At 63.0% G+C, this 46,407-nt stretch carries 53 protein-coding genes; 38 read left to right on the top strand and 15 right to left on the bottom strand.

From position 1 onward, the window contains the following. Window positions 1-27: 27 nt before the first annotated feature. On the bottom strand, window positions 28-843 hold the full coding sequence (suhB, locus tag GYB81_RS23210) for a type III secretion system regulator SuhB (RefSeq protein ID WP_061241128.1): 816 nt from the start codon (window positions 841-843) through the stop codon (window positions 28-30). 145 nt (window positions 844-988) lie between these two features. Between suhB and trmJ the strand changes: the two genes are divergently transcribed. From trmJ to GYB81_RS23100, 22 genes are all read left to right on the top strand, one after another. Continuing rightward, on the top strand, window positions 989-1,768 hold the full coding sequence (trmJ, locus tag GYB81_RS23205; protein ID WP_161867595.1) for a tRNA (cytosine(32)/uridine(32)-2'-O)-methyltransferase TrmJ: 780 nt from the start codon (window positions 989-991) through the stop codon (window positions 1,766-1,768). Then, window positions 1,761-2,546 (top strand): serine O-acetyltransferase, encoded by a 786-nt coding sequence (gene cysE, locus GYB81_RS23200; protein WP_161867566.1) that lies wholly within the window; start codon window positions 1,761-1,763, stop codon window positions 2,544-2,546. Before trmJ ends, cysE begins: the two co-directional genes overlap by 8 nt. Before the next feature lie 136 nt (window positions 2,547-2,682). Then, window positions 2,683-3,180 (top strand): Fe-S cluster assembly transcriptional regulator IscR, encoded by a 498-nt coding sequence (gene iscR / locus GYB81_RS23195; RefSeq protein ID WP_013716861.1) that lies wholly within the window; start codon window positions 2,683-2,685, stop codon window positions 3,178-3,180. 29 nt (window positions 3,181-3,209) lie between these two features. After that, entirely contained in the window at window positions 3,210-4,424 is a 1,215-nt protein-coding gene (locus GYB81_RS23190) for an IscS subfamily cysteine desulfurase (RefSeq protein WP_161867567.1), read from the top strand. Window positions 4,425-4,496: 72 nt separating this feature from the next. Further along, window positions 4,497-4,883 (top strand): Fe-S cluster assembly scaffold IscU, encoded by a 387-nt coding sequence (iscU, locus tag GYB81_RS23185; protein ID WP_017362576.1) that lies wholly within the window; start codon window positions 4,497-4,499, stop codon window positions 4,881-4,883. Between the two features lie 13 nt (window positions 4,884-4,896). Further along, window positions 4,897-5,220 (top strand): iron-sulfur cluster assembly protein IscA, encoded by a 324-nt coding sequence (gene iscA, locus GYB81_RS23180; RefSeq protein WP_003246232.1) that lies wholly within the window; start codon window positions 4,897-4,899, stop codon window positions 5,218-5,220. Between the two features lie 8 nt (window positions 5,221-5,228). Then, complete coding sequence (gene hscB / locus GYB81_RS23175; protein ID WP_161867568.1) at window positions 5,229-5,750, top strand: co-chaperone HscB; 522 nt, start codon at window positions 5,229-5,231, stop codon at window positions 5,748-5,750. A 44-nt stretch (window positions 5,751-5,794) separates the two neighbouring features. After that, window positions 5,795-7,660, top strand: a complete 1,866-nt coding sequence (gene hscA / locus GYB81_RS23170) for a Fe-S protein assembly chaperone HscA (protein ID WP_161867569.1) — start codon at window positions 5,795-5,797, stop codon at window positions 7,658-7,660. A 3-nt stretch (window positions 7,661-7,663) separates the two neighbouring features. Then, window positions 7,664-8,005: an ISC system 2Fe-2S type ferredoxin gene (gene fdx, locus GYB81_RS23165; RefSeq protein WP_003459694.1), complete on the top strand. Its 342-nt coding sequence runs from the start codon at window positions 7,664-7,666 to the stop codon at window positions 8,003-8,005. A gap of 18 nt (window positions 8,006-8,023) precedes the next feature. After that, complete coding sequence (gene iscX / locus GYB81_RS23160; RefSeq protein ID WP_024309256.1) at window positions 8,024-8,224, top strand: Fe-S cluster assembly protein IscX; 201 nt, start codon at window positions 8,024-8,026, stop codon at window positions 8,222-8,224. Window positions 8,225-8,325: 101 nt separating this feature from the next. Then, entirely contained in the window at window positions 8,326-8,757 is a 432-nt protein-coding gene (gene ndk / locus GYB81_RS23155) for a nucleoside-diphosphate kinase (RefSeq protein ID WP_017675177.1), read from the top strand. A gap of 26 nt (window positions 8,758-8,783) precedes the next feature. Beyond that, window positions 8,784-9,932 carry a dual-specificity RNA methyltransferase RlmN gene (gene rlmN, locus GYB81_RS23150; RefSeq protein WP_161867570.1) on the top strand — a complete coding sequence of 383 codons (1,149 nt, stop codon included), beginning with the start codon at window positions 8,784-8,786 and terminating at the stop codon, window positions 9,930-9,932. A gap of 13 nt (window positions 9,933-9,945) precedes the next feature. Further along, window positions 9,946-10,707 carry a type IV pilus biogenesis/stability protein PilW gene (gene pilW / locus GYB81_RS23145; RefSeq protein ID WP_161867571.1) on the top strand — a complete coding sequence of 254 codons (762 nt, stop codon included), beginning with the start codon at window positions 9,946-9,948 and terminating at the stop codon, window positions 10,705-10,707. Beyond that, on the top strand, window positions 10,704-11,702 hold the full coding sequence (locus GYB81_RS23140; RefSeq protein ID WP_161867572.1) for a RodZ domain-containing protein: 999 nt from the start codon (window positions 10,704-10,706) through the stop codon (window positions 11,700-11,702). Before pilW ends, GYB81_RS23140 begins: the two co-directional genes overlap by 4 nt. Before the next feature lie 3 nt (window positions 11,703-11,705). Continuing rightward, complete coding sequence (gene ispG, locus GYB81_RS23135) at window positions 11,706-12,818, top strand: flavodoxin-dependent (E)-4-hydroxy-3-methylbut-2-enyl-diphosphate synthase (RefSeq protein WP_161867573.1); 1,113 nt, start codon at window positions 11,706-11,708, stop codon at window positions 12,816-12,818. Between the two features lie 21 nt (window positions 12,819-12,839). Then, complete coding sequence (hisS, locus tag GYB81_RS23130) at window positions 12,840-14,126, top strand: histidine--tRNA ligase (protein ID WP_161867574.1); 1,287 nt, start codon at window positions 12,840-12,842, stop codon at window positions 14,124-14,126. Window positions 14,127-14,158: 32 nt separating this feature from the next. Then, window positions 14,159-14,797: a tetratricopeptide repeat protein gene (locus GYB81_RS23125; protein ID WP_161867575.1), complete on the top strand. Its 639-nt coding sequence runs from the start codon at window positions 14,159-14,161 to the stop codon at window positions 14,795-14,797. Continuing rightward, complete coding sequence (gene bamB, locus GYB81_RS23120) at window positions 14,790-15,941, top strand: outer membrane protein assembly factor BamB (RefSeq protein ID WP_024309249.1); 1,152 nt, start codon at window positions 14,790-14,792, stop codon at window positions 15,939-15,941. Before GYB81_RS23125 ends, bamB begins: the two co-directional genes overlap by 8 nt. A 98-nt stretch (window positions 15,942-16,039) precedes the next feature. Beyond that, a complete protein-coding gene (der, locus tag GYB81_RS23115) occupies window positions 16,040-17,515 on the top strand; it encodes a ribosome biogenesis GTPase Der (RefSeq protein ID WP_161867576.1) in 1,476 nt (491 codons plus the stop codon). A gap of 79 nt (window positions 17,516-17,594) precedes the next feature. Then, a complete protein-coding gene (locus GYB81_RS23110; protein WP_161867577.1) occupies window positions 17,595-18,743 on the top strand; it encodes a pyridoxal phosphate-dependent aminotransferase in 1,149 nt (382 codons plus the stop codon). An 87-nt stretch (window positions 18,744-18,830) separates the two neighbouring features. Further along, window positions 18,831-19,613 carry an amidohydrolase gene (locus GYB81_RS23105; RefSeq protein ID WP_161867578.1) on the top strand — a complete coding sequence of 261 codons (783 nt, stop codon included), beginning with the start codon at window positions 18,831-18,833 and terminating at the stop codon, window positions 19,611-19,613. 16 nt (window positions 19,614-19,629) lie between these two features. Beyond that, a complete protein-coding gene (locus tag GYB81_RS23100; RefSeq protein ID WP_161867579.1) occupies window positions 19,630-20,085 on the top strand; it encodes a hypothetical protein in 456 nt (151 codons plus the stop codon). A gap of 162 nt (window positions 20,086-20,247) precedes the next feature. Here GYB81_RS23100 and leuA read toward each other — a convergent pair whose 3' ends face one another. The 5 genes from leuA to GYB81_RS23075 form a co-directional block, all read right to left on the bottom strand. Next, window positions 20,248-21,918, bottom strand: a complete 1,671-nt coding sequence (leuA, locus tag GYB81_RS23095; RefSeq protein WP_161867580.1) for a 2-isopropylmalate synthase — start codon at window positions 21,916-21,918, stop codon at window positions 20,248-20,250. A gap of 304 nt (window positions 21,919-22,222) precedes the next feature. After that, window positions 22,223-23,521, bottom strand: a complete 1,299-nt coding sequence (locus GYB81_RS23090; protein WP_161867581.1) for a mechanosensitive ion channel family protein — start codon at window positions 23,519-23,521, stop codon at window positions 22,223-22,225. Window positions 23,522-23,654: 133 nt separating this feature from the next. Further along, window positions 23,655-24,467: a peptidoglycan DD-metalloendopeptidase family protein gene (locus GYB81_RS23085; protein ID WP_161867596.1), complete on the bottom strand. Its 813-nt coding sequence runs from the start codon at window positions 24,465-24,467 to the stop codon at window positions 23,655-23,657. Between the two features lie 97 nt (window positions 24,468-24,564). Beyond that, complete coding sequence (gene xseA, locus GYB81_RS23080; protein WP_161867582.1) at window positions 24,565-25,944, bottom strand: exodeoxyribonuclease VII large subunit; 1,380 nt, start codon at window positions 25,942-25,944, stop codon at window positions 24,565-24,567. Further along, window positions 25,941-26,858: a LysR family transcriptional regulator gene (locus GYB81_RS23075; RefSeq protein WP_178101912.1), complete on the bottom strand. Its 918-nt coding sequence runs from the start codon at window positions 26,856-26,858 to the stop codon at window positions 25,941-25,943. The genes xseA and GYB81_RS23075 overlap by 4 nt, the downstream gene beginning before the upstream one ends. 88 nt (window positions 26,859-26,946) lie before the next feature. Between GYB81_RS23075 and GYB81_RS23070 the strand changes: the two genes are divergently transcribed. The 5 genes from GYB81_RS23070 (at window position 26,947) to GYB81_RS23050 (ending at window position 32,882) form a co-directional block, all read left to right on the top strand. Then, a complete protein-coding gene (locus GYB81_RS23070; protein ID WP_161867584.1) occupies window positions 26,947-27,414 on the top strand; it encodes a multidrug/biocide efflux PACE transporter in 468 nt (155 codons plus the stop codon). Between the two features lie 55 nt (window positions 27,415-27,469). Next, on the top strand, window positions 27,470-28,024 hold the full coding sequence (locus tag GYB81_RS23065; RefSeq protein ID WP_161867585.1) for a sugar ABC transporter ATPase: 555 nt from the start codon (window positions 27,470-27,472) through the stop codon (window positions 28,022-28,024). Window positions 28,025-28,193: 169 nt separating this feature from the next. After that, window positions 28,194-29,663, top strand: coding sequence for an IMP dehydrogenase (guaB, locus tag GYB81_RS23060; protein WP_161867586.1), 1,470 nt, complete (start codon window positions 28,194-28,196; stop codon window positions 29,661-29,663). Window positions 29,664-29,791: 128 nt separating this feature from the next. Beyond that, window positions 29,792-31,372, top strand: coding sequence for a glutamine-hydrolyzing GMP synthase (gene guaA, locus GYB81_RS23055; protein ID WP_161867587.1), 1,581 nt, complete (start codon window positions 29,792-29,794; stop codon window positions 31,370-31,372). Window positions 31,373-31,679: 307 nt separating this feature from the next. Then, window positions 31,680-32,882, top strand: coding sequence for a tyrosine-type recombinase/integrase (locus GYB81_RS23050; protein WP_022579757.1), 1,203 nt, complete (start codon window positions 31,680-31,682; stop codon window positions 32,880-32,882). 84 nt (window positions 32,883-32,966) lie between these two features. Here the strand turns inward: GYB81_RS23050 and GYB81_RS23045 are convergent, their stop codons facing one another. Both GYB81_RS23045 and GYB81_RS23040 read right to left on the bottom strand, forming a co-directional pair. Beyond that, window positions 32,967-33,230, bottom strand: coding sequence for a helix-turn-helix transcriptional regulator (locus GYB81_RS23045; protein WP_022579756.1), 264 nt, complete (start codon window positions 33,228-33,230; stop codon window positions 32,967-32,969). Window positions 33,231-33,309: 79 nt separating this feature from the next. Then, on the bottom strand, window positions 33,310-34,290 hold the full coding sequence (locus GYB81_RS23040) for a hypothetical protein (protein WP_022579755.1): 981 nt from the start codon (window positions 34,288-34,290) through the stop codon (window positions 33,310-33,312). Window positions 34,291-34,381: 91 nt separating this feature from the next. On the opposite strand from GYB81_RS23040, the gene GYB81_RS23035 reads away from it, so the two are divergent. The 10 genes from GYB81_RS23035 (at window position 34,382) to GYB81_RS22990 (ending at window position 41,544) form a co-directional block, all read left to right on the top strand. Continuing rightward, entirely contained in the window at window positions 34,382-34,615 is a 234-nt protein-coding gene (locus GYB81_RS23035) for a hypothetical protein (RefSeq protein ID WP_022579754.1), read from the top strand. Between the two features lie 3 nt (window positions 34,616-34,618). Continuing rightward, entirely contained in the window at window positions 34,619-35,494 is an 876-nt protein-coding gene (locus GYB81_RS23030; RefSeq protein WP_022579753.1) for a helicase RepA family protein, read from the top strand. Beyond that, window positions 35,484-36,353 (top strand): replication protein C, IncQ-type, encoded by an 870-nt coding sequence (repC, locus tag GYB81_RS23025; protein ID WP_031754834.1) that lies wholly within the window; start codon window positions 35,484-35,486, stop codon window positions 36,351-36,353. Before GYB81_RS23030 ends, repC begins: the two co-directional genes overlap by 11 nt. Window positions 36,354-37,084: 731 nt before the next feature. Then, window positions 37,085-37,363 (top strand): TraK family protein, encoded by a 279-nt coding sequence (locus tag GYB81_RS23020; protein WP_022579751.1) that lies wholly within the window; start codon window positions 37,085-37,087, stop codon window positions 37,361-37,363. Window positions 37,364-37,682: 319 nt separating this feature from the next. Further along, window positions 37,683-38,054: a conjugal transfer transcriptional regulator TraJ gene (gene traJ, locus GYB81_RS23015; protein WP_022579750.1), complete on the top strand. Its 372-nt coding sequence runs from the start codon at window positions 37,683-37,685 to the stop codon at window positions 38,052-38,054. 265 nt (window positions 38,055-38,319) lie between these two features. After that, the gene (trbJ, locus tag GYB81_RS23010; protein ID WP_022579749.1) at window positions 38,320-39,105 is read left to right on the top strand and encodes a P-type conjugative transfer protein TrbJ; all 786 of its coding nucleotides are present in this window, start codon (window positions 38,320-38,322) and stop codon (window positions 39,103-39,105) included. Window positions 39,106-39,120: 15 nt separating this feature from the next. Next, window positions 39,121-39,390, top strand: coding sequence for an entry exclusion lipoprotein TrbK (gene trbK / locus GYB81_RS23005; RefSeq protein WP_022579748.1), 270 nt, complete (start codon window positions 39,121-39,123; stop codon window positions 39,388-39,390). Beyond that, window positions 39,387-40,976, top strand: a complete 1,590-nt coding sequence (gene trbL / locus GYB81_RS23000) for a P-type conjugative transfer protein TrbL (RefSeq protein ID WP_022579747.1) — start codon at window positions 39,387-39,389, stop codon at window positions 40,974-40,976. The genes trbK and trbL overlap by 4 nt, the downstream gene beginning before the upstream one ends. 2 nt (window positions 40,977-40,978) lie before the next feature. Beyond that, window positions 40,979-41,251 (top strand): hypothetical protein, encoded by a 273-nt coding sequence (locus tag GYB81_RS22995; RefSeq protein WP_022579746.1) that lies wholly within the window; start codon window positions 40,979-40,981, stop codon window positions 41,249-41,251. 62 nt (window positions 41,252-41,313) lie between these two features. Continuing rightward, complete coding sequence (locus tag GYB81_RS22990; RefSeq protein ID WP_000212713.1) at window positions 41,314-41,544, top strand: type I toxin-antitoxin system ptaRNA1 family toxin; 231 nt, start codon at window positions 41,314-41,316, stop codon at window positions 41,542-41,544. Between the two features lie 244 nt (window positions 41,545-41,788). On the opposite strand, the gene GYB81_RS24825 is transcribed toward GYB81_RS22990, so the two are convergent. From GYB81_RS24825 to merT, 7 genes are all read right to left on the bottom strand, one after another. Further along, entirely contained in the window at window positions 41,789-42,337 is a 549-nt protein-coding gene (locus tag GYB81_RS24825; RefSeq protein WP_022579745.1) for a hypothetical protein, read from the bottom strand. Between the two features lie 170 nt (window positions 42,338-42,507). Then, window positions 42,508-42,726 (bottom strand): broad-spectrum mercury transporter MerE, encoded by a 219-nt coding sequence (merE, locus tag GYB81_RS22975; RefSeq protein ID WP_022579744.1) that lies wholly within the window; start codon window positions 42,724-42,726, stop codon window positions 42,508-42,510. Beyond that, window positions 42,723-43,088 (bottom strand): mercury resistance co-regulator MerD, encoded by a 366-nt coding sequence (merD, locus tag GYB81_RS22970; RefSeq protein WP_022579743.1) that lies wholly within the window; start codon window positions 43,086-43,088, stop codon window positions 42,723-42,725. Before merD ends, merE begins: the two co-directional genes overlap by 4 nt. 111 nt (window positions 43,089-43,199) lie before the next feature. Beyond that, on the bottom strand, window positions 43,200-43,838 hold the full coding sequence (gene merB, locus GYB81_RS22965) for an organomercurial lyase MerB (protein WP_000761850.1): 639 nt from the start codon (window positions 43,836-43,838) through the stop codon (window positions 43,200-43,202). A 14-nt stretch (window positions 43,839-43,852) separates the two neighbouring features. Further along, window positions 43,853-45,541 (bottom strand): mercury(II) reductase, encoded by a 1,689-nt coding sequence (gene merA, locus GYB81_RS22960; RefSeq protein WP_031294484.1) that lies wholly within the window; start codon window positions 45,539-45,541, stop codon window positions 43,853-43,855. Window positions 45,542-45,551: 10 nt separating this feature from the next. Further along, window positions 45,552-45,830, bottom strand: coding sequence for a mercury resistance system periplasmic binding protein MerP (gene merP, locus GYB81_RS22955; RefSeq protein WP_022579741.1), 279 nt, complete (start codon window positions 45,828-45,830; stop codon window positions 45,552-45,554). A gap of 13 nt (window positions 45,831-45,843) precedes the next feature. Next, on the bottom strand, window positions 45,844-46,194 hold the full coding sequence (gene merT / locus GYB81_RS22950) for a mercuric ion transporter MerT (RefSeq protein ID WP_022579740.1): 351 nt from the start codon (window positions 46,192-46,194) through the stop codon (window positions 45,844-45,846). Between the two features lie 71 nt (window positions 46,195-46,265). Here merT and GYB81_RS22945 point away from each other — a divergent pair. Further along, window positions 46,266-46,407 (top strand): MerR family DNA-binding transcriptional regulator (locus tag GYB81_RS22945; protein ID WP_161897961.1); only part of this gene is annotated, 142 nt, incomplete at its 3' end.

Raw genomic sequence — 46,407 nt, 5'->3', positions numbered from 1 at the left:
GGCGTTTTTTTATTACTCGATGAAAGCTCAGCGCTTCATCGAGGGTGCCAGGTGCGGCTGGATTGCGGTCAGCACGGCTTTGAAGCACTTGGTGTTGCCGGCCACGATCTGGCCCTTCTCGAGGAATTCATGGCTGCCGCTGAAATCGCTGACCAGGCCGCCAGCCTCCTGGATCAGCAGTGCGCCTGCCGCCATGTCCCACTCGGACAGGCCGAACTCCCAGAACGCGTCGAAACGGCCGGCCGCAACGTAAGCCAGGTCCAGGCTGGCAGCGCCTGCGCGGCGGATGCCGGCGGTCTGGCCAGTCAGGCTGCGGAACATGTTCAGGTAGTTGTCCAGGTGATCGAGCTGGCCGTCGCGGAACGGAAAGCCGGTGCCGAGCAGGGCGCCTTCCAGACTCTTGCGATTGCTCACGCGCAGGCGGCGGCCGTTGAGGGCGGCGCCACGACCGCGGCTGGCGGTAAATTCTTCCTGGCGAACCGGGTCGAGAACGATGGCATGCTCGAGACGACCGCGGTATTTGCAGGCGATGCTGATGGCGAAGTGCGGCACGCCGCGAACGAAGTTGGTGGTGCCGTCCAGCGGGTCGATGATCCACTGATAGTCGGCGCCTTCGCCGCTGCCTTCCAGTACCCCGCCTTCTTCGCCCAGGAAGCTGTGGGTCGGGTAGGCCTTGCGAATGGCCTGGACGATCATCAGTTCGGCGGCCTTGTCGACCTCAGTGACGTAATCCTTGGCATCCTTCTCGTCGACCGAGATGACATCCAGGCGCTCGATGGAGCGAAAGATCATTTCACCGGCGCTGCGAGCGGCGCGCAGGGCGATATTCAGCATGGGCTGCATGGGAGGTTCACCTGGGGCGTTAAAGAAAGCCGGCCATGTTAGCAGAAAACCGATATTGATGAAGCGCCGTCTGTACCTTGCATGGCAATCACGCCAGGCCTTGGGTAAGATCGTCGGCCCCTAATCGTTTCTGAGAGTGTCTGCGTTGCTGGACAATATTCGCGTCGTTCTGGTGGGTACCAGTCATCCGGGCAATATCGGCGGTGCCGCACGGGCGATGAAAAACATGGGGCTGTCACGCCTGGTGTTGGTGGCTCCTGAGGATTTCCCCAGCGGAGATGCCGTCGCGCGTGCCTCTGGCGCCACCGATGTGCTGGACGCTGCGCAAGTGGTCGGTACGCTGGAAGAGGCCTTGGTTGGCTGCACGTTGGTCGTCGGAACCAGTGCGCGTGATCGGCGCATTCCCTGGCCGCTGCTCGATCCGCGCGAGTGCGGTGTGGCCAGCTGCGAGCAGGCTGCTGCCGGCGGCGAAGTGGCGTTGGTGTTTGGCCGCGAATATGCCGGCCTGACCAACGAGGAGCTGCAGCGATGTCAATACCACGTGCATATCCCGTCCAACCCGGAGTTCAGCTCGCTGAACCTGGCGGCGGCGGTGCAGGTGCTGGCCTATGAGGTGCGCATGGCCTGGCTGACGGCGCAGAATCTGCCGAGCAAGGTGGAGAAGCTGGAAACCACGGCGATGCTCAACTCCCAGGCGGCGACGGCGGATGAGCTCGAGTCTTTCTACGGCCATTTGCGCCGCGTGCTGGTGATGATCGGTTTTCTCGATCCGCAGAAGCCGCGGCACCTGATGACCCGCCTGCGTCGACTTTACGGGCGCAGTGCGGTGAGCAAGCTGGAAATGAATATCCTGCGCGGCATCCTTACCGAGACGGAGAAGGCCGTGCGTGGAGAGCCTCACAAGCAGGGGAAGTCTGATGTTTGAACGCATGCGAGAAGATATCCAGAGCGTTTTTCACCGTGATCCGGCGGCGCGCAATGCCTTCGAGGTGGTGACCTGCTACCCGGGGTTGCATGCCGTCTGGCTGCATCGAGTGGCTCATGCGCTGTGGCGTTCGGGGTGGAAGTGGCCGGCGCGCGTGGTATCGAATTTCGGACGCTGGATGACGGGGATCGAGATTCATCCGGGGGCGAAGATCGGCCGGCGCTTCTTCATCGACCACGGCATGGGCATCGTCATCGGTGAGACCGCCGAAATCGGCAATGATGTGACGCTGTATCAGGGGGTGACCCTGGGCGGCACCAGCTGGAACAAGGGCAAGCGCCACCCGACGCTGGAAGATGGCGTCGTCGTCGGGGCCGGTGCCAAGGTGCTGGGCCCGTTTACGGTCGGCGCCGGTGCCAAGATCGGCTCCAATGCCGTGGTGACCAAGGCGGTGCCGGCCGGCGCCACGGCGGTCGGCATTCCTGGCAAGATCATCGTCAAGTCCGATGACGAGCAGGAGGCCAAGCGTCAGGCCATGGCCGAGAAGATCGGCTTCGATGCCTATGGCGTCGGTCAGGACATGCCGGACCCGGTCGCGCGAGCCATCGGCCAGCTGCTCGATCATCTGCACGCGGTCGACGGGCGTCTGGAAGGGGTGTGCAAGGCGCTGACGGCATTGGGGAGCGACTATTGCGCCAAGGACCTGCCGAGCCTGCGCGACGAGGACTTCGCCGACGTGTGCAAGGATCAGCAGTCGGGCGACAAGCCTGCTGCCTGATGCATGCAGGGGCGGCGTTTGCTATGATGCCGCCTCCTTTCGCGGTCAATCCCGAGTAAATCAATAGGTCTTATAGTTGACTTAAATACTCGGGAATCGCATACTTCGTCGCAATTCAGTGATTCGTGGTAGAACCATGCGACTGACCACCAAAGGCCGTTACGCCGTTACCGCCATGCTCGATCTGGCGCTGCACGCGCAGCACGGTCCCGTTTCCCTGGCCGATATTTCCGAGCGGCAGGGCATTTCCCTGTCCTATCTCGAGCAACTGTTCGCCAAGCTGCGCCGCGGCAACCTGGTTTCCAGCGTGCGTGGGCCCGGTGGTGGCTATCAGCTGTCGCGCGACATGCGCGGCATTCAGGTGGCGCAGGTGATCGATGCGGTCAATGAGTCCGTGGATGCCACGCGCTGCCAGGGGCAGGGCGATTGCCACTCTGGCGATACCTGTCTGACCCATCATTTGTGGTGCGATCTCAGTCAGCAAATTCATGAGTTCCTCAGTGGCATCAGTCTGGCCGATCTGGTCGTGCGCCGTGAGGTTCAGGAGGTCGCGTTGCGCCAGGATCAGCGTCGCTGCTCCGGCAGAAGCACTACGCCGCATTTGGATAAGATTGAAGCGTCTGCCATCGAGTGAGCAGGGCGTTTGCCTGATAGGAGAAACCAATGAAATTGCCCATTTACCTCGATTATTCCGCCACCACGCCGGTCGATCCGCGTGTCGCGCAGAAAATGAGCGAGTGCCTGCTGGTCGACGGTAACTTCGGCAACCCGGCGTCGCGCTCGCACGTATTCGGCTGGAAGGCCGAGGAGGCAGTGGAGAACGCGCGCCGTCAGGTCGCCGAGCTGGTCAATGCCGATCCGCGCGAAATCGTCTGGACCAGCGGCGCCACCGAATCCGACAACCTGGCGATCAAGGGCGTGGCGCACTTCTACGCCAGCAAGGGCAAGCACATCATTACCTCGAAGATCGAGCACAAGGCGGTGCTGGACACCACGCGTCAGCTCGAGCGTGAAGGCTTCGAAGTGACCTACCTGGAGCCCGGTGAGGATGGCCTGATCACGCCGGCCATGGTCGAAACCGTGCTGCGTGACGACACCACCCTGGTGTCGCTGATGCACGTCAACAACGAAATCGGCACCATCAACGACATCGCTGCCATCGGCGAGCTGACCCGCTCCCGCGGCGTGCTGCTGCATGTCGATGCGGCGCAGTCCACCGGCAAGGTGGAGATCGACCTGGAGAAGATGAAGGTCGACCTGATGTCCTTCTCCGCGCACAAGACTTATGGCCCCAAAGGCGTTGGTGCTCTCTACGTGCGCCGCAAGCCGCGCGTGCGTCTGGAGGCGCAGACTCACGGTGGCGGTCACGAGCGCGGCATGCGCTCGGGTACCCTGGCCACTCACCAGTGTGTTGGCATGGGCGAGGCCTTCCGCATTGCCAAGGAAGAAATGGCGGCGGAGAACCAGCGCATCACCGCTCTGCGTGATCGTTTCTATCGCCAGCTGGAAAACATGGAAGAGCTGTACGTCAACGGCAGCCTGACTGCCCGCGTGCCGCACAATCTCAATCTGAGTTTCAACTACGTCGAGGGCGAGTCGCTGATCATGGCGCTCAAGGACCTCGCCGTATCGTCCGGTTCGGCCTGCACCTCGGCTTCTCTGGAGCCGTCCTACGTGCTGCGCGCCCTTGGCCGCAACGACGAGCTGGCGCATAGCTCGATCCGCTTCACCTTCGGTCGCTTCACCACCGAAGAAGAAGTCGACTACGCCGCTGCCAAGGTCCGCGAAGCCGTGGACAAGCTGCGCGAACTGTCGCCCCTGTGGGATATGTTCAAAGAAGGTGTCGACCTTTCCTCCGTGGAATGGGCAGCACACTGATAGCTGCCGAGGCGGATCGCTCAATTGGCGCTCCGCATGAAGAGCGGCACCTGATGAGAGAGGAAGTACAACATGGCTTACAGTGACAAGGTCATCGACCACTACGAAAACCCGCGCAACGTCGGCAAGCTGAATGCCGAGGACCCGGACGTCGGTACCGGCATGGTCGGCGCACCGGCCTGCGGCGACGTGATGCGTTTGCAGATCAAGGTCAGCGAAAGTGGCGTGATCGAAGACGCCAAGTTCAAGACCTACGGTTGCGGTTCGGCTATCGCCTCCAGCTCCCTCGCCACCGAGTGGATGAAGGGCAAGACCCTCGATGAGGCGGAAAGCATCAAGAATACCCAGCTCGCCGAAGAACTGGCGCTGCCGCCGGTGAAGATTCACTGCTCCGTACTCGCCGAGGACGCCATCAAGGCCGCCGTTCGCGATTACAAGCAGAAGAAAGGCTTGCTCTGATACGAGGTTTGCAATGGCCATCACCATGTCTGAAGCAGCGGCCCGCCATGTGCAGCGCTCTCTCGAGGGGCGCGGCAAGGGCGAGGGCATTCGCCTCGGTGTGCGTACGACCGGTTGTTCCGGCCTGGCCTACGTGCTCGAGTTCGTCGATGAACTGGCGGCAGAGGATCAGGTATTCGAGAGCCATGGCGTCAAGGTGATCATCGATCCCAAGAGCCTGGTCTATCTCGATGGCACCGAGTTGGACTTCGTCAAGGAAGGCCTCAATGAGGGCTTCAAGTTCAATAACCCCAACGTGCGCGGCGAATGCGGTTGCGGCGAAAGCTTCAATGTTTGAGGCCCTGAATGGGTAACCCCTGTCATTTCGCCCTGTTCGACCTGCAGCCGAGCTTTCGTCTGGATCTGGATCAGCTGGCCGCGCGTTATCGTGAGCTGGCTCGTCAGGTTCATCCGGATCGCTTCGCTGACGCCGGTGAGCGTGAGCAGCGCCTGGCGCTGGAGCGCTCTGCCTGCCTCAACGAGGCTTATCAGGTTCTGAAAACGCCGTCGCAGCGAGCGCGCTATCTGCTGGCCATGCGTGGCCCCGAGCTGCCGCTGGAAGTGACGGTGCAGGATCCGGATTTTCTTCTGCAGCAGATGCAACTGCGCGAAGAGTTGGAAGAACTGCAGGATGATGCTGATCTCGCCGGCGTCGCTGCGTTCAAGCGGCGCCTGAAAGCGGCGCAGGAGCAGCTCAACGAGAGCTTCGCAGCATGCTGGGACGACGATGCTCGCCGTGAAGAGGCCGAGCGCCTGATGCGCCGTATGCAGTTCCTCGACAAGCTCTCTCATGAAGTGCGCCAGTTAGAAGAGCGCCTCGACGATTAACCTGTAGGTTGCCGCGGCAGCCTGCCTGATGATTCAAGAAGACCATGGCCTTATTGCAGATCGCCGAGCCAGGACTGAGTCCGCAACCGCACCAGCGTCGGCTGGCGGTGGGAATCGACCTGGGCACCACCAATTCACTGGTTGCTGCGGTGCGCAGTGGCCTGGCTGAACCCCTGGCTGACGATGCCGGCAAGGTCATCCTGCCTTCTGCCGTGCGTTATCACGAAGCAAGTATCGAAGTCGGCGAATCGGCCAAGCGCGCCGCTGCCAGTGATCCATTCAATACCGTGCTGTCGGTCAAGCGCCTGATGGGCCGTGGTATCGCCGACGTTCATCAGCTTGGCGAGCAGTTGCCTTATCGCTTCGCGGCGGGCGAGTCGCATATGCCGTTCATCGAGACGGTGCAGGGTGCGAAGAGCCCGGTCGAGGTTTCTGCAGAAATTCTCAAGACGCTGCGTTTGCGTGCCGAGCAGACTCTGGGTGGCGAGCTGGTCGGTGCGGTGATTACCGTGCCTGCCTACTTCGATGACGCTCAGCGTCAGGCCACCAAGGATGCTGCGCGTCTCGCCGGTCTCACTGTTTTACGTCTGCTCAACGAGCCCACCGCTGCGGCTGTCGCCTACGGTCTGGATCAGAAGGCCGAAGGTGTGGTCGCGATCTACGATCTGGGTGGTGGCACCTTCGATATCTCCATCCTGCGCCTGACCGGCGGTGTGTTCGAAGTATTGGCGACTGGCGGCGACAGCGCGCTGGGTGGTGATGACTTCGATCACGCCATCGCCGACTGGATCATCCAGCAGGCCGGCATCTCCAGCGATCTCGATCCGGCGACCCAGCGTAGCCTGCTGCAGGCCGCCTGCGCAGCGAAGGAAGCGCTGACGGAGGCCGACAGCGTCGAGCTGAGCCATGGCGACTGGCGAGGTTCGTTGTCGCGTCAGCAATTCGAGGCGCTGATCGAGCCGATGGTGGCGCGCAGCCTCAAGGCCTGCCGTCGCGCCGTTCGCGATTCGGGCGTCGAGCTGGAGGAGGTCAGTGCGGTGGTCATGGTCGGTGGCTCGACCCGCGTGCCGCGCGTACGTGAGGCGGTGGGCGAGCTGTTCGGGCGCGCGCCGCTGACCAATATCGACCCTGATCAGGTGGTGGCCATTGGCGCTGCGATCCAGGCCGATGCCCTGGCCGGCAACCAGCGTGGCGATGGCGAGGAGCTGTTGCTGCTGGACGTGATCCCTCTGTCGCTCGGTCTGGAAACCATGGGCGGGCTGATGGAGAAGGTGATTCCGCGCAACACCACCATTCCGGTGGCGCGTGCGCAGGAGTTCACCACCTACAAGGATGGCCAGACGGCCATGATGATTCATGTGCTGCAGGGCGAGCGCGAGCTGATCGCTGATTGCCGCTCCCTGGCACGTTTCGAGCTGCGCGGCATTCCACCCATGGTCGCCGGTGCGGCGAAGATTCGCGTGACCTTCCAGGTCGATGCCGACGGCCTGCTCAGTGTCGCGGCGCGCGAGCTGAGCTCCGGGATCGAGGCGAGCATTCAGGTCAAGCCGTCCTACGGTCTGACCGATGGCGAGATCGCCCGCATGCTGCAGGACTCCTTCCAGAACGCCGGCGACGACAAGGCCGCGCGCGTGCTACGTGAGCAGCAGGTCGATGCCCAGCGCCTGATCGAGGCGGTCGAAGGTGCCCTGGAGGCTGATGGCGAGCGCTTGCTGGATGCCGAGGAGCGCGAGGTCATCGAGCTGCAGGTGCAGGAGTTGCGCGATCTGCTGGCCGGCAGCGACGGCCTGGCCATCGAGCGCCAGACCAAGCGCCTGTCGCAGGTCACCGATGCATTCGCTGCCAGGCGCCTGGATTCGACGGTTAAAGCCGCGCTGGCCGGGCGCAATCTGAACGAGATCGAGGAATAATTGATGCCGCAGGTAATTTTTCTGCCCCACGAGCGATTCTGCCCGGATGGTCTGGTGGTCGAGGCCGAACCCGGTATCTCCATCCTCGAACTGGCCCATGAGCACCATATCGAGATGGAAAGCGCCTGTGGTGGCGTGTGTGCCTGCACCACCTGTCACTGCATCGTACGCGAGGGCTTCGATTCGCTGAACGAGGCTGACGAGCTGGAAGAGGACTATCTGGATAAGGCCTGGGGGCTGGAGGCCCAGTCACGCCTGGCCTGCCAGGCTATCGTCGGTGAGGAAGACCTTACCGTCGAAATTCCCAAGTATTCGCTCAATCATGCGGCCGAAGCGCCGCATTAAGTCCAGGAGGCATCTGTCATGAGTCTGAAATGGGCCGATGTACTGGACATCGCCATCGAGCTGAGCGAGCAGAAGCCGGATGTCGATCCGCGCTACGTGAACTTCGTCGATCTGCATCGCTGGGTGGTAGCGCTGCCGCAGTTCTCCGATGACCCGCAACGCGGCGGTGAGAAGGTGCTGGAAGCGATCCAGGCCGCCTGGATCGAAGAGCTCGATTGAAACAGGCGCTTACGGCGCCTGCCCTACGCTTTTAACCTGAACCCGCGTATAATTCGCGGGTTTAATTTTTCGCTTTAACCCTAAAGTTTCTGGAGCTTCACATGGCTGTTCAACGTACTTTCTCCATCATCAAGCCTGACGCCGTTGCCAAGAACGTCATCGGTGAGATCACCACCCGTTTCGAAAAGGCCGGTCTGCGCGTCGTCGCTTCGAAGATGGTGCAACTGTCCGAGCGCGAAGCTGCCGGTTTCTACGCTGAGCACAGCGAGCGCGGCTTCTTCAAGGATCTGGTTGCCTTTATGACTTCCGGTCCGGTCATCGTTCAGGTTCTGGAAGGCGAGAACGCCGTTGCCAAGAACCGCGAACTGATGGGCGCCACCAACCCGAAAGAAGCTGCTGCCGGCACCATCCGTGCTGACTTCGCCGTTTCCATCGACGAGAACGCCGTTCACGGTTCGGACTCCGAAGCTTCCGCTGCGCGCGAGATCGCTTATTTCTTCTCCGCCACCGAGCTGTGCGCGCGCATTCGCTGATTGGCGAATGAAGCGAGGGTGAAGCCATGACCAATACCACCGGCAAGATCAACCTGCTGGGCCTGACCCAGCCGGAAATGGAACAGTTCTTCGAGTCCATCGGCGAGAAGCGCTTCCGTGCCGGCCAGGTGATGAAGTGGATTCACCACTTTGGCGTCGATGATTTCGCCGCCATGACGAACGTCGGCAAGGCCTTGCGCGAGAAGCTCGAGGCCTCTGCCGAGATTCGCGGCCCGGAAGTGGTCAGCGAAAATATTTCTGCCGATGGCACGCGCAAGTGGGTGGTGCGTGTGGCGTCGGGCAGCTGCGTGGAAACCGTGTATATCCCGCAGAACGGCCGCGGCACCCTGTGCGTGTCGTCGCAGGCCGGTTGTGCCCTGGATTGCAGTTTCTGTTCCACCGGCAAACAGGGTTTCAACAGCGATCTGACCAGCGCCGAGATCATCGGCCAGGTATGGATTGCCAACAAATCCTTCGGCAGCGTGCCGGCGAAGATCGATCGCGCCATCACCAATGTGGTGATGATGGGCATGGGCGAGCCACTGCTGAACTTCGACAACGTCGTATCCGCCATGCAGATCATGATGGACGACCTCGGCTACGGCATCTCCAAGCGCAAGGTGACGCTGTCCACCTCCGGCGTGGTGCCGATGATCGACAAGCTGGCCGACGTCATCGACGTGTCCCTGGCCCTGTCGCTGCACGCGCCGAACGATGAGTTGCGCAATCAGCTGGTGCCGATCAACAAGAAGTATCCGCTGGACATGCTGCTGGCAGCTTGCAAGCGCTATATATCCAAGCTGGGCGAGAAGCGCGTGCTGACCATCGAGTACACCTTGCTCAAGGGCGTCAACGATCAGCCCGAGCACGCTGAGCAGATGGTCGCACTTCTGGCCGATGTGCCTTGCAAGATCAATCTGATTCCGTTTAATCCCTTCCCCTTCTCGGGGTACGAGCGGCCGAGCAATAACGCCATTCGCCGCTTCCAGGACCTGTTGCACAAGGCCGGGCATAACGTCACGGTACGCACCACCCGTGGTGACGATATCGACGCTGCCTGTGGCCAGCTGGTCGGCCAGGTCATGGACCGTACTCGGCGCAGCGAGCGTTACATTGCCGTGCGCCAGCTGGGCAGCGAGGCACCAGAGCCTCGTACTGCCGCCAATCGAAATTGAAGAGAGGATGCCTATGACCTTGCGCCCTGCGCTGTTATTGCTCGTTGCCAGTCTGCTTGGTGGGTGTGTGACCACTGGCGATGTCGACCCCATGCGTACGGCGAAAGGGCGTGACCAGGCACGCGACGCTTATGTTCAGTTAGGCATCGCCTACATCCAGCAGGGCGATACACAGCTCGCCAAGGTGCCGCTGAAGAATGCCCTCGAACTGGATTCGTCCAATGCCGACGCGCATGCCGCTCTGGCCATGGCCTTTCAGTTGGAAATGGAGCCGAAACTGGCCGACGAGCATTTTCGCAAGGCGCTGTCCCAGCGGCCAACGGATGCCCGTCTGCTGAACAATTACGGCGGCTTCCTGTTCGAGCAAAAGCGCTATCAGGAGGCCATGAGCACCTACCTCAAGGCCGCCGAGGACAATCTCTACCCGGAACGTTCCCGTGTGTTCGAGAACCTGGGCATGACGGCTCTGCAACTTGGCCAGCGTGAGCAGGCCAAAGAGTATTTCCAGCGGGCCTTGCGTCTGAGCAGCCGCCAGCCACGCGCCATGCTGGAAATGGCCGCGCTGTCCTTCGAGGACAAAGAATACGTGCCGGCCCGTCGTTACTACGAAAGCTATAGCGAAATGGCACCGCAGAACGCACGCAGCCTGCTTCTGGGGGCGCGCCTGGCCGAGATTTTCGAGGACCGTGACCAGGCGGCCAGCCTGGGACTGCAACTGCGGCGCCTGTATCCGGCTTCTCAGGAATATCAGCAATATGTTTCGGGGCAACGATGAAAGCGGCGGATAGTGAAGTGAACCAGCCGATGCCGAGCAACCCGGGCGATAGCCTGCGTCAGGCCCGTGAGCTCAAGGGCTGGAGTGTCGCCGAGGTGGCGGCGCAGCTCAATCTGACTCCTCAGCGTCTCGCCCAGCTCGAGGCGGGGGCCTTCGACAAGCTGCCGGGGACCACCTTCGCCCGTGGTTACATTCGTGCCTATGCCAAGCTGCTCGAAATGGACCAGAACCGCCTGGTAATGGAGTTCGACCAGTTCACCGGTACCGATGCCACTGGTAGCAGCGTGCATGCTCTGGGGCGTATCGAAGAACCTGTACGTTATTCGCAAAGTATTCTGCGCCTGGTCAGCTTCCTGTTGTTGCTGGCGTTGATCGGTGGCGGTTTTGTCTGGTGGCAGGACCAGGGGCGTCCAGTCACCAGCCTGGCTGATCTGGGGCTCGAGCATGTGGAAGTCGAAGGCGCCGATGGCACTACCCAGGTGCACTCGCTGGCCGAGCCGGAAGACCAGGCCGTGGTAGCGGCCCAGGGCGGCGAGCAGACCAGCCCGTTGTTGCTGCCAACGGAGCCGGGCGAAGCTCCGGAAGAAACCGCTACCGCCGAACAGCCTGCTGCAGAGTCCGGCGCGGCTGAGGGCGAGACAGCTGACGCAGGAGCCGAGGCTCCGGTCGCTCCCGAACAGGATCAACCTGCTGTGACCGCCACCGCGCCGGCCCCCGTCGCCGAGCCCGCCGCACCTGCTGCGGTGCCTGCCGGTCAGGGTGCGCTGAAGGTGCAGTTCACCGCCGATTGCTGGACGCAGGTGACCGATGCCGATGGCAAGGTCCTGCTCAGCGCCCTCAAGCGTAGTGGTGAGCGTATCGAACTGACCGGCAAGGCGCCGCTGAAGTTGCACCTGGGCTTTGCTCGTGGCGCTCAGGTGACCTACAACGGCGAAAGCGTTGACGTCACGCCGCATATCTCTGGCGAAACCGCGCGCCTGACACTGGGGATGTAAAGCATGCATTGCGAATCGCCGATCAAGCGCCGACTGTCGCGCAAGATCTGGGTTGGCTCGGTACCGGTAGGCGGCGATGCGCCGATTGCCGTACAGAGCATGACCAACACCGACACCAACGATGTGGCCGCCACCGTGGCGCAGATCCGTCGTCTGGAAGATGCCGGTGCCGACATCGTGCGCGTGTCCGTACCGGACATGGACGCCGCCGAGGCCTTCGGCCGCATCAAGCAGCAGGTGCGCGTACCGCTGGTGGCCGACATTCACTTCGACTACCAGATCGCCCTGCGCGTGGCCGAGCTGGGCGTCGACTGCCTGCGCATCAACCCGGGCAACATCGGCCGCGAGGATCGCGTCAAGGCGGTGGTCGAGGCTGCACGCGACAAGGGCATCCCGATCCGCATCGGCGTCAACGCCGGCTCCCTGGAAAAGGACCTGCAGAAGAAGTACGGCGAGCCGACGCCCGAGGCCTTGGTCGAGTCCGCCTTGCGCCACGTCGAGCATCTCGATCGCCTGAACTTCCCTGACTTCAAGGTCAGCGTGAAGGCCTCCGACGTGTTCATGGCCGTCGAGGCCTATCGCCTGTTGGCCAAGCAGATCGAGCAACCGTTACACCTGGGCATCACCGAAGCCGGTGGCCTGCGCTCCGGTACCGTGAAGTCGGCGGTTGGCCTGGGCATGCTGCTGGCCGAGGGCATTGGCGATACCATCCGCATCTCCCTGGCTGCCGATCCGGTGGAGGAGATCAAGGTCGGTTTCGACATTCTCAAGTCGCTGCGCCTGCGTTCGCGCGGCATCAACTTCATCGCCTGCCCGAGCTGCTCGCGGCAGAACTTCGATGTGGTCAAGACCATGAACGAGCTGGAAGCTCGCGTCGAGGACCTGCTGGTGCCGCTGGACGTGGCCGTGATCGGCTGCGTGGTCAACGGCCCCGGCGAAGCCAAGGAGGCGCATATCGGCCTCACTGGCGGTAGCCCGAACAACCTGGTCTACATCGACGGCAAACCGGCCTCGAAGCTGACCAACGAAAATCTGGTGGACGAGCTGGAAAAGCTCATCCGCGACAAGGCTGCCGAAAAGGTCGCCGCCGATGCCGCCGTGATCGTGCGCGGCTGATCCGTGCTTTAAGGAAAACAATTGAGCAAGTCCCTGCAAGCCATTCGTGGCATGAACGACATCCTGCCGGAGCAGACGCCTGCCTGGCGCTACCTGGAAAGCACCTTGGTCAGCCTGCTCGATGGCTATGGCTACAAGGAGATCCGCCTGCCCATCGTCGAGTACACCGAGCTGTTTGCCCGCGGTATCGGCGAAGGCACCGACGTGGTCGACAAGGAAATGTACACCTTCCTCGACCGCAACGAAGAGTCGCTGACCTTGCGCCCTGAAGGCACTGCCGGCTGCGTGCGCGCCGTGCTCGAGCATGGCCTGAGCGGTGGTGGTCAGGTGCAGAAACTGTGGTACGCCGGCCCCATGTTCCGCTACGAGAAGCCGCAGAAGGGTCGCTACCGCCAGTTCCACCAGGTCGGGGTGGAAGCCTTCAACCTGCCGGGGCCGGATGTCGACGCCGAACTGATCGTGCTCACCTGGCGTCTGTGGAAGCAGCTCGGCCTGGCCGATGCCGTGACCCTGCAGATCAACAGTCTGGGCTCCAGCGAGGCACGCGCTGCCTATCGCGACGCTCTGGTGGCCTACCTGCAGGAGCGCTTCGACCAGCTTGACGAAGACAGTCAGCGCCGACTGACCACCAACCCGCTGCGCATCCTCGACAGCAAGAACGAGGCGACTCAGGCCGTGCTGGTCGGTGCGCCGACCTTGGGCGACTACCTCGACGAGGAGTCGCGTCTGCACTTCGAGGGCGTCAAGGCGCGTTTGGACGCTGCAGGTATTCGCTATCAGATCAACCACAAGCTGGTGCGCGGTCTGGATTATTACAACCGCACCGTGTTCGAGTGGGTCACCGACAAGCTCGGCGCTCAGGGTACGGTGTGCGCCGGTGGCCGCTACGACGGACTGGTGGCGCAGCTGGGTGGCAAGGCCACGCCGGGTGTCGGCTTCGCCATGGGCGTCGAGCGCCTGGTGCTGCTGCTGGAAACCCTGGACTTGTTGCCGGCCGAGCTCAACCGCGCCGCCGATGTCTACGTCTGCGCCTTTGGCGAGACGGCGGAGCTGGCGGCGCTGACTCTGGTGGAGCGTCTGCGCGACGAGCTGCCGGGGCTGCGCCTGTTGCTCAATAGCGGTGGCGGCAGTTTCAAGAGCCAGTTCAAGAAGGCCGACAAGAGTGGCGCGCGCTATGCGCTGATTCTGGGGGACGACGAATTGGCAGGGCGCGTGGTAGGTTGCAAGCCGCTGCGCGACGACAGTGAACAACAAAGCGTTGCCTGGGATGCTCTGGCTGAGCATCTGGCCGCCTGCCAGCAGGCCTGAGCAGGCTCTCGATTAGGAGTACGGGGTTAGACATGCAGACCGAAGACGAACAGATCGCGCAAATCAAGGACTGGTGGGATCGCAACGGCAAGCCTTTGCTGGCCGGCGGCGTATTGGCGCTGGTGGCTGTATTCGGCTGGCAGGGCTGGCAGAAGTACCAGGACAATCAGGCGCAAGGCGCTTCGGTGCTCTACCAGCAATTGCTGGAAACCGCGCTGGACCCGGCTGGCAAGCCCGATGCCGCTAAAGTCGCCGAACTGGCCGGCAAGCTCGACAGCGAGTTTGGCGGTACTCACTACGCGCAGTATGGCAGCCTGTTCGTCGCCAAGGTCGCGGTCGAAGCCAATCGTCTCGACGATGCCGCAGCCGCGCTGCAGCGCATACTCGACAAGCCGGCCGATGCCACGCTCGGCGAACTGGCGCGTCAGCGTCTGGCGCGTGTCCTGGCTGCTCAGGACAAGGCCGATGATGCGCTCAAGCTGCTCGATGCCAAGGTCGAGGATGCCTACCTCGCCAGCCGCGAAGAACTCAAGGGCGACCTGCTGGCTCAGCTGGGTCGCAGCGATGACGCGCACGCTGCCTATCAGAAGGCCAAGGATGCGCTGGCCGAAGACGCCGCCGTTGGCGGTCTGCAGATGAAGCTGGACGACCTGGCAAAAGGGGATGCGTGACGTGATGCGTTGGAAGAATGCCGCACTGCTGGCTCTGGCCGTTCTGGCCGTGGGTTGCAGCAGCAATAGCAAGAAGGAACTGCCGCCCGCCGAACTGACCAAGTTCGACGCTGAAGTTGAGCTGCGCACCGAATGGAGCCGCTCCGTTGGAGATGGTCAGGGCGAAACCTTCAACATGCTGGTACCGGCCATCGATGGCGAGGTGATCTACGCCGCCGACGTCGAGGGTCTGGTCATGGCCATGGACCGCACCAGCGGCAAGGTCATCTGGCGCAAGAAGCTCGACATCCCGGTGTCCGGCGCCATCGGCGTTGGCTACGGCCAGGTACTGCTGGGTACGCTCAAGGGCGAAGTGATCGCGCTGGACTCCAGCGACGGCGAAGAGCAATGGCGTTCGCGCGTGACCAGCGAAGTGCTGGCTGCGCCGGCCACCAATGGCGATATCGTCGTGGTGCAGACCCAGGACGACCGCCTGATCGCCTTCGATGCCAGCACCGGCAGCCAGCGCTGGATCGTCGAGAACACCCCGGCCGTGCTGACCCTGCGTGGTACCGGCGCGCCGCTGGTGACCAACCGCCTGGTAGTCGCCGGTCTGTCCAGCGGCAAAGTGATTGCGGTCGACGCCCAGCGCGGCCTGCCGGTCTGGGAACAGCGCGTTGCCATTCCGCAAGGTCGTTCCGAGCTGGAGCGCGTGGTGGATATCGACGGCGGTCTGCTGCTGTCCGGCGGCACCGTCTACGCGGTGAGCTACCAGGGCCGTGTCGCGGCCATGGACCTTGAGTCCGGCCGCGTGCTGTGGCAGCGCGAAGCCTCCAGCTCGGTAGGCGTCGCTCAGGGCTTCGGCAACGTTTACGTCAGCCATGCCAGCGGTACCGTCGAAGGTATCGACGAGCGCAGCGCCTCGGCCCTGTGGACCAATGATTCGATGGCGCGCCGTCAGCTCTCGGGCCCGGCGGTGTTCTCCAGTTATGTCGCCGTGGGTGACTTCGAGGGCTATCTGCACCTGCTGAGCCAGGTCGATGGTCGCTTCGTTGGCCGTACCCGCATCGACAGCGATGGCCTGCGCGCCCAGCCGCTGGTGGTGGGGGACTGGCTGTATGTCTACGGCAATAGCGGCAAGTTGGTGGCTTTGACCATCAAGTAAGCCGACTATGCTGCCTTAACCTGGCAGCACGCAGTATCCCGGCCGCTGCCCATGCAGCGGCCTTTGCATTTTCTGAATCAACTCAAGTGGAGAGCCTGATGGTTCCCGTAATTGCCCTGGTGGGTCGGCCGAACGTCGGCAAATCCACACTCTTCAACCGCCTGACCCGCAGCCGCGACGCCATCGTCGGCGACCTGTCCGGTCTGACCCGCGACCGCCAGTATGGCGAGGCGAAGTGGCAGGGGCGTACCTACATCGTGATCGACACCGGCGGTATTTCCGGTGACGAGGAGGGCATCGACGCGAAGATGGCCGAGCAGTCGCTGCAGGCCATCGAAGAGGCCGATGCCGTGCTGTTTTTGGTGGACGCGCGTGCCGGCATGACCGCCTCCGACCAGATGATCGGCGAGCACCTGCGCCGTCGTAACAAGCAGAGCTTCCTGGTGGTGAACAAGGTCGACAACCTCGATGTCGATCTGGCCCGCGCCGAATTCAGCCCCATGGGCCTGGGCGAGCCGCTGGCAATTGCCGGTGCCCATGGTCGCGGCATCACCCAGATGCTCGAAGTGGTGCTCGGTGCCTTCCCCAAGGATGCCGGCGAGCCGGAAGAGGGCGCCGAAGAGGAGGAGGTGCTCGAAGGCCAGGAAGCCAAGCGCATCCCCGGCCCCAGCGAGAAGGACGGCATCAAGCTGGCCATCATCGGCCGGCCCAACGTCGGCAAGTCCACCCTGGTCAACCGCATGCTCGGTGAAGAGCGGGTCATCGTCTATGACCAGGCCGGCACCACCCGTGACAGCATCTACATCCCCTTCGAGCGTGACGACGAGAAGTACACCCTGATCGATACCGCCGGTGTGCGCCGTCGTGGCAAGATCTTCGAGGCCGTGGAGAAGTTCTCCGTGGTCAAGACGCTGCAGGCCATCCAGGACTCCAACGTCGTGGTGTTCGTCATGGACGCCCGCGAGGGCGTGGTCGACCACGATCTCAACCTGCTCGGCTTCGTGCTGGAAAGCGGCCGCGCCCTGGTCATCGCCCTGAACAAGTGGGATGGCATGGATCAGGGGCAGAAGGACTACGTGAAGACCGAGCTGGAGCGCCGGCTGTTCTTCGTCGACTTCGCCGATATCCACTTCATCTCCGCCCTGCACGGTACGGGCGTCGGCCATCTGTACAAGTCGGTACAGGCCTCCTTCAAATCGGCCATCACCCGCTGGCCCACCAGCCGCCTGACGCAGATTCTCGAAGACGCCGTCAGTGACCACGCACCGCCTCTGGTCAACGGTCGCCGCATCAAGCTGCGCTATGCCCACCTGGGCGGTGCCAACCCGCCGCTGATCGTGATCCACGGTAACCAGGTCGACGCCGTGCCGCGCGCCTACACCCGTTACCTGGAGAACACCTTCCGCCGCGTGCTGAAACTGGTGGGGACGCCAATCCGCATCGAGTACAAGGGCGGCGAAAACCCCTACGAGGGCAACAAGAACAAGCTCACCGATCGCCAGGTGAACAAGAAGCGCCGCCTGATGAGCCACCACAAGAAGGCCGAGAAGAAGCGCAAGGACAAGAAAAAATAGCCCCAGGCTTCAAGCTACAGGCTGCAGGCGATAAGCTTGGACGCAATTTCCTGCAGCCTGGGGCCTGAAGCCTGTAGCCATGATTGTCAGCAAACTGCCCAACGTCGGCACCACCATCTTCACGCGGATGTCCCAGCTCGCGCTGGAGACTGGTGCGATCAATCTGTCTCAGGGCTTTCCCGATTTCGATGGGCCGCAGGCACTACGCGAAGCCGTGGCGCGCCACGTCATGGAAGGGCGTAACCAGTATTCGCCGATGACCGGCCTGCCCGCGTTGCGCCAGCAAGTGGCGGCGAAGATCGCCCGCAGCTATGGCGTGCAGCGGGATGCCGACAGCGAGATCACCATCACCCCCGGCGCTACCGAGGCGATCTTCTGCGCGGTGCAGGCGCTGATCCGTCCGGGTGATGAAGCCATCGTGCTCGACCCTTGCTACGACAGTTACGAGCCGTCGGTGGAGTTGGCCGGCGGGCGCTGCGTGCACGTACCCCTGGCATTACCGGACTTCGCCGTGGACTGGCAGCGCCTGAGTGATGCCATCAGCCCGCGTACCCGCCTGATCTTTCTCAACTCGCCGCACAACCCCAGCGGCGCACTGTTGAAGCGCGCTGATCTGGACAAGCTGGCCGAGCTGATTCGTGGGCGCGATATCCATGTGATCAGTGATGAGGTCTACGAGCACCTGATCTACGACGGCGCCCGCCATGCCAGCGTGCTGGCGCACGAGGAGCTGTATCGGCGTGCCTTCGTGGTCAGCTCCTTCGGCAAGACCTATCACGTTACCGGCTGGAAAACCGGTTATGTGGTGGCGCCGCCCGCATTGACCGCCGAATTGCGCAAGATTCACCAGTACGTCAATTTCTGTGGAGTGACGCCGCTGCAGTTCGGCCTGGCCGAGTTCATGGCTGCCTGTCCCGAGCATGTCGAGGCGTTGCCGGCTTTCTACCAGGCCAAGCGTGACCTGTTCTGCGACCTGCTGGGCGGTTCGCGTTTCACCTTCACCCGGGCGCCGGGGACCTATTTCCAGCTGGCCGACTATTCGGCCGTTCGCCCGGATCTGGACGATGTGGCCATGGCCGAGTGGCTGACCCGCGAGCATGGCGTGGCGGCGATACCGGTATCGGTGTTCTATCAATCCGCGCCCAAGGACATGCGCCTGGTGCGCTTCTGCTTTGCCAAGCGCGAGGACACCCTGCGCCAGGCCGCCGAGAAGCTCTGTGCGGTGTGAACCCTAGGAGCGAGCTGTGCTCGCGAAGCTTTCGTGGGCGTCATTCGCGAGCAGAGGACTAGACGTCCCCCATTCTGTGAGGCCCCAATGAGCAACAGACCCGATCTTGATCTGGCGCTGATCCAGACCACCCTGGCCTGGCATGACCCGGTCGCCAATCGCGAGCATTTTCAGACACTACTGGAGCAGGCACGTGGCGCCGATCTGGTGATCTTGCCGGAGATGTTCAGCACCGGTTTTTCCATGGAGTCGGCGGACCTGGCCGAGCCTGAGGACGGCCCGACGACGCTCTGGTTGCGGGCACAGGCGCAGGCCATCGGCGCGGTGGTCTGTGGCAGCCTGATCATCCAGGCGGCCGACGGCAGCTACCGCAATCGCCTGCTCTGGGCGCGCCCGGACGGTTCGCTGGGGCATTACGACAAACGTCATCTGTTTCGCATGGCCGGCGAGCACAAGCACTACAGCGCGGGCGACCAGCAGGTGGTGCTGGAGCTCAACGGCTGGCGCGTGCGCCCGCTGATCTGCTACGACCTGCGTTTTCCGGTGTGGAGCCGCGATGCCGCTGGCACCGATCTGCTGCTCTATACCGCGAACTGGCCCGGCGCTCGCCGCCAGCACTGGAACCGCCTGCTGCCGGCGCGAGCCATCGAGAACCTGTGCTATGTCGCGGCTGTGAACCGCGTCGGCGAGGACGGCAAGGGCCATGGTTATACTGGCGATTCCCAGGTGCTGGATTTCCAGGGCGAGACGCTCCTGGCGGCCGGCGATGGCGATGGTGTGTTTCGCGCGACGCTTTCGAGCCAGGCCCTGGCCGCCTACCGCGAGCGGTTCCCCGCGCACCTGGATGCCGACGCTTTTACCTTGAATTGATCCGGAGTGACACGACATGGACGTGCAACAAAGCAATCCCTTCCAGACACCGCAGGCCGACCTGCAGCAAGCCACCACCAATCAGCAGCCGCTTTACAGCATCGCTGGCGTCGGTCTGGCGACCTTTATCGGCACGCCGCTGGCTGGTGCCTGGCTGCTGGCGCATAACCTGCAGCTGCTCGGTCAGGCGCATCGCGTGGCCATGGTCTGGGGCATTTCCGTCGTACTGCTTTTGGTTACGCTGGTGCTGGCATTCGTGCTGCCCGAGGAGGTGCCGGCGCTACCGTTCGCTGTCGCGCAACTGATGGCGATGATCATGCTGGCAAAGAATCTGCAGGAGGCCGACCTCAAGCAACATGTCGAGGCCGGCGGTGCGTTCCTATCCAACTGGCGTGCGGCCGGTATCGGCCTGTTGTTCACCCTGGGCCTGGCTGCGCTGATGTTCGCGGTGCTGATGATTTTCGATATCTGAATGCCGCTTCCCGGATTTCATCCAGGCTACCAACGTCGGTAGGGCGGGTGCGACCCGCCGGACCCATGTGGCGGGTTTCACCCGCCCTACGCTCGAGACGGCCACGTACGCACACAAGAACGCCGGGCATTGCCCGGCGTTCTTGTGTTCAGCGCTGATGGATCAGGCCGCTTGCGACTCGGCCTGGCTCAGGGCGCGGTTCAATGCACTGAACAGGGCGCGGAAGCTGGCCGTGGTCAGGTTCTCGTCGATGCCGATGCCGTGCAGGGCGCGGCCACCGTTGACGCGCAGCTCGATGTACGCCGCAGCCTTGGCGTTGGCGCCGGCGCCGATGGCGTGCTCGCTGTAGTCCATGACCTCGACAGCCACCGGCAGGGCGGCGGCCAGCGCTTCCAGCGGGCCTTTGCCAATACCGCGCCAATGATGGTTCTCACCACCTTCGACGACTTCCACGTCGACGGCGCTGGTACCGTTCTCTTCCTGCAGGCGATGACCTTTCAGAGCGTAGGGACTGCGCGCTTGCAGATACTCGGTTTCGAGCAACTGGTAAATTTGCGCTGCGGTCATCTCCAGGCCAAGGCGGTCGGTTTCACGCTGCACCACCTGGCTGAATTCGATCTGCATGCGGCGCGGCAGGCTGATGCCGTATTCCTGTTCGAGCAGGAAGGTGATGCCGCCCTTGCCGGACTGGCTGTTGACGCGGATCACCGCCTCATAGTCGCGGCCGATGTCGGCCGGATCGATCGGCAGGTACGGCACCTCCCAAAGCGCATCTTCCTTCTGCTGGGCGAAGCCCTTGCGGATGGCGTCCTGGTGCGAGCCGGAGAAGGCGGTATGCACCAGGTCGCCGACGTATGGATGGCGTGGGTGTACCGGAATCTGGTTGCAGTCCTCGACCACCTTGCGCACGGCGTCGATATCGGAGAAGTCCAACTGCGGGTCGACGCCCTGGGTGTAGAGGTTCAACGCCAGGGTCACCAGGCAGACGTTGCCGGTGCGCTCGCCGTTGCCGAACAGGCAGCCCTCGACGCGGTCGGCACCGGCCATGACGGCCAGCTCCGAGGCGGCGACGCCGGTGCCGCGGTCATTATGGGTATGCACGCTGATCAGCACGCTGTCGCGCTTGCTCACATGGCGGCCGAACCATTCGATCTGGTCGGCGTAGTTGTTCGGCGTGGCGCACTCGATGGTGGCCGGCAGGTTGAGGATCAACTTGTTCGCCGGGGTCGGCTGGAACACGTCGATCACGGCGTTGCACACCTCGACGGCGAAGTCGATCTCGGTGCTGCTGAACACTTCCGGCGAATACTCGAAGCCCCACTGGGTTTCCGGTGCGGCGTCGGCCAGGCGCTTGATGGTGGTGCCGGCGGCCACGGCGATGGCTTTGACGCCGGCCTTGTCCTGGTTGAAGACGATTTTGCGGAAGCTCGGCGCGCAGGCGTTGTAGTAGTGAACGATGGCCTTCTTGGCGCCCTTGAGCGACTCGAAGGTGCGCTCGATGAGGTCGTCGCGCGCCTGGGTCAGCACCTGGATGGTCACGTCGTCTGGAATGTGGCCGCCTTCGATCAGCTCACGGACGAAGTCGAAATCGGTCTGCGAGGCGGACGGGAAGCCCACTTCGATTTCCTTCAGGCCGACTGCGAGCAGGCACTTGAAGAAGCGCATCTTCTTTTCGGCGTCCATCGGCTCGATCAGCGACTGGTTGCCGTCACGCAGGTCGGTGGACAGCCAGATCGGCGCCTTGTCGATGATCTTGTCCGGCCAGGTACGGTCGGGAATCTGGATCTGGGTGAAGGGGCGGTATTTCTTCGAAGGGTCTTTGAGCATGCTCATGAATCAATCCTGAACGCGAAGGCCAGACTGGCCGTGCTGAAAAATGAAAGGAGAAAAAGCAGGGAGATTCGGGGTCGGCAGACCCTAGCGCAGTCGTTGCGCGACCAGGCAGAGATTGGCGTGTTGCCGAAGGATGATGAGGGTCTGCGAGATGTTCATGAGGCCAACCCTAACTATTGGAGAAAAACCTGGCAAGCAGGCAGAGAAAATTGGTGAAAAAATGCGCCCGTAGTCGGTGAGTGGTTTTTTGTTGCGTTAATTCGTTGATCAGCAGGCTTTGATTGCGCAATGCGCTCGCGCTTCATCAAGGCCTTGGCGGGAGCACGCTGGCTCCCGCTGCGGGCTGCGCCTGCTCAGGGGCTGGGTGCAAGGCCGGACGTAGTTCGCGCATGTCCGCACCGCTTGGGTGCTGGAATACGCGCAGACCGAATTCGGGGAGGATGGCCAGCAGGTGGTCGAAGATGTCCGACTGGATGCCTTCGTAGGCGCTCCATGCCACGGTATTGGTGAAACAGTAGATTTCCAGCGGCAGGCCGTCGGCGGTCGGGCTGAGCTGGCGCACCATCAGGGTCATGTTCTGGTGAATGTTCGGGTTGTGCCGCAGGTAGTGCTCGATGTAGGCGCGAAAACTGCCGATGTTGGTGATACGACGGGTGTTGACCACTTGCTTGCCGTGTTCGGCCAGCTTCAGGTTCCAGTCGCGCAGTTCCTGATCCTTGTGATCCAGGTATTCGTCGAGCAGCATGAAGCGCCGCAAGCGGGCGATTTCCTCATCGCTGAGAAAGTGCACGCTGGTCTGGTCCAGATACAGCGCGCGCTTGATTCTGCGGCCGCCGGATTCCTGCATGCCGCGCCAGTTCTTGAAGGGGTCGGTGATGAAGCGCTTGGTCGGAATGGTGGTGATGGTCTTGTCCCAGTTCTGCACTTTCACCGTGTGCAAGGCGATGTCGATCACGTCGCCGTCGGCGTTCAGGTTGGGCATCTCCACCCAGTCGCCGACGCGGATGATGTCGCTGGAGGAGATCTGCACGCTGGCCACCAGCGACAGCAGGGTGTCCTGGAAGATCAGCAGCAATACGGCGGCCATGGCGCCGAGGCCGGACAGCAGAATCAGCGGCGAGCGGTCGATCAGCGCGGCCACGATGAGGATCGCAGCGATGGCGAAAATGGCGATCTTGATCACCTGCAGATAGCCCTTGATCGGCTTCAGGTGTGCGCTCGGCCGACGCTGGTAAAGCGTGTTGAGAATATCCAGCAGCGCGGCGATGGCCAGGGCGATGGTCAGCACGATGAAGGCGCTGCAGACGTTGCGGGTTACCTCCACGACGGCCACGGGCATGTTCGGTACCAGCATCACGCCACTGGACAACACCAGCGCCGGCACGACGTTGGAAAGACGCTTGATGATGCCGCTTTCCTTGATCCGGCCATGCTGGCCGACGGTCGTAGCGCCGATCACTCGATAGATGGCGCGCACCAGAATGTGCTTGACCAGCCAGTTCGATAGCCAGGCAGCCAGGATCAGTGCGAGGGTGGCGCTGAAGGTGAGCAGTTCCCGCTGTTGCTCCAGCCACTCCGTCCAGGTATTGAGCTCATTCGGCATATCCGGCTCCGACTCGGCTGTGGCGAAATAACGATAATCTTTGTTTTGCGGATTTTCGGGGGCCGTACCTTAGCAAAGTTGCCTGACGTGCCCAAAGCGGCGGGGTGGGTTTTCCCGCTGCGCAGTGATGCGCTCAGGGCTTGAACGCACCGATGAAGATCGCCGGGTCGACCCGCGCGTCGTTGAGGCTGACGTTCCAGTGCAGGTGTGGGCCGGTGGCGCGGCCAGTGGCGCCAACCTTGCCGATATGGCCACCGCGGGAAATCTCGTCGCCTAGCTTCACGTCGATTTCAGAGAGGTGACAGAACATGCTGATCAGGCCCTGGCCGTGATCGAGAAACACCGTCTTGCCATTGAAGAAGTAGTCGCCGATCAGAATCACCTTGCCGGCTGCCGGCGCCTTGATCGGCGTGCCGCGGTTGGCGGCGAAATCCAGCCCCGAGTGCGGGTTGCGTTCCTCGCCATTGAAGAAACGGCGCAGCCCGAAGGGGCTGGACAGCGGGCCGTTGACCGGTTTGTCGAACAACAGGTTGCTCGGCTGGCGTGCGCTGAACTGCCGATAGGCGCGGGTCTGCTCGGCCAGTTCGCGCTCGATGCGTGCCAGGTTCTTGGCGTTGGGCGTGACCTGTTGCTGGTTCTTGATGGTGATGCGCTGCTCGGCGTAGTGCTTGGCGCCGACCTGGAAGGTCAGGCGAGCACCGCCCTCGACCTCCACCTGCTGGGTGCCGGGCTTGACGCTTAACGGGATGCCGACAATGGCGATCCAGCGCTGGCCGTCTTCATGCACGGTGAGCACCGGCTTACCCTGATAGCGGACCTTGGGCGCCTGCGCCGGATTACCCAGATCGACCACTGCCACACCACCCGGCACCGGCTTGTTCAGCAGGCGGGTGATGAAGCCTTCGGCATGGGCGGGCAGGGCGAGGATAAGGGTCAACAGGCTTATGCAGAGTACTCGTAGACGCGAGCGCTGCTCGCGAACGTGCAGGCTGAAAAAACTTCGCGAGCAGAGCTCGCGCCTACGCAGGGATGCTGGCATTGGCTTAATCCAGTAGCGACAGGGTCGCCGGTTGTATGTGGTTGTCTTCGACGCGCACATCCAGCTCGCCTTCGCTCAGGCGCGCCTTGAGGCGTTGACCGGGCCGGGTCTGCGCAGCGTTGCGCACGGCCTGGCCGCGCTCGTCGAGAAGGATGCTATAGCCGCGGCCAAGGGTGGCCAGTGGGCTGACGATCTGCAGCTGTGCAGCCAGTGCCCCCAGTTGCTGACGCTGGCTGCGCAGTTGTGCCTGCATGGCGCGTGGCAGGCGTGCCGCCAGGCCGTCCAGACGCTGGCGCAGCAGGGCCAGGTTACGGCCCGGATGCTGCGCGGCGAGGCGTGCGTCGAGACGGGCCAGGCGTTCGCGCTGATTGGCAAATTGTTGGCTGAACGCGCGGCGCAGACGCATATCCAGATCGTCCAGGCGCTGGGCCTGCTGACGCAGGCGCTCGCCGGGATGACGCAGGCGCCGGCTGGTGCCCTCAAGACGCAGGCGTTCGCGGGCCAGGCGGCTCTGCATATGCAAGACCAGGCGACGCTGCAGGTTGTGCAGGCGCTGCACCAGTTCGCTGCTGTCCGGAGCCAGCAGTTCGGCGGCAGCCGAGGGCGTCGGTGCCCGTACGTCTGCGACGAAGTCGGCAATCGACACATCCGTCTCGTGCCCCACGGCGCTGACGATGGGCGTAACGCAGGCCGCTACGGCACGGGCCACCGCTTCCTCGTTGAAGCACCAGAGGTCTTCCAGCGAGCCGCCGCCACGGGCCAGGATCAGCGCGTCGAAACCTTGCGCATCGGCGCGTTGCACGGCTCGCACGATCTGTGCGGTGGCGTCGCGACCCTGCACCGCTGTAGGGATCAGGTTCAGCTCCACTTGCGGCGCCCGGCGGCGGAACACGCTGATGATGTCGCGGATTACCGCGCCCGTGGGCGAGGTGACGATGCCGATGCGCTTGGGATGGGCGGGCAGGGCGATCTTGCGCTCGGTGGAAAACAGACCCTCGGCGCCGAGCTTCTCCTTCAGCGCTTCGAAGGCCAGGCGCAGGGCGCCATCGCCGGCCGGCTCGACCGCATCGAGAATCAGCTGGTAGTCACCGCGGCCCTCGAATAGCGAAACCTTGCCGCGTACCTTAACCGCCAGGCCGTCACGCAGCGCCTGGCGCACGCGCGCGGCGTTCTGGCGGAACAGGGCGCAGCGCACCTGGGCCTGGTTGTCCTTGAGAGTGAAATAGATATGCCCCGAGGCCGGGCGGGCGAGGTTGGATATTTCGCCCTCGACCCAGATGCCGGAAAACACGTCCTCCAGCAGCAGGCGGGCGCGGTTGTTGAGCTGGCTGACGCTGAGTACCTCTCGGTCGAGGTTCAGGCGCGCGAAGGGATCGTTGATCATGGGGCTGCATGATAAGCGGAGTCGATAGCAGGCGCGACCGCGTCATCGAGCAGGCGCTCCAGCAACCAGGCGGCGACCGGGCGCAGAGCGCGCTGGCGCGACCACACCACATCGACCCGCGCGTGTCTTGGCCAGCCGGGCATTGGCAGTTCGTGCAGCAGTCCGTTGCCATGGTTGGCGACCAGCTCACGTGGCAGTTCGGCCCAACCAAAGCCGAGCGCTGCCATCTCCAGCAGCAACAGGAAATCCGGCGCAGACCAGCAGCGGCCGCCGCTGCTGGGAAGGTCGTCGGATGGCCTGTCGCTGCTGGCCACACTGGTCAGGCGCAACACGCGCCAGTTGGTCAGATCCTCGGCCGTGATCGATTGCTGCTTCGCCAGCGGATGCTCCCGTGCCACGAACAGGCCGAACTGGGTGTTGGCTGCGACGCTGGCGTGGGCGATGTCGGGAGGATAGGCCGGCTGCGCTGCCAGCAAGCCGAGATGGGCGCGACCCTGGCAAACCAGGTCCAACACGTCGGCGTGCTCGGCAATCAGGCACTCGAACTCCAGGTCGGGAAAGCGCCGGTCCAGTTCGACCAGGCGCGCCTGGTACTGCTTGGGCTGGTAGGCGTCCGACAATACAAGGGTCAGCTTCGCTTCCTGACCAGCGGCCAGGCTGGCGGCATGGCGGGCCAGGCGATCACTGGCGGCGAGCACCTCTTCGGCGCGTGCCAGCAGGCTGCTGCCGGCTTCGGTCAACTGCAGCCGCCGCGGACCGCGCTCGAACAGTTCGACGCCAAGGTCCAGCTCCAGGCGGGCCACCGCTTCGCTGATGGTTGATTGGCTCTTGCCTAAGCGCCGAGCGGCTGCGCTGAGGGAGCCGCAGCTGGCGGCCTGAGCGAAGGCCTGAAGTGATTCGGGTGAAGGATTCATATCGGCTTTACCGATGGCAGCTGGTTTGTTGATAACAGAAAAGCCGATGATCATAGCGCCGGTCACATTTCTTCACGAGGCTTTATTCATGACTGAGTCCCTGCAGCGTTCCCTTTGGGAGCGGATGGGCCACGCGCTGGCCTTCGAGTTCATTGCGGTCAGTATCTGCGCGCCGACCCTGGCCTGGCTGATGAACAAGCCGCTCGGCCAGATGGGGGCACTGACGCTGATGTTCGCCACCATCGCCATGCTCTGGAACATGCTGTTCAACTATCTGTTCGATCAGGCGCAGCGGCGTATGGGCTTTCACCGTGGAGTCAAGGCGCGGCTGTGCCACGCACTGCTGTTCGAGGCCGGGTTGATCCTGGTGCTGGTGCCGCTGGCCGCCTGGTGGCTGTCGATCAGCCTGTGGGCGGCTTTCTGGCTGGACATCGGCCTGATCCTGTTCTTCCTGCCCTATACCGTGGCATTCAACTGGGGCTATGACGTGCTGCGGGCGCGCTGGGTGGCACGTCGTGAGGCGCAGGCAAGCGCTGCGATCTGTCGCGGGGCTTGATTTGCCGGCGGCAGCGCCTAAGCTGCCGCCTTTCTTCGCCATCCGTTCGAACGTCATGACCGCGCAACTGATCCTCGTCCCGCAGATATCCACGCTTCCCGCTCACGAGCAAAAGGCCCAGGCCACGCTGCGCTGGCTGGTCAAGCGGGAGATCGTCGAGGCACTGCCGACCACCTGCGGCCAGGGCGGCAACGGCATGGCCTATGCCATAGGACCTGGCGCCCGGCGCATCGCCCAGCGTCCCGAGTTGCTGCCCTATGGCCAGCCGCATAACGGCCTGGAAATCATCACCCACCGCTGCATCTACGTGCCGACGCGTGATTTTCTCGAAGAAGCCGGCTGCGCCGAATGCCGCAAAGAGGTGGGCGTGCCGCTGTTCGACAGCCTGGAGGAGTGGTGGCCGGGGGAGACTGACAACTTCATCTGCCCCGAATGCGGGCATGAGGATGACATCAACGGCTTCCTGTTCCTGCAGCCTTGCGGCTTTTCCAACCTGGGCTTCATCTTCAACGGCTGGATGGACGCTGGTCTGCGCCCTGCATTCGTCGAGGAGTTCGGCGAACGGCTGGGCTTTGCAGTCAGGCAGGTACGGGTCGACGATCCGGCCTGAGCCTGCATTCCCCAGGCCGTACGGAGCCCGTCGATATCGCCGTTTCCAGCACTCGCTTGCCGAGGGGCCGTTTCGTGATATGTCTATTTGAAGGCACACTTTGCATTGAGTGCAGCAGGCGCGCTGGGTATAATGCCGCGCTTCTTATTTTCCCGCTCGGGAGCCCGCCATGCTGCGCATCAGCCAAGAAGCACTCACTTTCGACGACGTCCTGCTCATTCCCGGTTATTCCGAGGTTCTGCCCAAGGACGTCAGCCTGAAGACCCGCCTGACCCGCGGCATCGAACTGAATATCCCGCTGCTGTCCGCTGCCATGGATACGGTCACCGAAGCGCGCCTGGCCATCGCCATGGCTCAGGAAGGCGGCATCGGCATCATCCACAAGAACATGACCATCGAGCAGCAGGCTGCCGAAGTGCGCAAGGTCAAGAAGTTCGAGGCCGGCGTGGTCAAGGACCCGATCACCATCGAGGCCGACGCCACCGTGCGTGACCTGTTCGAGCTGACCCGGCAGAACAACATCTCCGGTGTTCCGGTACTTTCCAACGGTGACCTGGTGGGCATCGTCACCTCCCGCGACGTGCGCTTCGAGAACCGTCTGGACGCCCTGGTACGTGACGTGATGACGCCTAAAGAGCGCCTGGTCACCGTCAAGGAAGGCGCCGACAAGGAAACCGTTCGCGAGCTGCTGCACAAGCACCGCATCGAGAAAGTACTGATCGTCGACGACGCTTTCACCCTCAAGGGCATGATGACCGTCAAGGACATCGAAAAAGCCAAGGCCTACCCGCTGGCCAGCAAGGACGACCAGGGCCGTCTGCGCGTCGGCGCTGCCGTCGGTACCGGTGCCGACACCGGTGACCGTGTTGCCGCGCTGGTCAACGCTGGTGTCGACGTGATCATCGTCGACACCGCCCACGGCCACTCCAAGGGCGTGATCGACCGCGTACGCTGGGTCAAGGAGAATTTCCCGGAAGTCCAGGTGATCGGCGGCAACATCGCCACTGGCGCCGCTGCCAAGGCGCTGGTCGAAGCGGGTGCCGATGGCGTCAAGGTCGGCATTGGCCCGGGCTCCATCTGCACCACCCGTATCGTCGCAGGCGTCGGCGTCCCGCAAATCAGCGCCGTGGCCAATGTTGCCGCCGCGCTGGCTGGCACCGGTGTACCGCTGATCGCTGACGGCGGCATCCGTTTCTCCGGCGACCTGTCCAAGGCCATCGTCGCCGGCGCTTCCGCCGTGATGATCGGTTCCATGCTGGCCGGCACCGAAGAAGCCCCGGGCGAAGTCGAGCTGTTCCAGGGCCGTTCCTACAAGGCCTACCGCGGCATGGGCTCGCTGGGTGCCATGGCGCAGGCGCAGGGCTCGAGCGACCGCTACTTCCAGGACTCCTCGGCCGGTGCCGAGAAACTGGTGCCGGAAGGTATCGAAGGCCGCGTGCCCTACAAGGGCGCGATGAGCGCCATCGTTCACCAGCTGATGGGTGGTCTGCGTGCCTCCATGGGCTATACCGGCTGCGCCACCGTCGAGGAAATGCGCACCAAGCCCGAGTTCGTACGCATCACCGGCGCCGGCATGGCCGAGTCGCACGTCCACGACGTGCAGATCACCAAAGAGGCGCCGAACTACCGGGTGGGCTAAAGACTCACGGCCTCAGGCTGCAGGCGGCAGGCTACAGGCTTGCCGCAGTGGCTTGAGGCGCTGCTTTTCCTGAAGCCTGCAGCCTGTGGCTTGCAGCCCTTTTTCAAGCTGTCTCTTCGAGGCCCACTATGTCTGTCCCTGACATTCACGCCCACCGCATCCTCATTCTGGACTTCGGCTCCCAGTACACCCAACTGATCGCCCGCCGCGTGCGCGAGATCGGTGTCTATTGCGAACTGCACCCCTGGGACATGAGCGACGAGGACATCCGCGCCTTCGCCCCGCGCGGCATCATCCTCGCCGGCGGCCCGGAGTCGGTGCACGAAGCGGGTAGCCCGCGCGCGCCGCAGGCCGTGTTCGATCTGAATGTCCCGATCCTGGGCATCTGCTACGGCATGCAGACCATGGCCGAGCAGCTTGGCGGCAAGGTGGAAGGCTCCGACCTGCGCGAGTTCGGCTACGCCCGCGTCGACGTGGTCGGCAAGAGCCAGCTGCTGGCCGGCATCGAAGACCATGTCGACGCTGACGGTGTGTTCGGCCTCGACGTCTGGATGAGCCACGGTGACAAGGTTACCCGCCTGCCGGAAGGCTTCCACATCCTCGCCAGCACCCCGAGCTGCCCGATCGCCGCCATGTGCGACGACACCCGCCACTACTACGGCGTGCAGTTCCACCCGGAAGTGACCCACACCAAGCAGGGCGGTCGTATTCTTTCGCGCTTCGTGCTGGAAATCAGCGGCTGCGAGGCCCTGTGGACCCCGGCCAACATCGTCGAAGACGCCGTTGCCGCCGTACGCGCCCAGGTCGGCGACGCCAATGTGCTGCTCGGCCTGTCCGGTGGCGTTGACTCCTCGGTGGTCGCGGCGCTGCTGCACAAGGCCATCGGCGATCAGCTGACCTGCGTATTCGTCGACAACGGCCTGCTGCGCCTGCACGAGGGCGACCAGGTAATGGCCATGTTCGCCGAGAACATGGGCGTCAAGGTGATTCGCGCCAATGCCGAGGAGCAGTTCCTCTCCAACCTGGCCGGCGAAGCCGACCCGGAGAAGAAGCGCAAGATCATCGGCCGCACCTTCATCGACGTGTTCGATGCCGAGGCCAGCAAGCTGGACAACATCCAGTTCCTCGCCCAGGGCACCATCTACCCGGACGTGATCGAGTCGGCCGGCGCCAAGAGCGGCAAAGCCCACGTGATCAAGAGCCACCACAACGTCGGTGGCCTGCCCGAGGAAATGAACCTCAAGCTGGTCGAGCCGCTGCGTGAACTGTTCAAGGATGAAGTGCGCAAGATCGGCCTGGAGCTGGGCCTGCCGTACGACATGGTTTACCGCCACCCGTTCCCGGGGCCGGGCCTGGGCGTGCGCATCCTCGGTGAAGTGAAGAAGGAATACGCCGACCTGCTGCGCCGCGCCGACCATATCTTCATCGAAGAGCTGCGCAAGGCCGACTGGTACCACAAGACCAGTCAGGCCTTCGTGGTGTTCCAGCCGGTGAAATCGGTCGGCGTCGTCGGTGACGGCCGTCGCTATGCCTGGGTCGTGGCCCTGCGCGCCGTCGAGACCGTGGACTTCATGACCGCTCGCTGGGCGCACCTGCCCTACGAGCTGCTGGAAACCGTCAGCGGCCGCATCATCAACGAGATCGAAGGCATCTCCCGCGTCACCTACGACGTGTCGAGCAAGCCGCCAGCGACCATCGAGTGGGAGTGATCCGGCGTCTGGCACTGGCTGGCATCTAGTAGCACTAAAACACACCTAAGCCCGCGTCACTGCGGGCTTTTTTGTGATTTCGTTCAGCACCGCCTGGCAACATTTGGCATCGCCAAGCACCGTTTTTTCATGGCATGATGGATGGCATTGAATGCTTCTATGCCATGAGAAGTCGCCAATACCATGCAACCACCTTGCGGATGTTCATGGTATCGAATTTGTGTAAGACGATGATTTAATTGTTGTTTTACGCCAGGATGGGCCGGTTTTCTGATCATGGTATTTGAGCTGAATCAGGGCGAGAACCATGTTGACCGATACCAAGCTGCGCAACCTCAAGCCGAAGGACAAGCTCTACAAGGTGAATGACCGTGACGGCCTCTATGTAGCCGTCACGGCCGCCGGAGCGATCTCGTTCCGCTACAACTACTCGATCCACGGTAGGCAGGAGACCATCACCTTCGGCCGCTACGGTGTCGGCGGCATCACCTTGGCGGAAGCCCGCGAGCGGTTGGGCGAGGCCAAGAAGATGGTCGCGGCCGGGAAGTCACCGGCCAAGGAAAAGGCGCGGGACAAGGCCCGCGTCAAGGACGCGGAGACGTTCGGGGCCTGGGCGGAAAAGTGGCTGCGCGGCTACCAGATGGCCGACTCCACCCGCGACATGCGCCGCTCGGTCTACGAGCGCGAGCTGAAGCCGAAGTTCGGCAATCAGAAGCTGGTGGAGATCACCCACGAAGACTTGCGCGCGCTGACCGATGCCATCGTCGAGCGCGGCGCGCCGGCGACAGCCGTGCATGTCCGCGAGGTGGTGCTCCAGGTCTTTCGCTGGGCCATCGAGCGCGGCCAGAAGGTCGAGAACCCGGCCGAGCTGGTGCGCCCGACGACCATTGCCAAGTTCGAGCCGCGCGACCGTGCGCTGACGCCCGACGAGATCGGCCTGATGTACCAGTACATGGAGCGCATCGGCACAGCGCCATCCATTCGGGCGGCGGCCAAGCTGCTGCTGTTGACGATGGTGCGCAAGAGCGAGCTGACTAACGCGACATGGAGCGAGATCAATTTCAGCGACGCGCTTTGGACGATCCCGAAGGAGCGGATGAAGCGGCGCAATCCGCACCTGGTGTTCCTGTCCCGGCAGGCGCTGGACATCTTCATTGCCCTGAAAACCTTCGCAGGGGGATCGGACTACGTGCTTCCGTCGCGGTATGACTCGGATTTACCCATGAGCAGCGCCACGCTCAACCAGGTGCTGACGCTGACGTATCGGCTGGCGCAGAAGGAGGGGCGGTCGCTCGCCAAGTTCGGGCCACATGACTTGCGGCGCACGGCCAGCACGTTGTTGCATGAAGCCGGCTACAACACGGACTGGATCGAGAAGTGCCTGGCACACGAGCAGAGAGGCGTCAGGGCCGTCTACAACAAGGCCGAGTACCGCGAGCAGCGCACGGCGATGTTGCAGGACTGGGCGGACATGATCGACGAATGGACGCTGAGACGGCCGAAGGTGTAAACCAGACGAAGGCAGGTTAGGCAGCGCCGCCTGAGCATCGAGGCATGGCCTCGGGTTTCATTGACACTTGAGGGGCGCAGCGTTTTAGCCGCTAAAAGGGGCAGCAGAGCCGCCGGCCACGGCAGACGGAGTGAAGCCAGGGCGCATGGCCTGAGTGCCCGACGACTTCCGCGCCTCTATCCATTCCTCGACCTCGGCCAAGTCCCAGGCGACGTTTCGGCTGGTGAGTGCGATCCGGCGCGGAAACTCCCCGCGCTGCTCCATGTTGAAGATCGTGCGCTCAGACAGCGGGATCATCGCCAGTAGCTTCTTCCGATTGATGAGCGTCTTGCTTGTCGTTGCCTGCATCCCCTGGCCTCTTTCAGTCACTTGCGAACATGTGCCTGATGGTGCCTGGCAATGCGGATTGTTTCGTCCTATTAGTTGGTCAATTAGGTTGACGCCGTGAGCGCGGCTTTGTACTCAAGCGGAACATTGCGGGGATCGCCGCCAGCGCCTTCGATACCGCTTGGCGCTCGATGCCGAGCTTTCGCGCAATCTCCGACTGATTGAGTCCAGACCACTGGAGCATCAGCATCTGCTTTTTGCGATCCGATAGCTTCGAGTCCACCATCAGCCGTGCTTGATTGCGCAGCTCTGCCTTGTCCGCCGGCTGTAAGGTTTGGCCCGCGACATAGTGGAAGAAGTAGCTGTCAACCAGTTGATCGCCCGATTTCACTTGGGCAGTGGCCGGCTTCGCGCATTGCTGGTTGAGTCTCGCCAGTTCGAGGTCGAATTGCGCGAGGGATCGCCTTGCTTGTCTGTAGACAGGGTTCCATGCGCCGCTCGGCAATTTAGGCCGGTGATCCAGGCAATACAGGCTGCTTAGTCGAAGCTTTTCCTCTGGATCGTCCGCCTTCGGATCATCGCTCCCGCCGGCGAATGAGGTCAGCTCGGCGAGTGATCCGCAGAACCGGCAGAACCCCTGGAGGCGTTCGCCATTCAGTCGGGTGTCGCGCACCTTCGACTTCACCGGCCGTTTGCAGGCGCAGTCCCATACAAGCCCAATCAACGATTCGAGTGTCGCAACAAACCGCCGATCTCTTGGCGTCTGCCTATCCTCCGTTTTGATGAACTGGCGCAGCAACTGCCGCTGCATGCGAACCATCGCATCAAGTCCAACCAGTCGAATGATCCCGCTGAGGCCCACCCCTGTCCCTGCTCCGGGGATATGGCCCAAGTAGCGTTGTGGCAGCGTCGCCGTGTACGCAGCCACGGCGGGGTCAATGAGTTCCTGTATCAGCCCAACGATGGGGTAGCGCCGCGAGGAGGCGGAATACGGCCGCCAGCGATCCTCAAACTGCTCGATGGCTTCCGAGACAGTGGGATCGCAGCCTTCCCAGATGACAATGGTTGGATCGTTCTTCATGTCAACCATTTTGGACAACTAATAAGATGTAGGCAACCCCCAATAGCGCCTAACCTTCGTTGCAATTCAGTTGATAACGGAGGTTTACGCAATGACGATAGAAGACACGCTGCTGCAACGCTTTGGCCCGCTGCTGAGCATGGCGCAGCTCGCCTCTGTCCTGGATCGATCGCCTGATGGATTGCGGATCAGCCTGCGCGCGACGAACGAGTGGACGCAGCGGATCAACAAGGCTCGGTTGAAGATCGGCCGGCGGGTCTACTTCCGAACCTCGCAGATCGCCGAGGCATTGAGCGACGAGTCCCTGTACGGAACGGGGAACTGAGTCATGGCGATTGATGTACTGGCGGCGTTCGAGCATGAACCGCCGGTGCTGGACTTCATATGGCCGGGCTTCCTCGCGGGAACCGTCGGCGCGCTCGTCGCCCCAGGGGCCACTGGCAAGAGCTTCTGGGCGCTGGAAGCGGCCATGAGCATCGCATGCAGCGTGGCCGGCGGCGACCTCGTGGGACTTGCTCCCGCGCACACCGGGCGCGTGGTCTATCTGGCCGGGGAAGACCCACCGCCCGCGCTTGTGCGGCGCATTCATGCCATCGGCCAGCACCTCGGGCACGCGGCTCGTCAAGCCATCGCGGAGAACCTCGCGCTTGAGCCGATCATGGGCAAGCGCCTGGACATCATGAAAAAGGCCCACTTGCGCCGCGTTATTGAGGACGGTGCCGGGGCGCGGCTGATCGTGCTGGACACCCTGAGCCGCATTCACACTCTCGATGAGAACAGCAACGGCAACATGGCCCACCTCGTGGCCGTACTGGAGCACGTTGCTGCCACCACGGGTGCATCCGTGCTCTACCTGCACCACGTCAGCAAGGGCAGCGCCCGCGAAGGGCAGACCGACCAGCAGCAGGCCGCGCGTGGCGCGTCCGCGCTGATCGACAACGCCAGGTGGTGCGGTTACGTCGCCCGCATGACCGAGGACGAGGCGAAGCGCCTCAGCGACCGCGCCCATGACCGGCAGCCCATCGGCGATGAGCGGCGCGGCTACTTCGTGCGTTTCGGCGTCAGCAAGCAGAACTACGACGCCACGCCGCTTGATCGCTGGTACATGCGGCACGCCGGCGGCGTGCTGGTGCCGGTGGAGCTGTATGAGGCCAGCAGGAATGAGGAAAGACGTGATGGTCGGAGGCGAGGCGATGGCTTTTGACCTCACCCATGCCAGGCACGATCCAATGCACTGCTTGGTCCCCGGCTTGTTCCGCAGTCTCAAGCGCGGCGAACGGAAGAGGCTCAAGCTCGATGTGACGTATCACTACGCCGAAAATGAACAAGCGCGGTTCGTCGGCTTCGAGCCTCTTGGTGCTGATGACATGCGGCTGCTGCAAGGTCTTGTGGCTCTTGGAGGACCGAAGGGCATCATCCTGACGCCAGAGCCAACAGCGGACTTGCCGAAGCAACTCCGTCTATTCCTTGAGCCGAAGTTCGACGCGGTAGGGCAGGATGCGCTGGTCGTGAGAGAGAGTATGACCAGCCTGCTAGGCGAAATCGGCTTGACCGATGGCGGCGACAATATCAGGGCGATCAAGGCGAGCTTGCTGCGCATGGCAAACGTGACGGTGGTAGTCAGCAAGGGAAGCAGGCAAAGGTCTTTTCACCTGATGAGCTACGCCTTCAATGAGGAGGACGGGCGGTTGTTCGTCGCGCTGAATCCCCAGATTGCGGAGGCGATTCTTGGGAGGCGCCCGTATACCCGCATCGAGATGGCCGAGGTGCGGGCGCTACAAACCGACCCGGCCCGCCTGATTCACCAACGGCTATGCGGCTGGATCGATCCCGGCAAAGCCGGGCGCGTGGAACTCGATACCCTTTCTGGCTACGTCTGGCCGGACGAGGCGAACGCCGAGGCCATGAAGAAGCGCCGCCAGAAGGCCCGCAAGGCTCTGGCCGAGCTTGCCACCGTGGGCTGGAAGGTCAGCGAGTATGCGGCAGGGAAGTGGGAAATTGGCAGGCCGAAGCCCGTAGTAACGTTCCCCAAACTCCGTAGCAATGTTCCCCTTCACCCGTAGCAACGTTCCCCGTCTCAAACCGGAAAACACAGCAACGGCGCGGGCTTGCGGCTAGTTCGCAAATTCCATCCATGATCTTCCAAGATCATCCACTAGGCGCGGTGCTTGCCGCCGCCCTTTAGGGCGACGCCAAGCCCTTGCCGCTTGCCGATGGTCGGCCTTCGGCCGTTGAGTTGTACGCCAGAAGGGGGGGCAGCTCCGGGCGGTTCTTTTAGCGGCTAAAACGCTGCGCCCCTCAAGTGTCAATAGGCAGGTGTTGTATGTTGTATGTTGTATGTTGTAGCGCGCTACAACATACAACAGTTCAAATCCATTCCCGGTCACGTCATGAGGCCGGCCCTTCTTTCGCGCACACGTCGAGCTGCAGCATCGCCATTTCCGGCGAGGCTGGCCATGTCCGGGCCACGGTCGACCATCGCCACATCCGACGATGCACCGAGGGCCCCATCGTCAGTTCCGACGATGGCGGCCGCCGGCGCTCGAGCTCGCATCGCCGCCTCTGACGATGTGATCCACTCTTTGACACTTGAGGGGCCGAGCGGCGGGGGATTCTCTCGGCCTCCCTCTTGGCGTTCAACCTTCCGTGCCGAATGGGCTGCCATCCCTATTTCGATGCGCGTGCCAGTGTCATCGGCTCCATGTCAACCGTTTCGGCCAATTATTGGAATGTTGTGTAGGCGGGCACTCCGTAACCTTCGGAGTAGTTCAGTTGATAACGGAGGTTTACGGACATGGCGACGACAGAAAGCAGCTATCCAGACGAGCTGGCCGCACGGCTCGCTCATCAGCAGCAGACCTCGCAGATAAAGCGCAGGGACTACCTGGCCGCTTTCATGGCGGCGCGCGCGGACGTGAAGGAAGCGATGGAGGCCGGCTACGCGCTCAAGATCATCTGGGAGCACATGCGCGAGATTGGGCGAATCCCTTTCCGCTATGAGACGTTCCTGAAATACGTTCGCCAGCACATCACCAATGCGCCGCCTGGCTCCACGGGTCAGGGCACGAAGTGAGCAAAGTCCCATGCTCAATCGCTGCAAGCGCATGGCTGAAACGCTGTTACCGGCCTCTTGGATCGCTGCAAGCACACGGACGTTGGCAATTTCCGTTGGTTTTCTCGCTGCTGGCGCGCTGTTGCGAAGCAATGGTGCGGTTACAGCGCGAAATTCGATGAGTCATACGAGACAAAAACAACGCCGTAAGGCGGGCAGGATGTGTGAAGTAGGCCCACCGGCAAGCCGGTTGTCCTTCTTCACTGTCCCTTATTCGCGCGGGGCGCTCAACGGGCATCCTGCTCTGCGAGGCTGCCGGCTACCGCCGGTTGGAGGACAAATGGGCGACGAGAATCGAATCACCAGGAAGGGCAGCCCACCGATCAAGGTGTACTGCCTTCCAGAAGAACGCGAACTGATTGAGGCGAACGCCAAGATGGCGGGAATCAGCATGGCGCGCTACCTGCGCGACGTAGGCCAGGGCTACCAGGTCAGGGGTGTCATGGACTATCACTATGTGCGCGAGTTGGTGCGAGTGAATGGCGACCTTGGCCGGCTGGGCGGATTGCTCAAGCTATGGCTGACCGACGATCCGCGCACAGCCCGGTTCGGCGATGCCACGATCCTTGCCCTGCTGGGTCGGATCGAGGCCACCCAGGACGAAATGAGCCGGCTCATGAAGTCGGTGGTGCAGCCGAGGGCCGAACCTTGAGAGTTTTAGCAGCTAAATTACCGTGTGCTGCACGCGACACAAGCCCCTTCCAGGCCGCCAGCCTGGGCGTTATCAACTCTTGGGAGAACGCATAAGGCCAGGGACACCCCGTAAGGGCCGAGAACAGAATCACCGAAGCCCGGGCCTCAGTGCCAAGGGCGATACCGATTAGCTAGTGGCGTAGCTCTTCGATGAAACCTTGCCGTGGGCAAGCGCGAGCTTGGTCAAGGCATTGCCTTTCTTTCATCGAATGGAGATTGCGACCATGAAGCACGTCCGTTTTTTAGCGGCTAAAACCGCGCTCGCCGCCGCTCTGGCCGGCAGCATCATCATCACCCCGGCGCAGGCAGGCATCCCCGTCATCGACGGCGGCAACCTGGTGCAAAACGTCATGACGGCCATCGAGTCGGTGGCGCAGACGCTCAAGCAGATCGAGCAGTACCAGACCCAGTTGCAGCAGTACGAAAACATGCTGCAAAACACAATGGCCCCGGCCGCGTATATCTGGGATCAGGCGCAGTCCACCATCAACGGATTGATGGCCGCCACCGACACGCTGAACTACTACCGGAATCAGCTCGGCAGCGTCGATGCGTACCTGGGCAAGTTCCAGGATGTGGCCTACTACCGTGGTTCGCCGTGCTTCTCGGCCGCCGGGTGCTCGGATGCCGAGCGCGCCGCGATGGAGCAAAACCGCAGCCTGGCGAGCGAGAGTCAGAAGAAGGCGAACGACGCGCTTTTCAAGGGCCTGGAGCAACAGCAGCGCAACCTTTCCGCCGATGCTCGCCAGCTCGAACGGCTCCAGTCCGCCGCGCAGGGCGCGACCGGGCAGATGCAGGCCATCGGCTACGCCAACCAGCTCGCCGCCAACCAGGCAAACCAGCTCCTGCAAATCCGTGGCCTGCTGATCGCACAGCAGAACGCCGCGACCGCCAGGATGCAGGCGCAGGCCGACGTAGAGGCGCAACAGCAGGCCGCCGGCGCGACTTCCAGGGAATCCAGGATCGAGCGCACGGCCAACCCAAGAAACTGGCTCGAACTGACCCGCTGACGGAGGCCCTGCACCATGAAGAATACGATGCTGCTTGCCGGCCTCGTGGTGGTGCTGGTGGCTGGTTGCGACAACAAGCCAGCCATCCCGCCCATGCCCGAGGTCAATGACACCAATTGCCAGATTGAGGCGATCACGAAGATCGAGGATAGGGCCACGCGCGAGAAATTCGCCGGGCTGTGCTCGCGCCGGTCGCCGGCCGCCGGCGGCATCGCGCCGACCGAGAAGCCCATGAACTGGCTCGAACTGGCCGACCCGAAAGACCAGAAGGAGGCGAAGCCATGAAAGCACTGCACAAGGCGGCGCTGATCGGCGTCGCCCTCGCGCTTTACTCCACCGCCGCGTCGGCCCAGCTCACCAACCAAGGGATGCTTGACCAGGTGGTGACGGAGTTCGCCACGCGGGCCACGTCCTGGCAGACGGTGGTGATGAATGCCGCGATGTTCCTGTTCTGGACGCTGGGCACGATCTCGCTGGTTTTCACGTTCGGCTTCATGGCGCTGCGCAAGGCCGACATTGGCGAGTTCTTCGCCGAGTTCATCAGGTTCATCCTGTTCTTCGGCTTCTTCCTCTGGCTGTTGCGCTATGGCCCGACCTTCGCCAACTCGATCATCCAGTCACTGGCCCGGCTTGGTGAGCAGGCGTCTGGGGTGGCGTCGGTGACACCCTCGGGCATCGTGGATATTGGCTTCATGATCTTGAAGCAGGCATTCAGGAACTCGTCGATCTGGTCGCCCGTGGATAGCTTCATCGGTGTGGCCTTGAGCGTCGGCATCCTGATCCTGCTGGCCGTTGTCGCCGTGAATATGTTGCTGCTTCTCGTGTCAGGCTGGCTGCTGATGTACGCCGGTATCTTCTTCCTTGGCTTCGGCGGCTCGCGTTGGACGTCAGACATGGCGATCAACTACTACAAGACCGTGCTGGGCGTGGCCGTGCAGATCATGACGATGGTGCTCCTGGTCGGCATCGGGAACGACCTGCTTTCCAGCTTCTACGCCAGGATGAACACCGGCACCCTGAACTTTGAAGAGCTGGGCGTGATGCTCGTTTTCTGCGTGGCGTTGCTCATGCTGGTCAATCGCGTGCCCCCGCTTGTCGCCGGCATCATCACCGGCTCGGGTATCGGTGGCGCTGGTGGCATCGGCAACTTCGGTGCAGGTGCCGCCATCGGTGCGGCTATGGGCGCGGCGAGCATGGCCGCCGGAGCGGCAAGCGTGGCTGGCGCGGCCGTGATGGGCGGTGCAGCCTCGGCCGCCGGCGGCATGTCGGCGATTAAAGCAGCGTTCGAGAAAGCAGGGGCCAGCGCCGGTGGCGAATCGGGCGGAATGCCCATGTTTGGTGGTGGTGCTGGCGGTGATTCCGATGCTGGATCGTTCGCGCAGGCGGCGGGCTTTGGTGGCGGCGGTTCCAGTGCCGGCACAAGTACGCCGCTCGGCCAGGCGGCCGGCTTCTATAACTCGGGAAGCTCCAGCAGTTCGGGCAGCAGCGGCCAGAGCAAGGTGGCACAGCAGACCAGCCACGCCGACAGCTCGGGCAGCGGTTCCAGCTCGAAGGCCAGCAGCGACGCCGGCAGCTCGAAGGCCGGCCAAGGTGCGGGCAGCCTTCTCGCGGCGACGGCTGCGAACCTGGCGCATGGCATTGGCGACGTTGCGAAGGCCAAGGCGGCCAGCATCCGCGACGCCGCTGCCGAACGCATCGCCGACACCACTGGCGGAAAGATCGCCGCCGCGATCCGGGCGAGCAGCCAGACAGACCAGGCGGCCGAGGATGTGCCCAGCTTCGGCGGCAACAGCCTGGCAGGGGCCGATTCGGCTGCTGCTGATCCTGATGATGAAGTGGCCACGTTCGCCAACCGCGACAAGGAGGTATGACGATGACGCCGAGAGGATTTTTCGATTGCCTGGACCTTGCCGCTACCGAGCAGCGCCAGGCACAGGCGGTTGAGGTTGAGCCGGTCGACGATCAATCGACTGATGCAGACCCCGCGGCAGAAGTTGCGGCCTTTGTTGATCGACCCGCCTCGCCCGTCATTGAGGCCACCAAGCCGGCGGCCAGGTCGGGCGGCAACGCCAGCAGCTACGGCAGCAGCGCGAGAAGCACGCCGCTGGCCGAGGCCGCCGGCTTCTACGGCACCGGCAGCCGATAAGCGCGCCGGCCGGCGTGGGGCCGGCCGACACTTCCACAACCCACCTGTTAGAGAGGTGAATCATGGCAACCCTGAATCCTACCAATGCAACGCAGGCCGTTCATCATGCAGCCGTGCAGCTCGCCGCGCTCGACTGGCTCGACCAGGACGCAGCGCGGCAGCTAGGGCCGCTCGCCGAGGCCGTCGCCAATGCCTTCATGGTCGTCTTCTACCAGGCCGAGACGGGCCGGGCGACGCCTGCTGACTTCCGCGAGGCCCTGGAGGCGGTGCGGCAGTCACTCCGTGCCGCGTAGGCACGCGCACCAGGAACAGCAAGGGCGGCCAGTGGCCGCCCTTGTCGTTTCCGGGCCTGCATCGTCATAGCCGGCGATGTGCGCCGGCGTGCTCGAGCATCGCCAGATCGGACCATGACGGCCGCTCTGGCTTTTCCCCTTGGCGTGGATCTCGCATCGTCATTTCCGGCGATGAGATCCCCGCGCACCAAGTCGCGCACATGGTGCTGCAGCACCGTCAGGAATGGCGATGCTGGCCAGCTCCCTACTCGATGCCGTGCATGACTTTGGCCCGCGCTGCAACTGCGCGGGCGTGCTCGACATAGGCCTGGTCGCCGGTGGCCTCGGCTTCGGCCAGGAACGCGGCCACGGTCTCGGTGCTGGTCAGCCATTTGGCCGGGTCAAACGGTGTCAGCATTTCACGGCCAGCAGCCTTCGTCATCTGGCGAAGTGCAATCAGTAGCTCGCCCTTGTCGCCATCCTCAAGGATGCTGTTCAGCAGTTCCACGGCATAGGCCGGGTCTTTGCGGAACGTTTCGACCATCGCGTCGTCATGTAGGCGTGCGCGCACCTGGTCAGCTTCCAAGGCATCACAGGCCGGCCACTCGCGACCAACGGCCGGCGCATCTACCCATTCGCGTTGTTCCGGCGGCAGTGGATATCCGCCGGCGGCTTCGGCCTCGGCCAGCAGCTCGGCCAGGGTGTAACGCACCTGGTCAGGCGTGGCGGCGCGGGCCGGGTCGGCCTTCAAGGCGTCATAGGCGGGGCCTGCCTTCTCATACAGCCAGTTTTCAAGGCTCTTCGGTTCGGTCATTCTTATCCCCTATTGTCAGGTCTACGCGCAGGCCGGTGCGGCTATCTGCAATCGCTTCGTCGGGTTCCTTCCTGCCCATGATGACTCCTTTGTGCGGGGATTGCTGTATTGTTTGCTAGCAGTGGCTTTCTGAGCAATCTCAAGGAAATCATCCGTCAATCTGGCAGTGCTCATGATCTTTCCCTGAACGCCCGCAGCGCCCGCGACAGGGACAGCAGGAACAAGCCGGTCAAACCGAGCGCCGCGATGACCCAATGCTCGCCGAGGAACGCGCCGGCGGTCGTACCGGCCAGCACGACGGCGAGGATGGGCAGGTGGCAGGGGCAGGTCAGCACAGCCAGTCCGCCCCACAGGTAGCCGGTAATGGGCTTGCGCTCGGGGCCGTTCATGGCAACGCCCCTTCCTGCCGGGCGACCTCGGCACGCAGCGCGCTCAACTGCACCTCCAGGCCCGCAAGCGCCCGCTGTCGCCGTTCGACGAGTTGGCGCAGCTCGGTGAGCCACACCGCCGCTTCACCCGCATCCGGCGCATCGAGCGCCCGGCACAGCCGGGTCAGCACGTCCAGGCCGACCCCCGCCTCGAAGGCGGCCCGCACGAAGCACAGTCGCTGCAAGGCGGCGTCATCGAACAGGCCGTAGCCACCCGTGGTGCAGGCGACTGGCCGCAGCAATCCGCGCAGCAGGTAGTCGCGCACGATATGCACGCTCACCCCGGCATCAAGGGCCAGCCGGGACACCGTGTAGGCGTTCATCGAACACCTCCTTTTGGTCGGTTCACGGCAATGCATATACCGTTTCGCCGAGTTCAATCCGCGCGCTGCGAATCCGATGCCGGTGCCGTAGAACATTGGGTCGATATCCGATCACGGTGTCCTAGATGACATGGTCTGCAACAGATGTCGATTAAACTCCTGGCCCAAGCCGAAAGCCTCGTGGACACTGACGATCGCCAATCCTTCCAATCCTTGATGCTTGGAGGCCCAGTCTTCCGCCGTCGGGACAGATGCAAAGAAATGTACATGGCAACAGAAGGACTGACGAACGTCGGCTGCTTCCTGCGGCAATACCAAGGACACCGCCATGCCGGCAGGTTCGACAGCCTGTATCTCGCTGGGTGAAACCGTGAGTGAAACGGGTGCTCCGGTTGCAGCGCAATGCGATGAGACGCGAGCTGTACGGCCGATCAGCGCCGGAAATATCAAGGTGTCCAGCGCGCACCAGGCATACAGACGGCGGTCGTCAATTTCAAAGACATACGAAGTCTCGCGCAAGGTGAGGCCGTAGCCGATGATGTTCCCATCTTTGTCATATTCGGTACTGGTGGCCTGTTCGAGTACGGCGGCCACTCGCTCAGCGGGCCAGTCGAGAATCCCGGCAAGTGTCGTTCGTGAAACCGGACGCCCCTTGGCGAGTTCCCGCAGTAGCGGGACCAAGAGATCCGCAGTACCATTGGTACGATTGACCGAAGTGAGACGTTCTAAAATATATGGGGCGAGCTTCATGGTTCCATCTCCTTTCATCCTGCGCAGCAGGACAATTGTTTGACATCCTTGGTGAAGGTCTGCGCCGCGAGCTTCAGCCCCTCGACCATCGTCAGGTAGGGGAACAACTGGTCAGCCAGTTCCTGTACGGTCATGCGGTTACGGATCGCGAGCACCGCCGTCTGGATCAGCTCGCCCGCTTCCGGGGCCACTGCCTGTACCCCAATGAGTCGTCCGCTACCTTCCTCGATTACCAGCTTGATAAAGCCGCGTGTGTCGAAGTTGGCGAGCGCACGCGGCACGTTATCCAGTGTTAGCAGGCGGCTGTCGGTCTCGATCCCGTCGTGGTGCGCTTCCGCCTCGCTGTAGCCCACAGTGGCGACCTGCGGATCGGTGAACACCACCGCCGGCATCGCGGTCAGATTGAGCGTAGCGTCTCCGCCGGTCATGTTGATGGCCGCACGGGTGCCGGCGGCCGCTGCCACATAGACGAATTGCGGCTGGTCAGTGCAGTCTCCTGCGGCATAAATGTGTGGCGTACTGGTGCGCATGCCCTTGTCAATGACGATGGCTCCCTGCGCATTGACGGCGACACCCGCCGCTTCCAGCGCCAAGCTGCGCGTGTTCGGCGTGCGGCCGGTAGCGACCAGCAACTTGTCGGCGCGCACTTCGCCGTGCCCTGTGGTCAGCACGAATTCGCCGTCCGCATAGGCGACCTGGCTGGCTTGCGTGTGTTCCAGAACCTTGATTCCTTCGGCACGAAAGGCGGCTGTGACGGCCTCACCGATGGCCGGGTCTTCGCGGAAGAACAGTGTGCTGCGCGCCAGGATCGTGACCTGGCTGCCCAGCCGGGCGAAGGCTTGCGCCAGTTCCAGCGCCACCACCGACGATCCGATCACGGCTAGGCGTTCGGGAATGGTGTCACTCACTAGGGCCTCGGTAGATGTCCAGTACGGCGTGCCTTTCAAACCAGTGATGGGCGGAATGGCCGGACTGGCACCAGTGGCGACCAGGCAGCGATCGAACACCACGACGCGCTCGCCGCCATCGTTCAAACGGACGGTAAGGCTTTGGTCATCCTTGAAACGCGCTTCACCATGCAGAACGGTGATGGCCGGGTTGCCATCCAGGATGCCTTCATACTTGGCGTGGCGCAGCTCATCGACGCGCGCCTGCTGCTGGGCCAGTAGTTTGCTGCGGTTAATCGCCGGCACAGTAGCCGCGATGCCATCGTCGAACGGACTTTCACGGCGCAGATGCGCAATGTGGGCGGCACGGATCATGATCTTGGACGGTACGCAGCCGATGTTGACGCAGGTGCCGCCGATAGTACCGCGCTCGATCAGCGTGACTTTCGCGCCTTGCTCGACGGCCTTCAAGGCCGCCGCCATCGCCGCGCCGCCGCTGCCGATCACGGCCACGTGCAGCGCCGGCTCGCCGCCTTCATGCTTCGTGTCGCCACCGAGCCAGCCCAGCGCCTTATCCAACAGGCCGGTAGGCTTGTTCGGCGTGTCGGCGAGCCGTGCGCGGTAGCCGAGCGCGGCCACTGCGGCTACCAGAGGGGGCAAGTTCACGCCCGCGTCCGCCTCGATTTCGGCCTGCCGCTGCGCATAGGACACCGAGGCCGAGCGCACGCCGGGCACGTTTTTCAGGGCCTGCTGGACGTGCTCGGCGCACGACGTGCAGGTCATGCCTTCGATGTGAAGGGTGATCGCTTCGGCCATGACAGTGCCCTCACTGCTTGACGCTGGAGGGGTAGCCCGCGTTTGCGGTGGCCTTGGTCAAGGCGTCGGCATTGGTCTTCGCGTCGTCGAAGGTGACGACGGCTTCCCGCTTCTCGTAACTGACCTCGGCCTTTTGCACGCCGTCCACCTTGGTGAGTGCCTTCTTTACTGTGATCGGGCACGCGGCGCAGGTCATGCCGGGCACCGACAGGGTAACGGTCTTGGTGGCGGCCCAGGCGGGCGTGCTCAGGGCGGCGGCCAGGGCGATCAGGGTGGCGAGTTTCTTCATGGCAATTCTCCTTTCAATAGAACAGCGGCAGGATGTAGGGGAAAGCGAGGGCAACCAGAACCAGGGCGGCCACGACCCAGAAAATCACCTTGTAGGCCGTCCGCACTTGGGGCACGGCGCAGACGTCGCCCGGCTTGCAGGCATGGGCCGGTCGGAAGATGCTGCGCCAGGCGAAGAACAGCGCGACGAGTGCCGCGCCGATGAAGATCGGCCGGTACGGCTCCAGCACGGTCAGGTTGCCGATCCACGCGCCCGAGAAGCCGAGCGCGACCAGGACGAGGGGGCCGAGGCAACAGGCCGAGGCGAGGACGGCCGCGATGCCGCCGGTCGCCAGTGCGCCGCGGCCGTTCTTGGGTTCCGACATAAGGTTCTCCTTCCGGGACTTCGCTTGATGCTGTAACGTTACTTCCGTAGTCAACTACGGAGTCAAGCACCATGGAGAACGCTCAAGAGAATCTGACCATCGGGGCCTTCGCCAAGGCCGCCGGGGTGAACGTGGAGACGATCCGCTTCTATCAGCTCAAGGGCCTACTGCCCCAGCCGGAGCGGCCCTACGGGGGGTCGTTTGCGGGAGAGG

Source organism: Pseudomonas yangonensis (assembly GCF_009932725.1).
GTDB lineage: Bacteria > Pseudomonadota > Gammaproteobacteria > Pseudomonadales > Pseudomonadaceae > Aquipseudomonas > Aquipseudomonas yangonensis.
This window is presented reverse-complemented; position numbering and strand designations above follow the sequence as displayed.

What these genes read in the sequence shown, in the direction of transcription:
- trbJ (WP_022579749.1), top strand. Translation starts at nt 38,320, where the DNA reads ATGAAGCACGTCCGTTTTTTAGCGGCTAAAACCGCGCTCGCCGCCGCT.
- fdx (WP_003459694.1), top strand. Translation starts at nt 7,664, where the DNA reads ATGCCGCAGGTAATTTTTCTGCCCCACGAGCGATTCTGCCCGGATGGT.
- merE (WP_022579744.1), bottom strand. Translation starts at nt 42,726, where the DNA reads ATGAACGGCCCCGAGCGCAAGCCCATTACCGGCTACCTGTGGGGCGGA.
- merB (WP_000761850.1), bottom strand. Translation starts at nt 43,838, where the DNA reads ATGAAGCTCGCCCCATATATTTTAGAACGTCTCACTTCGGTCAATCGT.
- GYB81_RS23140 (WP_161867572.1), top strand. Translation starts at nt 10,704, where the DNA reads ATGAAAGCGGCGGATAGTGAAGTGAACCAGCCGATGCCGAGCAACCCG.
- GYB81_RS23035 (WP_022579754.1), top strand. Translation starts at nt 34,382, where the DNA reads ATGACGATAGAAGACACGCTGCTGCAACGCTTTGGCCCGCTGCTGAGC.
- GYB81_RS23090 (WP_161867581.1), bottom strand. Translation starts at nt 23,521, where the DNA reads ATGCCGAATGAGCTCAATACCTGGACGGAGTGGCTGGAGCAACAGCGG.
- GYB81_RS23065 (WP_161867585.1), top strand. Translation starts at nt 27,470, where the DNA reads ATGACCGCGCAACTGATCCTCGTCCCGCAGATATCCACGCTTCCCGCT.
- GYB81_RS23050 (WP_022579757.1), top strand. Translation starts at nt 31,680, where the DNA reads ATGTTGACCGATACCAAGCTGCGCAACCTCAAGCCGAAGGACAAGCTC.
- iscU (WP_017362576.1), top strand. Translation starts at nt 4,497, where the DNA reads ATGGCTTACAGTGACAAGGTCATCGACCACTACGAAAACCCGCGCAAC.
- xseA (WP_161867582.1), bottom strand. Translation starts at nt 25,944, where the DNA reads ATGATCAACGATCCCTTCGCGCGCCTGAACCTCGACCGAGAGGTACTC.
- GYB81_RS23040 (WP_022579755.1), bottom strand. Translation starts at nt 34,290, where the DNA reads ATGAAGAACGATCCAACCATTGTCATCTGGGAAGGCTGCGATCCCACT.
- guaA (WP_161867587.1), top strand. Translation starts at nt 29,792, where the DNA reads ATGTCTGTCCCTGACATTCACGCCCACCGCATCCTCATTCTGGACTTC.
- iscR (WP_013716861.1), top strand. Translation starts at nt 2,683, where the DNA reads ATGCGACTGACCACCAAAGGCCGTTACGCCGTTACCGCCATGCTCGAT.
- cysE (WP_161867566.1), top strand. Translation starts at nt 1,761, where the DNA reads ATGTTTGAACGCATGCGAGAAGATATCCAGAGCGTTTTTCACCGTGAT.
- hscA (WP_161867569.1), top strand. Translation starts at nt 5,795, where the DNA reads ATGGCCTTATTGCAGATCGCCGAGCCAGGACTGAGTCCGCAACCGCAC.
- ndk (WP_017675177.1), top strand. Translation starts at nt 8,326, where the DNA reads ATGGCTGTTCAACGTACTTTCTCCATCATCAAGCCTGACGCCGTTGCC.
- pilW (WP_161867571.1), top strand. Translation starts at nt 9,946, where the DNA reads ATGACCTTGCGCCCTGCGCTGTTATTGCTCGTTGCCAGTCTGCTTGGT.
- iscX (WP_024309256.1), top strand. Translation starts at nt 8,024, where the DNA reads ATGAGTCTGAAATGGGCCGATGTACTGGACATCGCCATCGAGCTGAGC.
- GYB81_RS24825 (WP_022579745.1), bottom strand. Translation starts at nt 42,337, where the DNA reads ATGACCGAACCGAAGAGCCTTGAAAACTGGCTGTATGAGAAGGCAGGC.
- GYB81_RS23045 (WP_022579756.1), bottom strand. Translation starts at nt 33,230, where the DNA reads ATGCAGGCAACGACAAGCAAGACGCTCATCAATCGGAAGAAGCTACTG.
- leuA (WP_161867580.1), bottom strand. Translation starts at nt 21,918, where the DNA reads ATGAGCATGCTCAAAGACCCTTCGAAGAAATACCGCCCCTTCACCCAG.
- trbK (WP_022579748.1), top strand. Translation starts at nt 39,121, where the DNA reads ATGAAGAATACGATGCTGCTTGCCGGCCTCGTGGTGGTGCTGGTGGCT.
- merD (WP_022579743.1), bottom strand. Translation starts at nt 43,088, where the DNA reads ATGAACGCCTACACGGTGTCCCGGCTGGCCCTTGATGCCGGGGTGAGC.
- hscB (WP_161867568.1), top strand. Translation starts at nt 5,229, where the DNA reads ATGGGTAACCCCTGTCATTTCGCCCTGTTCGACCTGCAGCCGAGCTTT.
- GYB81_RS23110 (WP_161867577.1), top strand. Translation starts at nt 17,595, where the DNA reads ATGATTGTCAGCAAACTGCCCAACGTCGGCACCACCATCTTCACGCGG.
- GYB81_RS23100 (WP_161867579.1), top strand. Translation starts at nt 19,630, where the DNA reads ATGGACGTGCAACAAAGCAATCCCTTCCAGACACCGCAGGCCGACCTG.
- GYB81_RS23030 (WP_022579753.1), top strand. Translation starts at nt 34,619, where the DNA reads ATGGCGATTGATGTACTGGCGGCGTTCGAGCATGAACCGCCGGTGCTG.
- GYB81_RS23105 (WP_161867578.1), top strand. Translation starts at nt 18,831, where the DNA reads ATGAGCAACAGACCCGATCTTGATCTGGCGCTGATCCAGACCACCCTG.
- GYB81_RS23020 (WP_022579751.1), top strand. Translation starts at nt 37,085, where the DNA reads ATGGCGACGACAGAAAGCAGCTATCCAGACGAGCTGGCCGCACGGCTC.
- GYB81_RS23125 (WP_161867575.1), top strand. Translation starts at nt 14,159, where the DNA reads ATGCAGACCGAAGACGAACAGATCGCGCAAATCAAGGACTGGTGGGAT.
- GYB81_RS22990 (WP_000212713.1), top strand. Translation starts at nt 41,314, where the DNA reads ATGGCAACCCTGAATCCTACCAATGCAACGCAGGCCGTTCATCATGCA.
- iscA (WP_003246232.1), top strand. Translation starts at nt 4,897, where the DNA reads ATGGCCATCACCATGTCTGAAGCAGCGGCCCGCCATGTGCAGCGCTCT.
- merP (WP_022579741.1), bottom strand. Translation starts at nt 45,830, where the DNA reads ATGAAGAAACTCGCCACCCTGATCGCCCTGGCCGCCGCCCTGAGCACG.
- guaB (WP_161867586.1), top strand. Translation starts at nt 28,194, where the DNA reads ATGCTGCGCATCAGCCAAGAAGCACTCACTTTCGACGACGTCCTGCTC.
- merA (WP_031294484.1), bottom strand. Translation starts at nt 45,541, where the DNA reads ATGGCCGAAGCGATCACCCTTCACATCGAAGGCATGACCTGCACGTCG.
- GYB81_RS22995 (WP_022579746.1), top strand. Translation starts at nt 40,979, where the DNA reads ATGACGCCGAGAGGATTTTTCGATTGCCTGGACCTTGCCGCTACCGAG.
- bamB (WP_024309249.1), top strand. Translation starts at nt 14,790, where the DNA reads ATGCGTGACGTGATGCGTTGGAAGAATGCCGCACTGCTGGCTCTGGCC.
- suhB (WP_061241128.1), bottom strand. Translation starts at nt 843, where the DNA reads ATGCAGCCCATGCTGAATATCGCCCTGCGCGCCGCTCGCAGCGCCGGT.
- trbL (WP_022579747.1), top strand. Translation starts at nt 39,387, where the DNA reads ATGAAAGCACTGCACAAGGCGGCGCTGATCGGCGTCGCCCTCGCGCTT.
- ispG (WP_161867573.1), top strand. Translation starts at nt 11,706, where the DNA reads ATGCATTGCGAATCGCCGATCAAGCGCCGACTGTCGCGCAAGATCTGG.
- rlmN (WP_161867570.1), top strand. Translation starts at nt 8,784, where the DNA reads ATGACCAATACCACCGGCAAGATCAACCTGCTGGGCCTGACCCAGCCG.
- GYB81_RS23075 (WP_178101912.1), bottom strand. Translation starts at nt 26,858, where the DNA reads ATGAATCCTTCACCCGAATCACTTCAGGCCTTCGCTCAGGCCGCCAGC.
- der (WP_161867576.1), top strand. Translation starts at nt 16,040, where the DNA reads ATGGTTCCCGTAATTGCCCTGGTGGGTCGGCCGAACGTCGGCAAATCC.
- traJ (WP_022579750.1), top strand. Translation starts at nt 37,683, where the DNA reads ATGGGCGACGAGAATCGAATCACCAGGAAGGGCAGCCCACCGATCAAG.
- repC (WP_031754834.1), top strand. Translation starts at nt 35,484, where the DNA reads ATGGCTTTTGACCTCACCCATGCCAGGCACGATCCAATGCACTGCTTG.
- merT (WP_022579740.1), bottom strand. Translation starts at nt 46,194, where the DNA reads ATGTCGGAACCCAAGAACGGCCGCGGCGCACTGGCGACCGGCGGCATC.
- GYB81_RS23190 (WP_161867567.1), top strand. Translation starts at nt 3,210, where the DNA reads ATGAAATTGCCCATTTACCTCGATTATTCCGCCACCACGCCGGTCGAT.
- GYB81_RS23070 (WP_161867584.1), top strand. Translation starts at nt 26,947, where the DNA reads ATGACTGAGTCCCTGCAGCGTTCCCTTTGGGAGCGGATGGGCCACGCG.